The sequence below is a fragment of the Streptomyces sp. NPDC001100 genome (assembly GCF_053598575.1).
This window is the reverse complement of the sequence record NZ_JBSFKO010000018.1, coordinates 54263-109523: the sequence shown is the minus strand read 5'-3', so window position 1 is coordinate 109523 and position 55261 is coordinate 54263. Positions and strand designations below refer to the sequence as shown.

The window sequence follows — 55261 nt, the reverse complement described above, 5'->3', positions numbered from 1 at the left end:
AGCCGCGCCGAGCCCGAGGACCCGCGGGCCGCCCGCACCCGGGCACGGCTGCGCCGGGCTCTCCTCGACGAGTGCGCCGAACACCCCCTGGAGGAGGTCGGCGTCGCCGCCCTGGTGCGCCGGGCCGGGGTCGGCCGGGCCACGTTCTACGTCCACTACGACAGCCTGGAGGCGCTCGCGGTCGACGCCTGCGCGGACGTCGTACGGGACGCGGTGGAGGCACTGCACGCCTGGCGCGGCCGTCCCGACCCGGTGCACGCGCCGCCCGCGCTGCCGGAGTTCTTCGCCGGGCTGCTCCCCCACGCGGCCCTGTACCGCGCCCTGTTGAGCCCGGGCGGCGGTGGTCCGCTCGGCCGGGTGCTGCACCGGGACCTGCGCGCCTACAGCCTCCGGGAGCGCGAACTCGCGGGCGCGGCGGACGCCCCGCTGGTCGCCTCGGCCGTCGCCGGGACCTTCGGCGGGGTCCTGGCCGACTGGCTGCACGGGCTGCTGGAGGGCACGCCGGAGGAAATCGCCGACCAGGTATGGCAGTTGCTGGTGGCGCTGCACATGAGCCGGTGACGAGGGTTCACTGGCAGGCCTGTCCGTGGTTCACCACCGGCCAGGCCTCCACGCCGTCCGGTGTGCGGACGTACGCCTTCGACGTGTCGGCCGTGAGCCACAACTCCCAGTCCTGGTACCGGTATCCGGTGTCACGGGCAGTCGCGGGCATGGAGACGTCGCCGTCGTAGGGGGCGGTGAGCATCCCGGCCGGGAGCACCTTGTCCAGATCGCGGGCGTACAGCCTGCCCGTCTTCCCCTTGCCGGTCTGCAGGAAGTGCGCCTTCCGCCAGCCGCAGTGCGCGGACCCCGCCGAACTGCTCACCACCGTGGTCGGCACCCGCTTCCCGTGCCTGTCGGTCCAGATCTCGTAGCCGTGCGCCTTGGTGAAGCTCGCCGGGAATTCGGCCGGGTCGCAGGAGGCACTGGTCTCCGGCCCCCAACCCGGCCTGTTCTTACGGTCCTTGGCGACGACGACGGCGACCTTGGTACGGCCGTCGACGTCGTAGGAGAACAGGACGCGCCCGCTCTCCTTGCGCTCGACGCGATAGCCCGTGCGCGGGACCTCCGGCTGCTCCATGTCGAAGTACGCCCGCAGGCCGCCCTCGGGGGTCTTGCCGCCGTCGCCCTCGCTCCACCCGTCGGCGCCGCCGCCCTCGTACATCGCCCCGTCGCACTCCAGCGCCCGGCCGGCCGCACCCGACTTGTCGGAGCCGGTGGCCGCCACGTACAGCGGCCCGTCGTAGGGTGTGGCCGGCGGTGTGCCCGTGACCACGACGTCCTCCCCGCCCTTGGTGCCACATCCCACCGCGGTCACCGCCACCAGCACGGCGACCACCCCGAGCCCTCTGCGCATGCCCTGCCCCCTCACGTCTTGTTCCTACGACGCACGGGCGGCCCGAAACGTTGGGGTTCAGCGGGCTTCCTGGAACGTACGCCGGTAGGCCTGCGGGGAGACCCCGATCGCCGCGTGCAGATGCTGGCGCAGGGACGCGCCGGTCGCGAAGCCGACCCGGCCGGCGATCTGGTCGACCGACAGGTCGCTGGCCTCCAGCAGGTCGCGGGCGCGGGCGATCCGCTGCTGGGTCAGCCAGCGGCCGGGGCTGAGGCCGACCTCGTCGTTGAAGCGGCGGGCGAAGGTGCGCAGGCTCATGCCGGCGTGGCGGGCCAGGTCGTTGAGGGCGAGGGGCTCGTCGAGGCGGGTCAGGGCCCAGTCACGGGTGGCGGCCGTACTGGTGGCGCCGGAGTCCGGCACCGGCTGCTGGATGAACTGGGCCTGACCGCCGTCTCGGAACGGCGGGACGACACAGCGGCGGGCGACCGTGTTGGCGAGTTCGCCGCCGTGGTCCGTGCGCACGATGTGCAGACAGACGTCGACCCCGGAGGCCGCGCCCGCGGAGGTGAGGATCCGGCCGTCCTGCACGAAGAGCACGTCCGGGTCCAGATCGACCTGCGGATACAGGGCCCGGAAGCGGTCCACGACCTGCCAGTGGGTGGTGGCGCGGCGACCGTCGAGGAGACCGGCGGCGGCGAGCACGAAGGCGGCCGTGCAGATGGACACGATCCGCGCGTCCGGGCGGATCCGGGCCAGTGCGGCGCCGACCTCGGCGGGCAGCCCGTCCGGGATGCCCGAGGACGCCATGGAGGCGACCACGACCGTGTCCGCCGTCTCCAGCACCTCGGGTCCGTGCTCCACCGCGACCGAGAAGTCGGCGTCGGTACGCACCGGACGGCCGTCGACAGTGCAGGTCAGCACCTCGTAGCGGCCGTCGGCGGCACCGAGGATACGGCTGGGGATGCCCAGTTCGAAGGGGTAGACGTTGTCGAGCGCCAGGACGACGACGCGTTCCACATGCTGCATGGCATGATTCTATCGAAGGTTGGCCATCGTGCCATTTTCTTGTCGTGCGGGATCCGGCAGGCTCCATGAACATGAGCACTGTGAACACCATGCGCGTCATCACACAGCACGTCCTCGGCGATCCCGAGGTCCTCGAAGTCGCCGAGGTCGAGCGGCCCGCGCCGCGCCCGAACGAGATCCTGATCAAGGTGCGGGCCGCCGGACTCAACCCGACCGACTGGAAGCACCGGAAGACCGGCGGATTCCTCGGCGAGCCCCCGTTCGTCCTCGGCTGGGACGTCTCCGGCGTCGTGGAGGCCGTCGGTGTCGGGGTCGCCCGCTTCAAGGCCGGCGACGAGGTCTTCGGGATGCTGTCCTACCCGTGGGGCCACGGCTCGCACGCCGAGTACGTCGCCGCCCCGGCCCGCGACTTCGTCCACAAGCCGGCCGCCATAGACCATGTCCAGGCGGGCGCGCTGCCCCTGGTCGCGCTGACCGCCTGGCAGGCGCTGGTGGAGAACGCGGACGTCCAGCCGGGCCAGCGGGTGCTGGTCCATGCGGCTGCCGGCGGGGTCGGCCATGTGGCCGTGCAGATCGCCAAGGCACGCGGCGCGTACGTGATCGGTACGGCGAGCGCGGGCAAGCACGAGTTCCTGCGCGAGCTGGGCGTGGACGAGGCGATCGACTACAGGGAGACCGACTTCGCCGAGGCGGTGAAGGACGTGGACGTCGTCCTGGACACGGTCGGCGGCGAGACCGGGCTCAAGTCGCTGCGGGTGCTGCGGCCGGGCGGGATCGTGGTGTCGATCATTCCGATCGGCAAGGACGACTTCCACGAGGAGGCCGAGCGGCTCGGTGTGCGGGCGGTCCGGATGCTCGTCGACGCGGACCGCGCCGACATGGAGGCCGTCGCGGAGCTCGTCGCGGCGGGGAAGCTGCGCGCGACGATCGCCGGGGCGTTCCCGCTGGCCGAGGCCGCCGAGGCACACAGGCTCGGCGGCACCGGCCGGACTTCGGGCAAGCTGGTGCTGACGGTCGACTGAGCGGAGGCCGGCGGGTCAGAAGGTGAGCACGGGCTTGATCGCCTTGCCCGCGCTCATGTCCCGTACCGCCTGGTCGATGTCCGCGAACGGATAAGTGGTGATCAGGCGGTGCAGCGGGAGCCGCCCCTCCTTCACCAGCCGCACGAGCGCGGGGATGAAACTCTGCGTCTCGCTGTCGCCGAGGGTGAGGCCCTCGATGCGCCTGCCGGGGAGCAACCCGTTGACGTCCAGGGCGACTTCACTGCCGAACGGCGGCGCCCCCACGACGACCAGGGTGCCCCGGGCGGCGAGCGCGTCGGCGCCCTGGCGCAGGACGGCGACACTGCCGGTGGTCTCCACGATGCCGTCCGCACCCTGCCCGTCCGTCAGCACCGCGAGGGTGTCGCCGAGGTCGGCCTCACCGGCGTTGACGGTGTGGGTGGCGCCCAACTCCTTTGCCAGCAGAAGGCGTTCGGCGACCTTGTCGACGGCGATGATCCGGGTGGCCGGGGTGAGCGCGGCGGCCATCACCGCGGACAGGCCGACCGCCCCGGCACCGAGCACCACGACCGTGTCGCCGAGCCGGGGCTTGAGGACGTTCCAGACGGCGCCGACCCCTGTCTGGACTCCGCAGCCCAGCGGGGCGATCGACTCCAGCGGTACGTCCGGGTCGACCTTGACGAGGCTGCGCTCGTCGACCAACGCCCGCTCGGCGAACGAGGATTGACCGAAGAAGTGCCCGCCGAGAGGCTCGCCGTCGCGGCTGATGGTGCTGCTGCCGTCGGCGCGGCGACCGCCGATGAGGTTCAGCGGGAGCCAGGTCGCGCAGTAGGCGGGGTGTCCGCCCCGGCAGTTGCGGCAGTCGCCACACGATGTGAAGGACAGCACGACATGGTCGCCGGGTGCGACCGCGGTGACGGCGGAGCCGACCTCCTCGACGACACCGGCGCCCTCGTGACCGAGAACTCCGGGGAGCGGGAAGGGCAGTCCGCCGCTCGCGACACCGAGGTCGGTGTGGCACAGGCCGGTTGCGACGACCCGGACGAGCGCCTCGTGCGGGCCGGGCTCGGCCAGTTCGACGTCGGTGAGCGTGAAGGGTGCGCCGCCCGACTCGACGACGGCCGCGCGCGTGGTGGTGGACATCGCGGAAACTCCTTGGTGGGCGGGATCAGTCGAGCGAGACGACGACGGACTTGGTCCGGGTGTAGGCGGCGAGGCCCTCGGGGCCGTACTCGCGGCCGAAGCCGGAGTCCTTGACGCCGCCGAAGGGGACGTTGGGGTCGAGCATCGCCCAGTCGTTGACCCAGACGATGCCCGCCTGGAGGCGGTCCGCGATGCGGTGGGCGCGGGCGAGGTTGCCGGTCTGGACGCCCGAAGCCAGGCCGTAGGGCGTGGAGTTGGCGAGTTCGACGGCCTCGTCCTCGGTGTCGAAGGGTTGCACGGTGAGGACCGGGCCGAAGATCTCCTCCTGGATCACCCGGGAGTCGTTGGCGAGGTCGGCGATGACGGTGGGCTTGTAGTAGTAGCCGCCGTCGAGGTCGAGGCGTTCGCCGCCGCAGACGATGCGGGCGCCTTCCTTGCGGGCGAGGTCGACGTACTCCTCGACCTTGCGCAGGTGCTTCTCCCCCGCCATCGGGCCCACGACGGTCTCGGGCAGCCGGGGGTCGCCGAGCGGTACGCCCGGGACGGCGTCGGCGAGGATGTTGAGGAGGGTGCTGTAGACGGGGCGGGCGACCAGGAGGCGGGGGCCGCCCATGCAGAACTGGCCGGTGTTGAAGACGAAACCCTTGATGACCGCGCCGACGGCCTTCTCCAGGTCGGCGTCCTCGAAGACGATGTGGGCCGCGTTGCCGCCGAGTTCCATGGTCACGGGCTTGAGGTTCTCGCCGGCGACGCTCGCGGCGTGCCGGCCGACGGCGGTGGAGCCGGTGAAGGCGATCTTGTCGACGCCCGCGTGCCGCAGCAGGGCCTCGCCCGCGACCGGTCCGGAGCCGGTGACGACGTTGACGACGCCGTCCGGTACGCCCGCGCGCTGGAGCAGTCCCGCCATGTAGAGAGCACTGAGCGGTGTCTCGTCGGCGGGCTTGTGGACCACGGTGTTGCCGGCCGCGAGCGCGGGGGCGAGCTTCGAACCGGCAAGGATCAGGGGGAAGTTGAAGGGGGTGATCGCGGCGACCACGCCCAGCGGCTCGCGCTTTGTGTAGGCGAGGGCGTTGAGCGGGGTGTCGCGGGTGGCGCCGTCGAGGGAGAAGGCGAGGGCGGCGTAGTGCTCGTAGTCGTTGGCCGCGTTGGTGATGTCGACGGCGTGGCACAGGGTGATGGGCTTGCCCACGTCGAGGCTCTCCAGGTGGGCGAGTTCGTCGGCGTTCTCCCGGATGAGTTCGGCGACGCGGTGCAGGATCCGGCCGCGCTCGCGACCGCTGAGGCCGGACCAGCGGCCGCTGTCGAAGGCTTCGCGGGCGGCGCGGACGGCCGCGTCCACGTCGGCGGGGCCGGCCTCGGCGACCGTGGTGACGACCCGGCCCCGGGACGGGTCGACCACCTCGGTGCGCGCTCCGTCGGCGGCCTCGCGCCACTGCCCTCCGACGAACAGGCGGCCGGGTTCGATCTCGAAGGCGGTCATCGCCACTCCTCAGCATCGTTGCCAAGATTTCAACCAACAGGATTCCTGTTGGTTTCTCGTCTGGTCCGCAGTCTCATTACAGACAGGTTTCCTGTCAATGCTCTAGGGTGAATCCATGGCTGAATCCCTGGTTGGCGCCCAAGCGACGAAGACACTCCCGTCCCTGCTGTACATGGTCAAGCAGGTGGAGCTGGTGGTCCGCTCGCGCCTGGACGAGCTGGTCAGGCCCTATGGCGTCACCGCCCTCCAGTACACCGCGCTCACGGTCCTGGAGCGACACGACGGCCTGTCGGCGGCGCAGCTGGCCCGCGACTCCTTCGTCACCGCGCAGTCCATCGCCGATCTGGTCCGCTCACTGGAGGGCCGCGGACTGATCCGCCGCGAGCGCAATCCGCGCAACCGGCGCGAGCTGCTGATCCTGCTCACCGGCGAGGGGCGCGAGCTGCTGGAGGGGTGCGCCGGGCCGGTGCGGGAGCTGGAGGAGCGGATGGTGCGCGAGCTCACAGCACACCAGAGCGAGCAGTTCCGCCAGGCACTTTCCAAGGCCTGGCACGCGCTGTCCTAGGCCCGGCCCGAACATCTCAGAAAGCTGTGGCTCGATTCGAAGACATATGTCAATCGAACATGCTCAAATTCACTCCATCGAGGGTAACTTTCAGGGCGGGGACTGTTGGAGGGGATGTGGTCGTGCAGCAGGAACCCGCGCCGCTCACCCGGCATCTGCGCATCCACCAGGACCGGGGGTTCACGGTGCTGGAGTTACGCGGCGAGATCGACATCGCCGCGGCGATGGAGATCATCCCGTATCTGGACCGGGCGACCGGCAGGCCGGGCGCACGTGTCGTGCTGGACCTGCGGCACGTCGAGTTCTTCGACTGCTCGGGTCTCCGCCTGCTCTTCCGTGCCCGGGTTCGGGTGCTCGACCGGGGCGGCAGGCTGCACCTCGTCTGCACCCATCCGCTGACCCTGCGCATCCTCCGGATCACCGGGCTCGCGCAACTGCTGCCGCCCCTTCCTACGCTGGAGGCGGCCATGGAGCAGGCGGAGACCACGCCTACCTGACGATGCGGGTGACCTGTCCCGCCCCCACCGTCCGGCCGCCCTCCCGGATCGCGAACTTCAAACCCTCCTCCATCGCGATGGGCTGGATCAGCTCGACATGCATGGTCGTGTTGTCGCCCGGCATGACCATCTCGGTGCCCTTCGGCAGGGTCACCACCCCGGTCACGTCCGTCGTGCGGAAGTAGAACTGCGGGCGGTAGTTGTGGAAGAAGGGCGTGTGCCGGCCGCCCTCGTCCTTGGACAGGATGTAGGCGCGGGCCTCGAACTCGACGTGCGGGGTGACCGATCCGGGTTTGATGACGACCTGGCCGCGCTCCACGTCCTCGCGCTTGACCCCGCGCAGCAGCAGTCCGACGTTCTCGCCGGCCCGGCCCTCGTCCAGAAGCTTCCGGAACATCTCGATGCCGGTGACGGTCGTCCTCGTCTTCTGCGGGTGGATGCCGATGATCTCCACCTCGTTGTTGACCTTGAGCACCCCGCGCTCGATCCGGCCGGTGACGACCGTGCCACGTCCGGTGATGGTGAAGACGTCCTCGATCGGCAGCAGGAACGGCCGGTCCACGTCCCGCGTCGGCTGGGGCACGAACTCGTCGACGGCGTCGAGGAGTTCGAGCACCGAAGCGGTCCACTCGGGGTCCCCTTCGAGGGCCTTGAGGGCGGACACCTTGACCACCGGCAGCTCGTCGCCGGGGAACTCGTACTCGGTGAGCAGCTCCCGCACCTCCAGCTCGACGAGTTCCAGGATCTCCTCGTCGTCGACCATGTCCGTCTTGTTGAGGGCGACGACGATGTACGGCACACCGACCTGCCGGGCCAGCAGGACGTGCTCCTTGGTCTGCGGCATGGGTCCGTCGGTGGCCGCGACGACCAGGATGGCGCCGTCCATCTGGGCGGCGCCGGTGATCATGTTCTTGATGTAGTCGGCGTGCCCGGGGCAGTCGACGTGCGCGTAGTGCCGGCGTTCGGTCTGGTACTCGACATGGGCGATCGAGATCGTGATGCCGCGCTGCCGCTCCTCGGGCGCCTTGTCGATCTGGTCGAACGGTGTGAAGGGGTTGAGGTCGGGGAACCGGTCGTGGAGCACTTTCGTGATGGCCGCTGTGAGAGTGGTCTTGCCGTGGTCGATGTGACCGATGGTGCCGACGTTCACATGGGGTTTGGTCCGCTCGAACTTCGCCTTCGCCACGGCGAGTCCTCCTGATCACCTCGGTGCTGCCGAGCGTTGCTCCGTCCCCTCATGTCTATTCGTTCGGCGGCGCGTCGAACAGGGCGCTGACGGACTCACCGTTGTGAATGCGGCGTACGGCCTCGGCTAGCGCCGGGGCGATGGACAGGATGCGCAGCTTCTCGGTGCGCTCCTCCTCCGGCACCGGCACCGTGTTGGTGCAGACGATCTCCAGCACGTCGGGCTGCTCCCCGATCCGCTTGAGCGCGCCTGCCGCGAACAGGCCGTGGGTGCAGGCGACCCGGATCGAGCGCGGGCCCAACTCCCTCAGCCGGTCCAGGAGTTCGAGCACTGTGCTCCCCTTGGCGATCTCGTCGTCCAGGACGATGACGTCCCGGTCCGCGATGTCACCGATCACCGAACTGATGACGACCCGGTCGTCGGCGTACCGCTGCTTGGCGCCGGCCGCCACCTGGGCGCCGATCAGCCGGGCGAACGCGGCGGCCTCCTTGGCGTTGCCGAGGTCCGGGGAGACGACGGTGGTGCGGGAGAGGTCGTACTGCCGGAAGTGCGCGGCGAGTTCACGCAGCGCGTGCAGATGGTCGACCGGCACCGAGAAGAAGCCGTGCACCTGCGGCGAGTGCAGGGTCATGGCCAGGACGCGGCTCGCGCCCGCCGCCACCATCAGGTCGGCGACCAGCCGGCCGCCGAGCGAGATGCGCGGGGCGTCCTTCTTGTCGGAGCGGGCGTAGGAGTAGTGCGGCATGACGACGGTGATCCGCCCGGCGGAGGCGCCACGCGCCGCGTCGCACATCAACAGCAGCTCGACCAGGTTCTCCTGGACCGGCTTGACCAGCGGCTGGATCAGAAAGACGTCACGTTCCCGGCAGTTGGCCTGGAGCTGTACCTCCAGGCAGTCGTTGGCGAACCGGCTGACCCGGGTCGGGCTGAGCGGTACACCGAGATGCGCGCAGACCTCCTTCGCCAACTCGGGATGGGCATTCCCGCTGAACACGGCGATGTCTCGCACGATCTGCTCCTCGCATGATCATTCCCGGCCGTGGTTCATGCTACTGACCCGCGAAAACGGGTTGCGTGCCGCCCACTCCTGCACGACATGATGGCGGCGCCCGTACTCCCCCGCATGTCAGGAGCCCCAGATGCGCCGACTCCTCGGAATCCACCGCCCTTCCCACTGGACGACGGTTCTTGAGGACTCGACCACGCATGCACACCCTGAACATCGGAATTCTGGCCCACGTCGACGCCGGTAAGACCAGCCTCACCGAGCGGCTGCTGTTCGACCACGGAGCGACCGAGCGGCTCGGCAGCGTCGACGCCGGTGACACCCGTACGGACGACGGCGCGATCGAGCGAGAGCGCGGGATCACCATCCGCTCGGCGGTCGCCGCGTTCACCGTCGGCGACACCCAGATCAACCTGATCGACACTCCCGGCCACTCGGACTTCATCGCGGAGGTCGAGCGTGCCCTGGAGGTGCTCGACGGCGCGGTCCTGCTGCTGTCCGCCGTGGAGGGCGTCCAGGCGCAGACGCGGATCCTGATGCGAACCCTGCGGCGGCTACGGCTGCCCACGCTCGTCCTCGTCAACAAGATCGACCGGGCGGGTGCCCGCGCCGACGGCCTCGTCGCGGACATCCGACGCCGGCTGACCCCGCACCTCGTACCGCTGACGGACGTGACGGGCCTCGGCACGCCCGGCGCCCGCGTACTGCCCCGCCCGCCCGGCGACCCGGACCTGGCCGAGGCCCTGGCCGACGTCGACCCGTCGGTCCTCGCGGCGGTCGTCGACGGCCCGCACCCCACCCCGGACGACCTGAGCAAGGCCCTCGTCACCCGCACCGCCGACGGCTCCCTCCACCCGCTCCTCTTCGGCTCGGCCCTCGGCGGCCAGGGAATCCCCGAACTGGTCGAGAACATGGTCCGGTTGATCCCGCCCGCACCGGCCGGCCGGGGCACCCCGCGAGGCACGGTGTTCGCGGTCCGCCCCGGCCCCGGCCGCGAACGCACGGCGTATCTGCGGCTCTACGACGGTGAGGTGGCCCCGCAGCAGCGGCTCACGTTCCGCCGGCACGGGGCGGACGGCCGGGCCGTCGAGGTCTCCGGACGGGTCACGCGGCTCGATGTGATCGGTCGGTCCGGGCCGCTCACCGCCGGGAACATCGGCGCGCTGACCGGCCCGAAGGACATCCGGGTCGGCGACCGGCTCGGTGAACTCACCGAGCGGGCACCGCAGTTCGCGCCGCCGACCCTGGAGACGGTCGTACGGGCCCGGCGTCCCGAACAGGCCGCGGCGCTGCGCTCGGCCCTCCTGGCACTGGCCGACCAGGACCCGCTGCTGCACGCACGGCCCGCCGCCTCCGGGGCGACCGTGCTGCTGCTGTACGGCGAGGTCCAGAAGGAGGTCCTGGCGGCGACCCTCCTCCAGGACTATGGCGTCGAGGCCGACTTCGAGCCGAGCCGGGTGCGGTTCCTGGAACGCCCTGCCGGAACCGGTGAGGCCTGCGACGAACTGCCGTGGCACGACGGCCGCCGCTACTGGGCGACGATCGGGCTGCGCGTCCAACCGGGAGAGCGCGGCTCCGGCGGGGTCTTCGCGTACGAGACCGAACTCGGCGCGCTCCCCCGCGCGTTCCACCAGGCCGTCGAGGACGCGGTCCACACGACCCTGCTCCGCGGCGGGCTGCAGGGCGCGCCCGTGACGGACTACCGGGTCACGCTCACCCGATCCGGATTCGTCGGCCCGCTCAGCACGGCGGGCGACTTCCGGGGTCTCACCCCGATCGTGCTGCGCCGGGCGCTGCGGCTGGCGCGGACGCGGCTGTACGAGCCGTTTGTCGCGTTCGAGACGGAGGTCCCGCAGGACGCGCTCGCGCCGGTGACCTCGCACCTCGCTTCCTGTCGCGCCGAGTTCACGGGGACGACCGGGGGCATCGGCTCCTGGCTGATCACCGGTGAGCTGCCGGCCCGGCGGGTGCGGGACGTGGAGTCGGCCCTGCCCGGGCTCACGCACGGTGAGGGGATGTGGTGGTCGCGTCCGTCCGGTGACCGTGAACTGCGGTCGCACTGAGGCGTGTTGGGGACATCCGTCGCCAGTGTCACAACATGGAGCGGACCGTGATCCGGAAAGGTCACGGGACGCATGGGGCGAGGCGGCCGGGAAATGCTGTCTGCGCGGTCGGCCAGGGCTCCTGGCGGGCCGGAACAGTGACGTTTCCCGCTTGTGCGCCCTCCGTGCCCCCGTCAGCGCGCCCGTTCCTCCAACGGGTCGGTCTGACAGGGAATTTGGGGGGCATGCGGATACCGAGGAAGGGAGGGCCGTCCCCATGACGACTTCCATCAGCCGTATACCCCGGCGGATGCCGGGCTGGGCGAAGGTGCTCACCGCCGTCGTCGTTGTGATCGCCGTGCTGTTCGCCGGGCTCCGGCTCGCCGTGCTCCCGGGCCTGCGGGACATCTTCGGCACCGAGACCCACGACCGTTCGGGTCCGGCGCTGCTCAAGTCCATCCAGGACATGAGCCGTTACGACGCGGCCTCAGGCAACTTCCAGGTCGTCGTGGATCTGGAGAAGGACGCCAAGTTCCTGCCCCAGGCGATCCGGGGCACCCGCACGCTCTACGTCGGCGCGGGCACCGTGGAGGGCTATGTCGACCTGGGCAAGCTCGGCAAGCAGGACGTGACGGTCAACGGCGACCGCACCTCGGCCAGCATCAAGCTGCCGCACGCGACGCTCGGCAAGCCCGCGCTGGACCCGGACCACTCGTACACGGTCTCCAAGCAGCGCGGTCTGCTGGACCGTCTGGGCGACATCTTCTCCGACAACCCCAACAGCGAGCAGGCCGTGCAGAAACTCGCCTCCAAGCACATCGCCGAGGCGGCGAAGACCAGCGGTCTGACCACGCGCGCCGAGACCAACACCACCAACATGCTCAAGGGCCTGCTCGGCTCGCTGGGCTTCACGACGGTGACCATCTCGTACGCGGCCTGAGCAGCCGTCGGCAACCCGTGTGCGGGCACATGCGCCGCACACGGGTTCCGTCCGTCCGTCACGGCATCCTCCGCCGAATCGGGGGTAACCGCCCTGCCAGACAGGGAAGTTGAAGACCGGAGGACCTCACGCATGGGCCGTACCGCCGCACGTCTGCGCCACATCTGGACCAGGCCCGAGACCAAGACCGGGCCGAAAGCGGCCCGCGCCCCGCGACAGTCGAAGCCCGAACCTCCCCAGCGCCACCGACTCCCCCTCCCGCTACGCGTGTTGGCCATGCTGCTCGGCTTCGTCTTCATGGTGGCGTTCGCCGTCGTACTGGCCAAGCTGACCCTGGAGCCGTCCCCCGCGTCGAAGGCGCTGGTGCACACCAATCTGCACCCCGGCCGCTCCCTGAAGGCCTATCTCGACCAGCCGGCCATGCGCGACGCCATCAAGCAGATCGGTGGGAACGTGGTGCTCGGCATCCCGTTCGGTGTGCTGGTGCCCGTGTTCGCGCCCCGGGCGCGCGGCATCCTGAAGGTGCTGCTGCTGACGGCGACCGTGATGCTCCTGGTGGAGTTCGCGCAGGGCGCGCTGATCACCGGGCGGGCCTTCGACATCGACGACGTCATCCTCAACACCTCGGGCGCGCTGATCGGTTGGGTCCTGCTGGGGCGCCGGCTCGGCCGGGCGGTGCACGCGCGAAAGCCCGCCGTGAAGGCGGCACGGACCACAAAGGCAGCGAAGGCGTCCAAAGCGCCGAAGGCCGCTTCGTAACGATCAACTACTGGCCCGGAACTTTCAACTACTGGTCCGTACCAAGGTATTGACGCTCTCCTTATCTCACTCCTTAAATCAAGAGGCGACGCTTTCACCCCCCACCTCAGTCGGCGTGTCGGTCCCCACGTCCGCCGCACAGAAGGGAATGCCGTGGCCTCCCCACGCGTACTCCGCAGATGCCTCTTCGCCGCCCTGTCCGCCGCACTGGTCGCGTCCGCCGCGATCGGTCCGGCGCAGGCGGCCTCCACGTCGGACGCCCAGGCCGACGCCACCACGTTCTCCGACACCTTCGACGGAGCGGCAGGCAGCGCCGTCAACTCCTCGAAGTGGACGCAGGAGACCGGCGACAACGTCAACAACCACGAGCGCGAGTACTACACGTCCGGCACCAACAACGCGGCCCTGGACGGCCAGGGCCACCTGGTGATCACGGCCAAGAAGGAGAACCCGGCCAACTACCAGTGCTGGTACGGCACTTGCCAGTACACCTCGGCCCGGCTGAACACCTCGGGGAAGTTCAGCGCGCAGTACGGCCATGTCGAGGCCCGGATGAAGATCCCGCGCGGGCAGGGCATGTGGCCCGCGTTCTGGATGCTCGGCACCGACATCGGCTCGGTCGGCTGGCCCAACTCGGGCGAGATCGACGTCATGGAGAACGTCGGCTTCGAGCCCTCCACGGTCCACGGAACCATCCACGGCCCCGGCTACTCCGGTGCCAACGGGATAGGCGCCGCCTACACGCTGGCCAACGGCGCGGCCTTCGCGGACGCCTTCCACACGTTCGCCGTCGACTGGGCGCCCAACTCGATCAAGTGGTCGGTCGACGGGGTCGTCTACGAGACGCGCACCCCCGCCGACGTGGGCGGCAACACCTGGGCGTTCAACAAGCCGTTCTTCCTGATCCTCAACCTGGCGGTCGGCGGCGACTGGCCGGGCGACCCGAACAGCGCCACGGCCTTCCCGGCCCAGCTGGTGGTGGACTCGGTGTCGGTCACCACGAGCGACACGGCCACCGGGGTGGCGATCAAGGGCCTCGCCGGCAAGTGCGTCGACGTCAACGGCGCGAACTCCGCCAACGGCACCGCCGTCCAGCTCTACGACTGCAACGGCAGCGCCGCCCAGCAGTGGACCGTGGGCTCCGACGGCACGATCCGCGCCCTCGGCAAGTGCCTGGACGTGAACGCCGGCGGCACCGCGGACGGCACCAAGGTCCAGCTCTACGACTGCAACGGCAGCGCCGCCCAGAAGTGGGCCGTCAGCTCGGCGAACGACATCGTCAACCCACAGGCCAACAAGTGCCTGGACGTCACCGGCAACAACTCGGCCAACGGCACCCCGCTGCAGATATGGACCTGCTCGGGCGGCGCCAACCAGAAGTGGACCGTTGGCTGAATCCGTAATGCCTAATGCGGCAACCAGGTGAACTTGTCCCCGCCGACCCAACGGACCACGTCCGGGTCGTCCAGGTCGCGGACCGTGATGCCGCACACGGCCGCGACCTGGAGGACGTCCGTGATCCCCGTGGCCTCGGCGACCATCTCCCCGTCGATCTCCACGATGCGGAACGGCGGGGTACCGGGCTGCACCTTGAGCACCATGATCCGCGGGGTCGAGATGTGCGGGCTGGCGATTTCGGTCATGCAATAGAGCCTAGAACGCATCAGGCGGTCGCGAGCGGTCCAAGGTTCCTGACCAGGGACCCCTCGCGGGAGGAGGCTCGATGGATCCCGTGCAGGCACTGGACCGGATCGCCTTCCTGCTGGAACGCTCCCTGGCCCCGACCTACCGCGTACGCGCCTTCCGTACGGCGGCCTGGGTGCTGGCGGCGCTCCCCGAGGGCGAGGTCGCCGAACGCGCGGCGGCCGGGACGCTGGAGTCCCTCAAGGGCATCGGCCCGAAGACCGCGCAGGTGGCCCGCGAGGCCCTGGACGGGCAGGTCCCCGCCTATCTGGAGCAACTGGAGGCCGAGGCCCCCGCCCCGTCCGGCCCCGGCGGCGAAGAGCTGCGGGCCCTGCTGCGCGGCGACTGCCACCTCCACTCCGACTGGTCGGACGGCGGCAGCCCGATCGAGGAGATGGGCCGGACGGCGGCCCGGCTCGGCCACGAGTGGGCCGTACTGACCGACCACTCGCCCCGGCTGACCGTGGCGCGCGGACTGTCGCCCGAGCGGCTGCGCGAGCAGCTGGACGTGGTGGCCGCGCTGAACGAGACCTGGGCGCCCTTCCGGCTGCTCACCGGCATCGAGTGCGACATCCTCGACGACGGCTCGCTGGACCAGGAACCGGAGCTGCTGGAGCGGCTCGACGTGGTGGTGGTCTCCGTGCACTCCAAGCTGCGCATGGAGTCCCGCGCCATGACCCGCCGCATGGTGGCCGCCGTACGGAATCCGCACGCGGACATCCTCGGGCACTGCACCGGGCGGCTGCTCATCGGACGGGACGGGGGTGCCGCGCGGCCGGAGTCGCAGTTCGACGCGGACGAGGTGTTCGCCGCGTGTGCCGAGTCGGGCACGGCCGTGGAGATCAACAGCCGTCCGGAGCGGCTCGACCCGCCGCGGCGGCTGCTGCGGAAGGCCGTGGACGCGGGGGTGCTGTTCTCGGTCGACACCGACGCGCACGCGCCCGGTCAGCTCGACTGGCAGATCAACGGCTGCGCGCGGGCGGAGGAGTGCGGCGTGCCCGCCGAACGGGTGCTGACCACCTGGTCCGCGGACCGGCTACTGGACTGGACCACTGGCAAGTGATGCACATCACCGCGTACGGCGGACCGCGCAGGAACACCCATCGGTAGTTCGCCGTTGAACAGACCGTGGGTGCGGAGGGAACAGTGTCCCCGGGCCTCAACCTCCGCCCACAGGGAAGATCGTTCGGCTGAAGCCCTGTGGAGCCTTTCGCCGCGAGGCGACCGCCTTCCGTGCCCACCCTTTGGCCGCCCCGGCCGTGATTCCCCCGTCGCGGTCGGGGCTTCCCCATGTCCGGATGCCCCGCGTCTGCTCCGCTTGACTTCGAGCGCACTTCAATTCGTAGCGTTCCAGGTATGACCACTGCACAGCACAAGATCGGTTCCGGATTCGACGCGAAGAGCACGGCCGACGACGTCCTGGAGGGCCTCGACCTCGGCGGGAAGCTCGCGATCCTCACCGGCGGCTACTCGGGCCTCGGCCTGGAGGCCACCCGCGCGCTGGCCAAGGCGGGCGCCCGAGTGGTCGTCCCCGCGCGGCGCCCCGACGCCGCCAAGGAGGCCGTGGCCGGGCTGCCCGGCGTCGAGGTGGACGAGCTGGACCTCGCCGACCTGGAGAGCGTGCGCGGCTTCGCCGAGCGGTTCCTCGCCTCCGGCCGGACCGTCGACTACATGATCGACAACGCCGGGATCATGGCCTGCCCGGAGACCCGGGTCGGGCCCGGCTGGGAGGCGCAGTTCGCCACCAACCACCTCGGTCACTTCGCCCTCGTCAACCGCCTGTGGCCCGCCATCGAGCCGGGCGGCGCCCGCGTGGTCTCGGTGTCCTCGCGCGCCCACCACTTCTCCGGGATGCGCTGGGACGACGTCCAGTGGACCCACGGCTACGACAAGTGGGAGGCGTACGGCCAGGCGAAGACCGCGAACGTCTTGTTCGCCGTCCACCTGGACAAGCTCGCCGCCGACCGCGGTGTCCGCGCCTTCTCCCTCCACCCCGGCGGCATCATGACGCCGCTGCAACGCCACATCCCCCAGGAGGAGATGATCGAGCGCGGCTGGATCGACGAGCAGGGCAACGTGCTGAACCCCTCGGGCTTCAAGACCCCGGAGCAGGGCGCGGCCACCGAGGTGTGGGCGGCGACCTCGCCCCAGCTGGCCGGCATGGGCGGCGTCTACCTGGAGGACTGCGACATCGCGGAGCCCGCCCCCGACGGCGACGAACGCTCCGGCGTCAAGTCCTGGGCGACCGACCCCGAGCAGGCGGCGCGGTTGTGGCAGCTGTCCGCGGAACTCACGGGTGTGAACGCCTTCGCGTAAGCCGTCACGGGAGTTCCTTCGCCCCGTACAGAGCGGCGGGCGCACCGGTCGTCAGCGCCCAGTAGCGGTCCCCGTACGACCAATGCCACCACTCTGTCGGGTAGTTGACCAGGCCGACCGCGCCGAGCGCGTTGCCCAGCACCGCTCGGTTGACCCGGGCTTCGGTGGTGATGTTCTCGGCGTCGGTGTAGCAGGCCCCGTCGCTCTGCTCCGGATTGGCGTTCATCGGGGTGCCCAGGTCGAGTTCGCGGCCGTGGGCGCCGGCGAGGGTGAGGTCGACGGCCGCGCCCGCGGGGTGCGGGGCGATCTCGGGCGGGGACACATAGCGACTGGCGGCGGACCGGATCCGGTCGGCGGACCAGTCCGGGTTGGCGGCGCGCAGCTCGTCGCCGTAGCCCTCGAAGTAGCGGCGCTGGAGGGTCGGCGGCCGGTAGCCCTCGACGAACAGCAGGCGCAGGCCGTCGGGCAGCAGGGCCTCCGCCTTTAGAAGGCGGTCCAACACGCCCTGGCGCAGGAGGAGTTCGGCGCCGTTGTCGGAGTCCTTGTTCTTGCGGTCGTCGACCAGCAGCACGTCGCTCACGTCGACGAGAGGTTCCCCGCACTCCTCGACGGGGACTGCGGTGACCCGGGCGTCGGACATCAGGATGATCTCACTCATGGAGTGATCATCTCCCACCGGCCCGTCGCCTCAGTGCGGTGCGCGTTCCTCCAGCGCCGTGCGCCAGGCCGGCGGTGGGCCCTCCGGTTCGGGCTCGGCGCGGCGGCCGCCCCGGGCGAAGAAGTCGGCGAGGGGGAGGATCGCGGCGCCGACGGTGACCGCGTCGGGGCCGAGGAGGCCCAGGTCGATGGTGACGCGTCCGGCGGGGTGGCGCAGCGCGTACGCGGTGGCGTGGTGGCGGACGGCGGGGAGGAAGCGGGAGCCGAGCTGGAGTCCGGCCCAGCCGCCGATGAGGATGCGCTCGGGCTGGAAGAGGTTGATCAGGTCGGAGAGGCCGGCGCCGAGGTATTCGGCGGTCTCCTCCAGGACGGCGAGCGCGACCGGATCGGCCTCGGCGCCTTCGGCCGGGTAGGCGGCGACCAGCAGCGCGGTCATCGCGGTCTCCTCGTCGGTGCCCTCGGGCGGGCGTCCGCCCTGCTCGCGCCAGCGGTCGAGGAGCGACTCCGCGCCCGCGTACGCCTCCAGACAGCCGAGGGCTCCGCATCGGCAGCGGCGACCGCGGACCCGTACGGTCAGATGGCCCCACTCGACGGCCCGGCCGTTCTCCACCTCGGGGGTCACCAGGCAGGCGCCGACGCCGGAGCCGAAGAGGACCACGATCGCGTTGCGCGCGCCGCGCCCGCCACCGAACCACATCTCGGCCTGGCCGAGGGTCTTGGCCCCGTTGTCGATGAAGTACGGGACGGCTTCGGGGAGTTGGGAGGTGGAGCGGAGGAGTTCTTCGAGGGGGACCGCGTCCCAGCCGATGGTCTGGCCGTGCACGACGGCGCCGTGGTCCGGGGTGTGCTCGACTATGCCGGGGACGCCGATGCCGACGCCGAGGAGCCGTCCGGGTGCGATGTCGGCGGCGGCGAGGACTTCGGCTATGCCGTCGCGGATGTGGCCGACGATGACCTCGACCTCGTACCGCTGCTGCTCCAACGGGCGTTCGGCGCGGGCGAGTTCGGTGAGGGTGAGGTCGAACAGCTCGACGCGGACCCGGGTCTCGCCGACGTCGACGCCGATCATGTGGCCGCTGTGCGGGGCGACTCGGAGGAGGGTGCGGGGACGGCCGCCGTCCGAGTCGACGCTGCCGGCCTCCTCCACCAGGCCGTCGGCGACGAGGTCCGCGACGACATTGCTGACCGAGCCGGAGCTGAGTCCGGTCGCCGGGCCCAGTTCGAAGCGGCTGAGGGGTCCGTCGAAGTACAGCCGTTGCAGCACGGCCGTGCGGTTGGCCCGCCTGAGGTCGCGTACCGTGCGCCCGTTCCGCCCCGCCATGTGGCTCCCTCCGAACCCTGCACCCTCTTAATTCACGCCCTGAACTAAGGGGCGGTGGAATGCACACTACGTGGTGGAAGCCGTCCCGTCGATCTCCCCGAGGGCGGCGAGCAGCTCGGGGCCGACCCGCTCGCGCCGCCAGCGGTTCTCCTCCGCGCCGAACTCCCTGGGAACCGCCTCGGTGAGCATGATCAGGTAGAGGTAGCTGCGGTAGAGGGCATAGCGGACGTCGGCCGACCGGTCGAACTCGGCCCGGCCGCCCGCTTCCCGGTAGCCCGCGAGGAACGCGTCGTCCTTCCTGATGTCGCCGAGCAGCGCCACGGAGACGAAGTCGGCGAGGGGATCGCCCCAGAACATGCGCTCGCCATCGATGAGTCCGCCGATGCGGGGCGTTCCGGAGGTGCGGTCGACCAGGACGTTGCCCCACCACAGGTCGAAGTGGACGGCGCGGGGGACGGTGATCTCGTCCAGGGTGGCGTAGGCGGAGCGGGCCGTTCGGGCGATGTCGTCGGCGGGCAGTGGCAACCAGGCCCGGTAGCGGCGGGCGTCGTCCAGGACGGCGTCGTAGAGCGTGGTGAACGCGGTCCGCCAGTCGGGGGCGAGGGGGCCGAGAGCGCCGGAGGGATAGCCGAATCCCGGGCCGGTGATCTCGTGCAGGCGGGCGAGCTGTCGGCCCAGCTCCGTACGCAGGACGGCCACTTCGCTGTCCGTGAGGGAATCTCCGTCCCAGGGTTCGCCGGGGCAGAGGGTCATCAGGAGGGTGTCGCCGTCGACGACCACCACGCGCGGTGCCGCCACCCCGGCCTTGGCGGCGGCGCCGTAGAAGTCGGCCTCGGAGACGAGCAGTTGGCGCTCGTGGGCGAGGCCGGGGGCGGTGGGGGCGGTCTTGAGGACGTAACGGCCGCCGTCGGTGAGGGTGAGTTCCTCGACGGTGTTGTAGGTGCCGCCGCCCATCGGGCGGAGGTGGGCGAGGCGGTCCGGCGGAATGCCCGCCGAGCCGAGGATCTTCCGGGCCCGCTCCCAGGAGTCCGTCACCGTGCGCCCACCTCTCCCTTTCGCTCAGCCGGCGGCGTACACGTCCTCGACGTAACGCCCGTCCGCCATCAGTCCGTTGAGCCACTGCTCGGCGGCCGGTTCGTCGGCGCCGGGCGTGCGGTCCCGGTACAGAGTACGGAACGCCTCCCGCACCCCCGGTGCCATGCGCACTCCGTCCCCGCACACGAACACCCGGGCGCCCGAGTCCAGCAGGGCCCACACCTCGTCCGCCTCGGCGGCGATCCGGCGCTGGACGAAGGTCGCTCCGCCCTCCGGGGCGGCGCTGAAGGCCAGGCGCAGCGAGACGGCGCCGGCACGCTCGGCGGCGCGCAGTTCGTCGGCGTGGAGGCAGTCGGCGTCGGGTGCGTCGCAGCCGAAGTAGCAGAGGGCCGGGCGAGTTGGGCTCCGGCGGCGAGCGCAGTCGTACGGTCGGCGATGGTGCCGCGGAAGGGGGCGAGGCCGGTGCCCGCCGCGATCATCACGACCGCGGTGGAGTCGTCGATGCGGAAGGCCTCGCGGCACGGCTGGACGCAGGCGTACGGCACGGTGCAGGTGGCCAATCCCGCGATGGCGGCCGAGTGCGGTACGACACCGGGGCGGCTGCGCGGACAGGACGTGCTGGACCTGTTCCGGCCGCAGGAGTCGGACCAGGTGGAGCGGATCGCGCAGGCGCTGCGGCTGCGGCACCGGTCGCGGTACCAGGTGTCGGTGCGCTGGCCGGCTCCGGACGGCACCGAGCGCCACGGGGAGCTGACGGCCGATCCGGTCAGTGACACGGTGGAGGACACCCCGGCGCTGCTGATGATGCTGCGCGTGCGGGACGAGGCCGAACCCGCCGAGCCGGTCCCCGCACGGGCCACCCCCGTCGAGGCCCGCATCCTGGCCCTGCTCGCCGGCGGCGCCACCACCGCCCGCGCGGCCCGCGAAACGGGCCTCACCGCCGACGGCGTGACCTATCACCTACGGCGCCTGTCGGCCCGCTGGGGCGCGGCGAACCGTACCGAACTGGTCGCCCGCGCCTATGCGTTGGGCGTACTCGCCACCGGCGTATGGCCACCGGTGGCAGCGGGACAGATCACCGGAATCCGCCGGGGTGGGCGGTGAGACCGCCGTTGCTGGTGCCGGTCACGAACTGCGAGTGGTACGTGCCGTCCTGGGCCAGCGCGTCGAGGATCGGGCGTCCGGCCGCCATGCGGTCGGGGTGGAAGTTGAGGGTGATGCGCAGTCCCGGATCGACGGCCGGGCCCGACGACCTGGCCGCGACATGGCGCAACGCCCGCGCCTGGCATGCCCCGACGTCCCCGAAATCCGTTGGCTCCCCCACCGCTCACCTCACTACCCTGGACCGAAACCTAGACCCCCTAGGTTTCGGAGACGGACACCGCCCCAGGAGACTCCCCCCATGAGATCACTCACCGAGCACGACATCCGCAACTCATTTGTCAACTGCTCGAAGGGCGAGGCGAAGCGACTGGCGGTCCCCCGCGATCTCGACAGCCGTCCGTGGGACGACCTGGACTTCCTGGGCTGGCGGGATCCGGGGGCGCCGGACCGCAGCTATCTCGTCGCCGAGCGGGCGGACGGGCCGGTCGGGGTCACCCTGCGGTTCCCGTCCGCGCAGCGCGGCTTTCTGCACCGGAGCATGTGTTCGCTGTGCGTGACGACCCACCCGGGCGGCGGGGTCTCCCTGATGACCGCGCGCAAGGCGGGCCCGGCGGGCCGTGAGGGCAATTCGGTCGGCCTGTACATGTGCACCGACCTCGCCTGCTCCCTCTATCTGCGCGGCAGGAAGATCCCCGAGTCGGGCATCCGCATCGAGGAGAGCCTGACCGTGGCGCAGCAGATCGAGCGGACGGTGGGCAATCTGACGGCCTTCCTCGACAAGCTGTACGTCTGACGTCGACCCCTGAGACGTGCGGCCTGCGTCACTCCCCCTGCACCGCGATGACGATCTTGCCCCGGTTGTCGCGGCGCTCCAGCCGCTCGTGGGCGGCACGTGCCTCTGCCAGGGGTACGACGGTCTCGATCGGCACGCGGTAGGCGCCGGCGGCGACCCGCTCGGCGAGTTCACGCAGGTCCGTGCGGGGGTCGTAGCCGCCGTGGACCTGGAGGTTGGTGAGCTGGAAGCCGAGGATCGAGGCGTTCTTCGGGTAGAAGTCGCGGGTGTCGACGGTGCTTGCCTCCAGGGCGACATTGGCGAGGGCGACGACCCGGCCGCCGTGTCCGATCTCGCGCAGGCTGCGGCCGAAGGCCGGGCCGCCGACGGTGTCGAGGACGACGTCCGCGCCGCGTCCGCCGGTCAGCCGCAGCACCTCGTCGACCTCGGCGTCGTCCGGGTGCGCCGAGGTGTCGATGGTCGCGTGGGCGCCGAACTCCCCTGCCCAGGCGGCCTTTTCGGGTGATCCGGCGAGCGCGACGACCCGGGCTCCGGTCTCGGCCGCGATCTGCACGGCCGCGCTGCCCACCCCGCTCGCGGCGGCCTTCACGACCACCGTGTCCTCCTTGGTGACCCGGGCGAGGTGCCGCAGGCAGTACCAGGCCGACAGCCAGGCGACGGGCAGCGCGGCGGCATGCGTGAGCTCGATCCCGTCGGGCAGGGCGGTCACCTGGGTCGCGGGGACGGCCGCCAACTCGGCGTAGAAACCGGGTGAGTTCACGCCGTCGAGGGCCACGACCCGCTGGCCGAGCGAGAATCCGGTGACGCCCTCCCCCAACGCGGCGACGGTTCCGGCGCCTTCCACCCCCGGGATCAGCGGCGGGCGTCCGGCCCGGTGGTAATTACCGGACCTGATCAGGGCGTCCGCGCGGTTCACGCCCGCCGCGGCGACCCGCACCAGCACCTGCCCCGGACCCGCGACCGGGTCGGGCGCCTCGACCGGCACCAGCACCTCGGGCCCGCCGAACTCGTCGATCCGTACCGCACGCATACAGCTACCCACTCCCTGTCGCGGCCACCGAACCCGGCCGACACCTCTTGAACTGGTGTCACCATGCGACACCGGACGAACCGGTGTCAAGGCCGGCCGACGTTCCTCGCGCACACCGCATGAACCGGTGTGCGCGAGGTAGGCTCGCCGCCATGACCACCCCGCCCGTCTTCCCGTTCATCGGCGGACGCCCGTGCCTGAACTTCGTGGCGACGCTCGGCAAACGGCACGCCACCCCCGTCGAACGGCTCCCCGATCCGGCCGCCCTGGCCGCCTGGATCACGGCGGCGGAGCTGTCGACCGACACCGAACCGGTGCGGGTCACGGCCCGGGATCTGACCGACGCGCGCACCCTGCGCGAGGCGCTCTACCGGGTCGTACAGGACGCGATGGCCGGGCGGGAACCGGCGGCGGCCGATGTCGAGCGGGTCAACGAGGCCGCCGCGCGCCCGGATCTCGCGCCCCAACTGGGCGAGCGGCGCTGGAAGTCGGCGCATCCGGCGCGCGCGGCGCTGGCGACGATCGCCCGGGACGGCGTCCTGCTGGTGGGCGGTCCGCTGCTGGAGCGGGTCAAGGAGTGCGAGAACCCGGAGTGTTCCCTGCTGTTCCTGGACGACTCCCAGGCCCGCCGCCGCCGCTGGTGCTCGATGGACCGCTGCGGCAACCTCGCGAAGATCGCGGGCTACCGGTCGCGCAGCCGGGCGGCCGTGACGTGACCAGGTGAAGCCGGGTCAGGACCCGGCGGGCGTCCAGTGCGGGTCGCGGCCGAGGAAGGCGAGGAGTGTCTCGGCCCGGTCGTACTCGGCCGTCACCTCGCGGGCGGGTGCGAACACCTGGTAGGCATCGCGGAGTTGGTCGACGAGCCGGTCCGCGGCCGGCCAGATGCCTTCCGCCAGGTCCGCCTCCAGTGGCCGGTTCTGGCCGGTGGCCACCGCGATGTCCCAGGCGTGCACGGCCGCGTCCATGGCGGCCGTCGCCGCGGCGAGCGGGAGGGGCATCGGGCCCAGCGGGGTCGGCACCCGGTCGGCGTCGGCGGGCAGTGCGGCATAGGCTTCGGCGACCGCGCGGAGCACTTTGTCGAGTTCGGCGAGCGGGTCCCCGTCCAGGGCGTCCACGGGGTGGAAGGGGTCGGAGTCGGGCCGGTCGCCGGTGAGGACGAGGCCGTAGGCCTGCTGGTCGATGCGGGCGTGGTTGAGTACCTGACGTACCGTCCACTCGCTGCACGGCGTGGGTGCCGACCACGCGCTCCGGGGCACGGCGGCGATCACCTCGCGCAGGTAGTCGTGCGAGCGGGTCAGTACCTCGATGCCCTGGGTCTTCGTCATGACTGTCGGCCTCCCCTTCGTCCCGTCCGGTGATGACAATCTAGGAGGCCATGCGGACAGTTATGGTCCGCAATGGGTACGTTCGGCGCGTTCGCGAGGAGGGAATAGGCCAAGGATGCGAGACGTCCGGGAGTGGACCACGCCACTGGTGCGGTTCGTGGGGCGGCGGCACCGGGACCCGGTGCTCGTCCAGACGCTGCGGTCGGCCACCGCGGCGACGGTCGCCTATGTCGTCGCGCTGCGTCTGAGCCCGGAGCCCGCGCCGCTGACCGCTCCCCTGACCGCGCTCCTGGTCGTCCAGGTCACGCTCTACGCCACCCTCACCAACGGCATCCGCCGGGTGAACGCCGTGGTCGCGGGCGTGCTCGTCGCCATCGCGTTCAGTCTGCTCGTCGGGCTGACCTGGTGGAGCCTGGCCCTGCTGATCGTGGCCTCGCTGGTCGTCGGGCGACTGGTCAAAGTTGATGAGTACGTGCCCGAGGTGGCGATCAGCGCGATGCTGGTCCTCGGGGTCACCACGGTCGGGAACACGGCCTGGGCGCGGGTGGTGGAGACCCTGATCGGGGCGGTCGTGGGGTTCGCCTGCAATCTGCTGCTGGCTCCCCCGGTGTGGGTGGACGAGGCCGGCGAGTCCATTGAGGGCCTGGCCCGCCGGCTGCGGCGGCTGATGCGGCGCATGGGCGAGGAGGCGGCGGGCCGCACCCCCGTCGACCACGCCACCGCGCGGCTGCACGAGGCCCGCCGCCTCGACCACGACATCGTCGAGGTGGACGCGGCCCTGAGGCAGGCCGAGGACAGCCTGCGGCTCAATCCGCGGGTACGGGAGGGGCTGCTGCACCGGGTCGTGCTGCGGACGGGTCTGGACACCTTGGAGATCTGCACGGTCGTGCTCCGTGTCCTCGCGCGCACCTTCACCGACCTGGCGAAACAGCGCGACCCCGAGCCGCTGTTCGCAGTGCCGACGGGCGCCGCCGTAGAACAGTTGCTGTCCGAGATCGGTGACGCGGTGGTCAGTTTCGCGGTGCTGGTGACCACCGATGTGAGTGTGAGCGCGGAGTCGGCGGAGGCGCGGCTCACCGCCGAGCTGCACACGGCCGCCGCGACCCGCGACAAGCTGGCGCAACTGCTCCTGGAGGAGGTCCAGCGCGACGCGGCCCAGTGGCAGCTGCTGGGTGCCATGCTCACCGAGGTCAACCGCATGCTGGACGAGCTGGACACCGAACACCGCTCGCGGCGGCTGCTGGAGGAACTCGACCGGTGCGCCGGTGAGCAGCGCCAACGCCTGCCGTGGCTGATCTGGCTGCGGGAGCGGGTGGGTGTGCCGGAGCGGCTGCGCAGGAACCGGGACACGGGCGCCGATCGTTCTAGGTGACGGAGTCACCCGGGGGCGGACCGTCCCCGGCACACAGCACGGCCACGGGGCGGACCGCCCCTGGCAGCGCGGCGACGGGGGCGGACGTATGACCGACAGCACCGTACGGATCGACGGGAACACCTTGCGACTGCCCGGTGGGGTGGCGGTGCGGTTCATCCGCACGCTGCGCCTGCCCGAGACGGGGACGCATCCGCTGCCGCCGGGGCTCGGCGAGTTCCCGGTCCGGCGGGTCGCGGACTTCCCGGACACGGTGCCCGGGGAGTGGCGGGCGCGGGGCGGGGTGATGCTGCCGGTGTATCTGCGCGAGGCGATGTGGCTGAGCTTCGCGGGCACGGCCGAGCCCGCCGCCCTCCAGGTCGGCGTGGGCAAGGTGTGCGCGGTCTCCGGGAAGCCGTGGAGCGACCGGCTCTCCCGCGCGCCGCAGAACTACCTCGTACTTCCACGTCAGCCCTGGCTCGACGGCATCAACTCCGGCAAGGGAACGGTCCGCCAGTTCGTGGCCGTCCCGCTCGGCCTGGGCGCGACCGTCGAGGGCCAGGTCACGGGCGAGGAGGTGTGGGGTGGCGTCCAGTTGCAGTCCTTCCCGCTCACCGGACGGGAGTTGGCCAAGTGGCGCGAGGACGAGCGGCGCCGCTCGGAGCGGGCCCGCGCGATCACCATGCCCTCCGGGGGCTACGGCGCTCCGCCCATGCCGATGGCCGCGCAGGCCGCCCCCGCGCCCGGTGCTCCGGCGGCGTCTCCCCGCATGGGTCTCGGTGTCGGCGGTTCGATGCGCCAGGAGGTCTACGAGGACGACCGCCCGCTGACGGACTGGGCCAAGAAGCCCGCCGGGCGGGTCTTCGTGCACCTCGTGACGCCTCCGGAGTGGCGCCGCATCACCGGCGAGGAGCCGCCGCCGTCGCCGGTGGACCGGGCCGCGTACACCCGGGCGGGGCTGCCCTGGTTCGACTACTACGACCAGGACGCCGAGGACCTCGCCCCGACCGACACCCTGGAGGCGGTGAAACCCGTGGGCGACTGGCTCGGTGACGACCACGACCCCTGGCAGCAGCCCGCCCCCGGCCAGGTGCAGCCCCTCAAGGACGCCAAGGGCAAGCCCGTGGAGGACGGCGACTGGTAGACCCACTCACCCATTGCACCCTCCGCAACGCGCGTTGCCGTTCTTGCGCTCGACGGGCCGTCCACGCCAAGGTTGCCCTGACGACGACCTGAGGGTGTGGGCATGAGCAGTGGTGCGGACGCGTCACGGGGCGGTTGGAGTCGACGCCGTTTCCTGGGTGCCCTGGGCGGAACCGCGGCCGTGGTCGCGGTGCCGTCACCGGCCTCGGCCCCGGCCGACCCCGAATCCACTCCCGCGGCGACCCCGGCACCAACCCCCAGTACCCACCGCACCGGCAGGGCCGCCGCCCCCCGCCCCCTCTACCTCGGCACGTACACCTCGGTCGACGGCGGCGGCACGGGCATCGGCCTGGCCACCTACGACCCGGCGACCGGCCGGATCACCGGCGCCGGGACGCTCAGCGGAGTCGCCGACCCGTCCTACCTCGCCGTGCACCCCGACGGCCGCACGCTGTACGCGGTCGACGAGCAGACGGCCGGCGCGGTGACCGCCGTACGACTGGCGGACCGCAAGATCCTCGGCGCGCGGAGCACCGGCGGCGCGGGCCCCTGCCATCTGTCGGTGCATCCCACCGGGCGCTGGCTGCTCAGCGCCAACTACACGTCCGGCAGCGTGGCCGTGCACCCCATCGACGCGGCGGGCGCGCTCGGCGAACGCACCGCCCTGGTCGAGCACTCCACTCCGCAGCCGGGCCCGGGCCAGGACGGCCCGCACGCGCACCAGTTCGTCACCAGTCCCGACGGCGGCCATGTCCTCGCCGTCGACCTGGGCACCGACACGGTCTACACCTACCGCCTGGACACCACGAAGGGCACGCTCACCGAGGTCTCCCAGGCGCACACCCGGCCGGGCGCGGGCCCGCGCCACCTCACGTTCCACCCTGGCGGCACGTACGCCTACCTGGCCAACGAGGTCGACGACACCGTCGCGGTCTGCGCCTACGACCAGGCCACGGGCGCCCTCTCCATCGGCGACCCGCAGTCCAGCGGAAGCACGGGCGACACGACCAACTACCCGGCGCAGATCCTGGTGACGTCGAACGGTTCGTACGCCTATCTCGCCAACCGGGGCGACAACACCCTGGCGCGCTACGCCGTCGAGGCGGACGGCGCCCGGCTCCGGCTGCTCGACACCGTACCGGTGAACGGTGACTTCCCCCGGCAGATCGCCTTCTCGCCGGACGGGGCGCTGCTGTTCGCCGCGAACCAGAAGTCGGGCACGGTCAGCGTGTTCCTGGTGGACGGGGAGAGTGGTGAACTGCGGCTCGCGGGCGCGCCGTTCGCCTCACCGGTCGCCGTCTGTGCGCTGCCGCTGTAGGGGACGCGGACAGGACGCGGCGCCGGCCTGGGTGAGCAGCACATGCATCCGTTCGGTGAGGTGGGCGACCGTGTCGGCGGGCGCGTGAAACGGCAGTCGTACGTCGCCCTGGGCGCGGGCGCGCTCGATGCGCAGGGTCAGTCCGTGCCGGTCGACGGCGAGAGGCTGGACGCGGACTGCGCCGTGCAGGCTGTCGGGCTCGACGAGGCGGGTGAGCCGCTCGACCGCGTCGGAGTGGCAGTCGGCGAGGTGGGTCAGCAGCTGGGCCTCGGCCAGGGCCAGCGGGTCGGGTTCGGCGGCGGCGAACTCGTCGAGGTCGATGACCACCGCGCCGGTCGCGGAGCGCAGCACCACGCGTGTGGGACTGAAAGCCAGTCGGCCGTCCTCGGGGACGAACCAGCCGGCGAGCCACACGCGGGCCCGGATGCGGTTGCGCACGGGGACGGGCGCGACGTCCGCGAACTCCAGCACTGCGGACGGCTCGCCGCGCGGCGCGCAGATCGCGGCGGTCAACAGGGCGCTGTTCTCGGGCACTTGAAGAAGCACTCGGCCGTCGTCGTCCACGCTGTGCGCGCCGACGAACTCCTCGCGACCGCCCTCCGCGGTCACCGCGCAGGACCATGCGGCGGCGAGCACCGAGCGGGCCCGCTCGGCCGCGGCAGGCACGGCCGTCCACGTCTGGCTGTCACCCATCCCTGAACCTCCTTAGGTAAGCCTTGCCTAACTTACCGAAGATCGGGGCGCGCGCCAACCACGCCACGTAAATTCCAGGACAGCCCTTCAGGGCGAGAGGACGCCCAACAGGGCCCGCGCGCACAGATCGCGCACCTGCTCACGGCTCAACTCCGGTGCGCGCAGCCACTCCAGGCAGACGGCGGTGGTGAAAGCCAGCCAGCCGCGCACCGCGAGCTTCGTGTCGGGCCGCTCCTCCACGGCGGGACCGAACTCGGGATCGGCGGCGAGCGCGGCCAGGATCTGCCGCTCCTGCGCCGCCAACGCCCGCTGGTAGACCCGCCGTACGGTCTGGTCCCCGGCCGCGTCGGCACGGTGGAAGGCGCGGTAGCCGTGCGCGTGGGCGTGCACGTACTCCAGATAGGTGTCGAGGGCGGCGGCGAGCTGTTCGCGGGCCGGCACGCCCGGTACGGCCGCCGTCATCCGCAGCATCCGCTCGCTCTCGCGCTCGACGACGGCCGCGAAGAAGTCCCGTTTGGTCGGGAAGTAGTGGTAGAGCAGCCCGCGGGAGACCCCGGCGATCTCGGCGACCTGCTCGATCCACACCTCGTCGTAGGGGCTCTCCGAGAACAACCGCGCGCCCACCGTGAGGAGTTGCTCCCGACGCTCACCGGTGCTGAGCCGGCGGCGTGTGCGCTCTCCCTGATTGGCGGCCATTCCCGCACTTTACTTGACGTCGGTTCAACAGCGGGATCACACTGAAACGCGCTATTGAACCCACGTACAACAGACTGAACTCGTGAGTGGATCAAGGGAGATCGCGTCATGGCGGAGACGACGACGGTGACGCCGGCCGCGCTGCCGAAGGGATTCCGGGGCGCCGAGCAGGGCTGGCCGCAGCTCGACCGCATCCCGCATCCGCCGCGCCGGCTCCCGTTCCTCGGTGACGTCATCGGCGCCGACCGGCGCACCCCGCTCCAGGATTCGCTGCGCTACGCCCGTCAGTTGGGCCCGATCTTCCGCCGGAAGGCCTTCGGCAAGGAGTTCGTGTTCGTGTGGGGCGCCGACCTGGTGGCCGACATGGCGGACGAGTCGCGGTTCGCCAAGCACGTGGGCCTCGGGGTCGCGAATCTGCGGCCGGTCGCCGGGGACGGACTGTTCACCGCGTACAACCACGAACCGAACTGGCAGCTGGCGCACGACGTCCTGGCCCCCGGCTTCAGCCGCGAGGCCATGGAGGGCTACCACCCGATGATGCTGGCCGTGGCCGAGCGCCTGACGGACCACTGGGACCGCGAACTGGCCGCCGGGCGCTCGGTGGACGTGCCCGGCGACATGACCAGGCTGACCCTGGAGACGATCGCGCGCACCGGCTTCGGCCATGAATTCGGCTCCTTCGAACGCGACCGCCCCCACCCCTTCGTCACCTCGATGGTGGGCACCCTCAGCTACGCACAGCGCCTCAACTCCGTGCCCGGACCGCTGGCCCCGCTGCTCCTGCGCACCGCGACCCGGCGCAACGAGGCCGACATCGCCTACCTCAACCGCACGGTCGACGACATGGTGCGCACCCGCCGTGCGACGACCGGCGGTGACGGCGACCTGCTGGACCGGATGCTGGAGACGACCCACCCGGAGACCGGCGAGCGGCTCTCCGCCGAGAACATCCGCCGCCAGGTCATCACCTTCCTGGTGGCCGGCCACGAGACGACCTCGGGTTCCCTGTCCTTCGCGCTGCACTACCTCGCCCGCCACCCGGAGGTCGCGGCCCGCGCCCGCGCCGAGATCGACCAGGTCTGGGGCGACGCGGAGGTGCCGGGCTACGAGCAGATCGCCAAGCTGCGCTACGTCCGCCGGGTGCTCGACGAGTCGCTGCGGCTGTGGCCGACCGCGCCCGCCTACGCCCGTGAGGCCACCCGCGACACCGAGCTCGCCGGTGGCCACCCGGTGCGGCGGGGCGCCTGGGCGCTGATCCTCACGCCGATGCTACACCGCGACCCCGAGGTCTGGGGCGCCGACGCCGAGGAGTTCGACCCGGACCGCTTCGACGCCAAGGCCGTCCGCTCCCGCGCCCCGCACACCTTCAAGCCGTTCGGTACGGGGGCGCGGGCGTGCATCGGCCGCCAGTTCGCGCTGCACGAGGCGACACTCGTCCTGGGCCTGCTGCTGCGCCGCTACGACCTGCGCCCCGACCCCGCCTACCGGCTGCGCGTGGCCGAGCGCCTGACGCTGATGCCCGAGGGTCTACGGCTCCACCTGGACCGGCGCACACCGCCCGAGCCGGTGACCACGCCGGTCGCGATCCCGGACGAGGTCCCCTCAGACGCCCGCTGCCCAGTGCACCGGGCGGACGACTGACCCCGGCAGCCGGGTGCCCGCGCTCCCCCGGGCCGCGTTGACCTGGGGCTCGGTGAGGAAGAACGCGCCGGTGAGGTCGGCGTCCGTGAGATCGGCGTCCCGCAGATCGGCGCCGATCAGATCCGCGCCGCGCAGGTCGGCCCCGGTGAGATCGGCGGCGATGAGGTAGGCGCCGCGCAGGTTGGCCCGGCTCAGATCGGCGCCCTTGAGCCGGGCGCCCATGAGATCGGCACCGCGCCGGTCCTTCTTCTTCCCCTTCACCCCGGCCCTCATCAGCTCACTGGTGCGCAGCAGCAGCACGTTGACCTCCTGCCGGTGGGCGGCCACATCGAGCGCGCCCAGCTCTTCGGGCGTGCCGCGCGTGAGTGCGTCGGTCGCGCGCAGCGCCTCGCGCAACGCGGGGTGGACCGGCACCGCGGCCGGCAGGGTGAGCGCCTCGTTCAGATACCAGAGCAGTTCGTGCAGCTGCCGTACGACGGGGAACACGTCGAACATCCGGCGGGACTCCGCCTGCGGGACCGTGCGCCAGTCCCGCCCGGCGAAGGTGATCTGCGAGACCTTCTGTCCGGCGCCGAAGCAGTCGTAGACCGTGCAGCCGGTGAAGCCGGACTGCCGGAGCTTCGCGTGGATGCCGCACCGGTGATCGCCCTGGAGGTTCGGGCACGGTGTCCCCGCGGCCTTGTCGATCGCGAAGTCCGTCGCCGCGGCGAAGGGCAGCGCGACACAGCACAGCCCGAAACACCGCTCGCAGTCACCCCGCAGATCGGCCCGGTCCACTATGTGATCTTCCATGCCGTTCAGCGTACTGACCCGTTCACATCGAGGCGGGACAGCCGGTCCGGGTCGGACAGGATGTACATCCCGGTGATCCGGCCGTCGGCGATCGTGACGCCCATGACGGAGAGGAGCTCTCCTTCGGGCGCGTTGACGACGCCCACCGAGCCGTTGACCAGGGCGAGTTGGGCGAGGCGGGCGAACGGGGCGAACATCAGGGCCTGCTCGGCGACCGTGCGCGCTCCGCGCAGCGCCTTGGAGGCCGCAGCGCCCCGGACCAGGGCGCCGGAGTCGGCGCGCAGTGCCACGTCCGGGTGCAGGAGTGCGACGAGGGCGTCGAAGTCACCCTCGCGTGCGGCGGCGAGGAACGCCTCGACGATCTCGCGCTGCCGACCGAGGTCCGGGTCGGTCGACGGGCTCGCGCCCTGGACCCGGCGGCGGGCCCTGCCGGCCAGTTGGCGGGTCGCGGCGGAGCTGCGTTCCACGATCGGGGCGATGTCGTCGAAGGGCACCGCGAACAGGTCGTGCAGGACGAACGTGAGCCGTTCGGCGGGCCCCAGGGTCTCCAGGACTACGAGAAGGGCGAGGCCCACCGAGTCGGCCTGGAGCACTTCCTCCTCGGGGTCCAGGTCCGTCAGAGGTCTGAGCAGCGGGTCCGGGACGAAGGTCTCGTCGATGGGGTCCTCGCGGCGCGCGGTGCGGGCACGCAGCAGGTCGAGGCAGACCCGGCCGGCCACCGTGGTGAGCCAGCCGCCCAGGTTCCTGATCTCGTCCGCGTCGGTACGGCTCAGCTTCAGCCAGGTCTCCTGGACGGCGTCCTCCGCCTCCGGCAGCGAGCCGAGCATGCGATAGGCCACCGCCCGCAGCCGGCCGCGGTGTTCCTCGAAGCGGTCCGCCAGGAGTTCCGTGTCGTTCATACCGCCCACCCAACACGTCCGCCCCCTGCCATGGCCACGCCATTTCCGGCGTCCCGTGTCCGTTTGCGGGGCGGGTGGGGCGGGACGACGATGAGAAATCATGGACCCGGTCGGCATCGCGTCCCGCAGACTGCCGCGTGTCGCGGCCCTGGTCCTGGCCGTCCTCGCGACGGCGGTCCTCACCCTCACGGCCACGGCCCGCTCCACCGTGGTCTCACCGGGTTTCTACCGGTCCGCACTGGACGAGGAGAAGGCCTACGACCGGCTCTACAGCCAGGTGCTGGTCGATCCCCGGACGGCCGCGGTCACCCGGGGGCTGCTGGCCCGGCTGCCCGTGCCGGAGGCCCAGGTCACCTCCAACCTCAAGCTGGTGCTGCCGCCGGAGACCGTCCGCGATCTCACCCAGCAGCAGATCAATGCCGTGGTGGGCTATCTGGGCGGCGAGCGCGACTCGCTGGTCCTCAAGGTCGATCTGCGGCCGGTGCTGGCCAACCTCGGCGACCTGGCGCAGATCTACTTCGGCGATCTCGTCGCCTCGGTCCAGAACCGTGCCGAGCCGGACTTCGAGCGCTTCTCGGCCGACCTGTGCACCGCCCTCGGTGCCGTGACCGCCGGACACATCCCGAACGGGCTGCCCGCCCTCCCGCTGACCGAGGCACAGGCGGAGCAGGCCGCCGGGACGCTGGTGAGCGGACTGCCCACCGCCGACCGGGACGCCCTGCGCCCGGCGGTCGAGGCCGCCCTGAGGGACGGCGATGTCGCGACCGCGCTCGCCACCGTGGCCCCCGCCGCCGTGTCGGACCACACGCGTACGGCAGCTGCCCAGCTGCGGGCGAGCATCGGTGGCGGCACCTGGAACTTCACGAACACCCTCGACCTGGCTCCGCTCCACCGCGCCCGCACGTACACGGCGGTCGGCCTCGGCCTCACGGAAGCCCTCGCCTCGGCGCTCCTCGTCGTCGCGCTTGCGGTGCTGTGGGTCGGCGGCGGCTCGACGCCTCCGGGCCGCCGGCTCCTCCCCGTGGGCTGGTCGCTGGCGGCCGGTGGACTGCTGGCCGGGCTCGTCGCCGTCCTCTTCCGGCTGGTCAGCGGCGGGCGGGTGATCGATCCGCCGGGCTCCTGGCCGCCGAGCCTGGCCCGGCTGGTCGACGACGTACAGCGCACCGCCCTGGACCGGCTCACGGCCACCGCCCTGACGACCGCCCTGGTTCCCGTCCTGGCCGGTGCCCTGCTGACCGGCATCGGCTGGGCCCTCCAGGTCCGGCCGCACGTCCCCGCCCTCCCGCGCCTCCGCTGGCTGGCCCTCGCCACGGGTGGCGCCGCCGTCGCCGGCGTCCTGCTGATCCCGTACGCCGTCACGCCCACCGCGTCCCGCACCTGCGAGGGCAGCGCGGAACTGTGCGACCGTCCCTACGACGAGGTCGCCTACCTCACCTCGCACAACGCCATGTCGACCACCGTCGACCGGTTCGTCGGTCCGCTCCAGGACCCGGGAATCACCGCCCAGTTGGACGACGGGGTGCGCGCCCTGCAGATCGACACCTACCGGTGGGAGCGCCCGGACGAGATCACCGCACGGCTCGCGGAGTCCGACTTCACCCCGGAACAGCGGAAGTTCGTCGCCGCGGCCGTCAACAAGGTCAACCCGCCGCGCGAGGGGCTGTGGCTGTGCCACTCCGTGTGCCGGGCGGGCGCCATCGCCCTGGTGCCCGCGCTGCGCGAGATCGGTGACTGGATGCGCGCCCATCCGACCGAGGTGATCACCCTGATCGTGCAGGACGCGATCAGCGGCGAGGACACCCAACGGGCCTTCTCGCAGGCCGGGTTGAGCGACCTGGTGCACACTCCGGACCCCGATCCCGCGAAGCCGTGGCCGACGCTGGGCGACCTGATCGACAGCGGACGCCGGCTGGTCGTCTTCGCCGAGGAGGCCGACGGCCCGGCGCCCTGGTACCGGAACTTCTACGACTACGGGATGGAGACGCCGTTCGCGTTCCGCACGCCGGACGCGATGAGTTGCGTGCCGCATCGCGGCGGCAGCGACAAACGCCTGTTCCTGCTCAACCACTTCATCACCATCGACGGCGGCAGCCGACTGGACGCGGGTGAGGTCAACGCCCGCCGGTTCGTGCTCGACCGCGTCCACCGCTGCGAGCGGGAACGCGGTCGGCCGGTGAACTTCGTCGCCGTGGACTACGCGACGATCGGGGACGCGGGCGGGGCGGTGGCGGCGCTCAACTCCGAGCGCTGAACCGCCTGTTGCCGAAAGGCGCGCTCAATAGCGTTGCGCCTTGGCCAACTTGGGGGTCAGCACCGGCTCCGGCGGCTTGGTGCTGATGGCGACCGGCTGGGCCTTCGCTCCGGGGGCGAGGTTCTCGGCGCCGACGTACCGCGTCTCCACCGCCTTCCCCGAGGAGTCGAGGAAGTCGACCTGGACGGCGTAGGACGCCTTCTTGTCGGTCTTGTTGGTGATGGTGACGAGGACGGCGAGGAGGCCGCCGGTCTGGGCGCGCGGTTTGCCGGTCATGGCGACCTCCGACATCGCGTTGCCCTGGCCCGTGACGTTCTTGAGTTCGTTCTGGGCGTCCTTGCTCGCGCGGGCGACCTCGGCCGACACGGAGGCCTCGAAGGAGGACGCGGCGGCCGAGGCGGAGGATGCCGCGGCGGAGGCCCTGGCTTGGGCCGAAGCGACCGCCGAGGAGGCGGCCGACTTCAGGGCCGACGGTGTCATGCCGGAGAAGGAGGCCTTGTCCGGGGTCGGCGTCTGTGAGCTGCTGCCGGAGCTGCTGTTGCCGTCGCCGCAGGAGACCAGCGCGACCGTGCTCGCCGCGACGACGGCGAGGACCAGGACGGCCGGGCGGGCCCGGCGGAGTGACTTGGTATTCATCGAAATGAACCTTATGCCGGAAATTACCGAGTCACATCTCGTCGCCGGACTCGCCTCGCGTCTGCGGACTCAGACCTCGTCGCGTGTGAGGGCCAGCAGCCGGTCCAGGACCCTCGTGCCGCCGGCCCGAACGCCGTCGTGCTCGAACTCGTCGGTCACCCAGGTGCGCAGGCCCCGGATGGAGCGGGCGGTCTGCAGCGAGTGGGTCGCGTCGACGTACATGTCGTCGTGGTAGACGGCCGCGGCGACCGGGACCTCGTTGGCAGCGAGGCGCGCCGGGTCGTAGAGCGGCTGCCAGTCGGTGCGGGCGGCGAGGAGCTCGGCGGTCTCGCGGAGCGGGCGCAGCGCGGGGTCGCAGTCGAACATCCAGGGGTGGATCGTCTCGCCGGTGAAGAGGAGGGGGCTGTCGCCCGCCAAGGTCTTGGCCGCGTCGAACTGCGGGAACTCGCCGCGGACGCGCTCGGCCGACCAGGCGGTGGGGCGGGCGTCCTGGGCGTAGATCACCTCGTGGATGAGGGCGTAGAGGGGGTGTCCGGCGTACGACAGGGAGTTCTGGACCTCTTCCTGGAACGCGTCGGAGAGTTCGTGGCCCTGCGGGGTGCGGACGAAGGCGTTTTCGAGGAGGAAGTGGAGACGGTGACTGCCCTCGCTGCCGCCGAGCATGATGCCGAGGGACTGGAAGGCCTCGACGGTGAGCCGGTAGCCGTTGGGCAGGACCGGCTCGTGGCGCAGCAGGTACTCGGCGATGCGGCGGGCGCGCTCCACGTCCTGCGGGTAGCGGTCGTAGTGGGCGGCGACCTTGCGCTCGATGCGCGGGTAGGCGGCCCGGTAGATGTCGTCGGCGTGCGCGTCGAGGGACGGCAGGCCGCCGGTGAGGAGGGCGGTGCGCAGGCCTTCGGGGGCGGTGGACAGGTAGTTCACCGTGCAGAAGCCGCCGAAGCTCTGGCCGAGGACTGTCCAGGGGGCGCCGCCGGTGAGGGCCGGGCGGATGGTCTCGCAGTCGCGGACGATCGAGTCGCCGCGGAAGTGCGTGAGGTGGTCGGCCTGCTCGGCGGGACCGCCGCGCAGCGGGAGCGTCTGCCGGTTGAGCGGAGTGGAGTGGCCGGTGCCGCGCTGGTCGAGGAGAAGTACGCGGTACTCGTCGAGCGCGCGGTCGAGCCAGGCCTGTCTGCCGACGAAACGATTCGCCCCGAATCCGGGTCCGCCCTGCAGGTAGAGCAGCCACGGCAGGTCCTCCCGGTCCGCCTTGTCGCTCGCGACGACCTCCCGGGCGTAGAGCTCGATGGTCTCGCCCGTGGGGTCCTCGTGGTCGAGGGGCACGGTGAAGCGGCGGTCGGTGAGGACGACGCCGGGCTGGCGGTAGCTGACGGACAACGGGACTCCTGGTACGGACGAGTGACGGGCCGCGTCACAGTCCAACACATGTGCGTCCGATATCCGACCCCCTGGATCATGAAATCCTACTGACCGGTCGATCAGCGGGCGGCGAGGCTGGAGCGGCGCACCACCAGTTCCGGCTGGAGCACGACCCGCCGGTGCTCGTGCGGGCGGGCTGTCGCGTCCGCCTCCGCCTCGGTCTCCTCCAGAAGCAGTTCGGCGGCGAGGGCGCCCATGGTGACGGCGGGCTGCCGGACCGAGGTGAGGGGGACGGCCGCCGCCGCGGCGAACTCGATGTCGTCGTAGCCGACGATCGCGAGGTCGTCCGGGACGCCGACCCCGGCCGCGAACATGGCCTGGAGTACGCCGAGGGCGAGCAGGTCGTTGGCGCAGAAGACGGCGGTGGGCCGGTCGGCGAGGCCCAGCAGCCGGGCCCCGGCGTCCCGTCCGGCGGCCACGTCGAGCCGGTCGGTGGGCAGCTCGCGCAGCGTGCCCGGGTCGAGACCGGCCTCCGCGAGCGCGTTCTTGGCCCCCGTACGGCGGTCCCGCACCTGGTTGAAGCCGGGCGGGCCGCTGACGTAAGCGATGGAGCGGTGCCCGGCGTCGATCAGGTGCCGCACGGCGAGCGCGCCGCCGGCGACGTCGTCGACGGAGACCGAGCACTCGGTGGTGCCCTCGGCGACCCGGTCGACGAGCACGAAGGGGATGCCGTGCCGGCGGAACGACTCGATGTTGCGTCCGGTCGCGTCGGCCGGGGTCAACAGCACGCCCCGCACCCGCTGTTCGGCGAAGAGCGACAGATACTCGGCCTCCTCGCCGGGGCTCTGCGCGCTGTTGCAGACCATCACGCCGAGCCCGGACTCGCGTGCGGCCCGCTCGGCGCCGCGAGCGACGTCCACGAAGAAGGGGTTGCCCATGTCGAGAACGAGCAGCCCCATGATCCGGCTGCGCCCCGCGCGCAGCTGGCGCGCCGACTCGCTGCGGACATAGCCGAGCCGGTCGATCGCGGACAGCACCCGGGCCCGGGTCTCCGTGGCGACGGTGTCCGGGCGGTTGATGACGTTCGAGACCGTGCCGACGGAGACTCCGGCGGCGCGGGCGACGTCCTTGATACCCACCGGCTGGGCCATCAGGCGGAGACCTCCAGGGTGACATGGGACGGCGGGAAGGCCTTCACATTACCGTCATGACCTTTGCCGACTCCGGCGACCGCCCCGGTCACGCGGGCAGGGCGAAGTCGACGACGTGGAGTGCCGAGGGGGTCGTACCGCTCGACTTCTCCTGGTACATGAACGACAGCACGTTGTCCGCCTTCACCCGCAGCTCGTCGATGACCACCTCGCCGAACGCGTTGAGGTCGCTCGCGTCGTACAGCAGCGCCCAGTCGGAGTACCCGGAGGCCTTCGAGGCGCCGGCGACACGGCCGAAGGGCAGGACCGCGTAGGCGTTGTCGTACTTGTCCAGGACCAGCTTCGTGCGCTGGCTGGAGTTCAGCGCGATCGGGATCTCGGTCTTCTGCCAGGTGCCCGACGCGTTCTTGCGGACGTGGAAGGCACGGCCGTTCGCGGTGCGGTCGGTGACGTAGTCGGTGGTGCACTGGCCGAAGCGTCCCGGGACGTAGCTGATGATCGCGTGCGGGAGGCCGGTGGAGTCGGTGGACTGGCTCTCCTGGTTCATCAGGGAATGGTCGGGGTTGAGGGAGTCGACGACGAGTCCGCCGTCCGTGACCGCGACGGTGTCCGAACTGCCTGTCGTCCCTACGACGGTTCCGGCGTCGTTGCGCCAACTGCGGCCCCGGTCGGTCGAGTAGACGTAGCCGGTGTCGTGGTTGGTGATGCCGCCGCTGCTGCACATCACGGCGGCGGACTGCTCGCGCCAGGTGAAGAAGGAGTGCAGTCGGCCGTTGACGTCGTAGTCGATGCCGTGGAGGTACATGTTGCGGGCGGTGCTGGAGCCGTGCGTGCTGGTGTAGGTGCCGGTCGAGGCGCTCCACTCCCCCAGCGCGGTCCAGGCCGAACCGTCGTACTCCGCAAGGGCGTTGCGGCCGTTGCCGGAGATCCCCACCCGATAGCTGAGCTGCAACCTGCCCTCGGGAGTGGCGACGAACTGGGGGTAGGTGAACTGCGAGGTGAGCGCCACACCGTCCAGCGAGGTCTGTACGGCGCCGAAGACGGCCGAAGTCCAGGCGGTGGACGCCGGATTGTCGAGGAGACCGGCGACCGACTTGACGTAGAAGAAGCCGTCGCTGTGGGAGTCCATGTTGAGGTGCAGCCGGCCGTCGACCCGCGAGACGCCCATCGAGATGACGTTGTGGGAGTCGTCGCTCTTGAGCTGATGGGAAAGGGTGATCGTGGACCATGTCGAGCCGCCGAGGACACGGCGGGCGACGACGGCGTACTTCGTGGACGTGTACCAGGCCGCGTACTGGTAGCCCTTGTAGGTCAACAGGCCGTTCTTCTGGAACGAGTTGTTGTTGACCAGGCCGTCGTAGGAGACGAAGTAGACGGCCTGGGCGTCGAGTTGGGTGGTGCTCTTCTTGGTGACGGACGGGCCGGGGTCGGCTGCCCGTGCGATGCCCGGCGTTGCCACGGCCGCAAGTATGGCGGTGGCGAGCACGGCGCGTCTTCTCATGAGCGGCTCCTGTGGGGGATCACGCGAGGTGGAAGACCTCGGTGAGGGGCTTCATCGCTTCGTCGGGACGGGCGCCGTCCAGGGACTCGAAGAACGGCGCCATCTCCGCCTGCCAGCGGGAGTTGATGTCGGTGGCCTCCATGCCGGCCCGGGCGGCGGCGAAGTCCTCGGTCTCCAAGTAGCCGACCAGCAGGCCGTCTTCGCGCAGGAAGAGCGAGTAGTTGTGCCAGCCGGTGGCCGAGAGTGCGTCGAGCATCTCGGGCCACACGGCGGCGTGCCGCTCGCGGTACTCGTCGAGGCGGTCCGCCCGGACCTTCAGCAGGAAACACACGCGTTGCATCAACACCCCTGTGCCTACTAGAAGTTGAACTGGTCGATGTTCTTCACGTTGAACACGGTCGGCTTGCCGAGGTTGATCACGCCGTCCTTGCCGATGGTGTACGAGGTCCCGCCGGCCTTGAAGGTCTCGCCCTCCTTGCCGGTGATCTGCCCGGACACCAGCGCCACCGCCGTCTGCGCGGCGAGGGCGCCGAGCTTCGCCGGGTCCCACAGCTCGAAGCCGTCGACGGTGCCGTTCTTGACGTACTTGCGCATGTCGTTCGGGGTGCCGAGGCCGGTCAGCTTGACCTTGCCCTTGTACTGGGAGCTGGACAGGTACTGGGCGGCGGCCTTGATGCCGACGGTGGTCGGGGAGATGATCCCCTTCAGGTTCGGGTACTGCTGGAGGAGGCCCTGGGTCTGCTGGAAGGACTGCTGGGCGTCGTCGTTGCCGTAGGCGACCTTGACCAGCTTGACGTTCTTGTACTTGGGGTCCTTCAGCTCGTCCTTCATGAAGCCGATCCAGGTGTTCTGGTTCGTCGCCGTCTGCGCGGCGGACAGGATCGCGATCTCGCCCTTGTAGCCGATCTGCTGGGCGAGCAGCTGCACCTGGGTGCGGCCGAGGTCCTCGGCGCTGGCCTGCGAGACGAAGGCGTTGCGGCACTCCGGGTTGGTGTCGGAGTCGTAGGTGACGACCTTGATCTTGTTGCTCATGGCCTGCTTGAGCGCGGTGCACAGGGCGCCCGGGTCCTGCGCGGAGACGGCGATCGCGTTCACCTGCTGCTGGGTGAGCGTGTTGACGTAACTCACCTGTCCCGCCGTGTCGGTGGCGCTGCTCGGGCCGACCTCCTTGTACTTCTCGCCCAGTTCGGTGAGGGCCTTCTCGCCGCCCTTGTCCGACGTGGTGAAGTACGGGTTGTTGACCTGCTTGGGCAGGAACCCGACGGTGAGCCCCTTCTTCAGGGCGGCGTTCGGGTCCGCCTTGCCCCCGGTGACGGCCGACCCGGTGTTCTCGTCCTTCACATCCTTCTTGGTGGTACCACCGCAGGCGGTGGCGACGAGGGTGAGAGAAGTGACGGCGACGACGGCCGCACAGGCACGACGAAGGGATGCTTTGCGCATGTCGGTTCCTTTTTGACGAAGGTGAGTACGACGCGCCCTGAAGGGGCGCGGGGAACTGCGCGACCAGCCACAGCCGGCCGGCAGCTTTCGAACGACCTATCCGACGGCTCGCGCAGCGGCCCTCGCGATGGCAATCTGGCGTGCGACCCGGGGGCCGAGCACCGAAACAACGAGCAACACACCGGTGACGACGATCTGCGACTGCGCGGAGACATTCAGCAGACTCATCACGTTCTGCAACGCCCCCAGCAGAAAGACACCCGCGATCGCGCCTCCCAACGTCCCCTTCCCGCCGTCGAAGTCGATCCCGCCGAGCAACACCGCGGCCACGACGGACAGTTCGAGCCCGGTCGCGTTGTCGTAGCGCGCACTGGCGTAGTGCAGCGCCCAGAAGATCCCGGTGAGTGAGGCCATCAGCCCGGTCACGGTGAACAGGATCAGCTTCTGCCGCTTGACCCGGATACCGGCGAACCGCGCCGCCTCCTCGTTCGCCCCGATCGCGAACAACGACCGCCCGAACGGCGTGGCATGCAGCGCCACGACGGCGATGACGAGCAGCACCAGGAAGGGCAGGAAGGCCCGCGGAAGGAACGTGTTGCCGAGGCGTCCCGCCGCGAAGTCCAGGTATTGCGTGGGGAAGTCGGTCACCGCGTTGGAGCCGAGCACGATCTGCGCGATGCCCCGGTACGCGGCGAGCGTGCCGATGGTGACGGCGAGGGAGGGCAGTCCGAGGCGGGTGACGAGCAGCCCGTTGACCAGTCCGCAGACCAGGCCCAGCAGCAGGCAGATCGGGATGATCGTCTCGATCGCCATGCCGTCGTTCCACAGTTTGCCCATGACCGCGCCCGACAGGCCGGCCGTGGAGGCGACCGACAGATCGATCTCGCCGGCGACGACCAACAGGGTCATCGGGAGCGCGATCAGAGCGATGGGAAGGGTGTTGCCGATCAGGAAGGACAGGTTCAGCGCGTTGCCGAAGCCGTCCACCGAGGTGAAGGAGAACAGGAGCAGGACGACGAGGAGGGCGCCGACGACCGTGTCCCAGCGGATCGCGCGCGTCAACGACTCAGGCATGGCGGGCGTTCCTCTTCTTCAGTGCGGTGGCCACGCGCAGGGCGACGATCCGGTCGACGGCGATGGCGAGGATGAGCAGGATGCCGTTGATGGCGAGCACCCAGACGGAGCTGACGCCGAGGGCGGGCAGCACACTGTTGATGGAGGTCAGCAGGAGCGCGCCGAGGGCCGCGCCGTAGACGCTGCCGGAGCCGCCGGTGAAGACCACGCCACCGACGACCACCGCGCTCACGACGGTGAGTTCGTAGCCGGTTCCGGTGCCGGAGTCGACGTTGCCGAAGCGGGCCAGGTACATCGCGCCGGCGAGTCCGGCGAGTCCGCCGCAGAAGGTGTACGCGGCGAGGATCCGCTTGCGGACGGGGATGCCGGCGAGCCGGGCCGCCTCGGGGTTGGAGCCGAGGGCGTACAACTCCCGTCCGCTGCCGAAGTGTTTGAGGTAGTAGGCGGTGGCGATCAGTACGGCGAGCGCGATCAGCGCCAGCCAGGGCACCGCCGAGAGGCCGCCGGAGCCGAAGTCCACGAATCCGCCCGGGAGATCGGCGGCCGTGATCTGCCGTGAGCCGACCCAGATGGAGTCGACGCCCCGGATGATGTAGAGCGTGCCGAGCGTGACGACCAGGGCGGGCACCTGACCGAGGCTGACGAGCAGGCCGTTGACCAGCCCGAGACCGATGCCGAGGAGTACGGCGAGCAGGATCGCGACGACCGCGTTGCCGCCGCTGTGGAGGTAGTCGCCGGTGGCGAAGGCGGTGATGCCGAGGGTCGAGCCGACCGACAGGTCGACGTTGCGGGTGATGACGACCAGCGACTGGCCGGTGGCGACCAGGACCAGGATGGTCGCGTTCAGCAGCAGGTCCTTGATGCCCTGCTCGGACAGGAACTCGCTGTTGCCCGCCTGGGTGATGCCGATCATCACCAAGAAGACGACCAGGATGGCGAGTTCGCGCATCTTGAAGACCCGGTCGACCAGCCGGGTGCTGCTCGATTCGGGCACTTCGGCGGCGGGCGCGGGGTTGGGAGCGGTGACCGTCATACGGCGGCCCTCCCGGAAGCTGCGCTCGACGGGGTTGCCGTCATGAAGGACCTGTTCATGCGGCGGTCCTCCCGGTGGCTGCGGCCATCACGGATTCCTCGGTGGCTTCGGAACGGGGGATCTCTGCGGTGAGCCGGCCCTCGTGCATCACCAGCACGCGGTCGGCCATACCGAGGATCTCGGGCAGATCGGAGGAGATCATCAGGACGGCGACACCGTCGGCGGCCAACTCGCTGAGCAGCCGGTGCACTTCGGCCTTGGTGCCGACATCGATGCCACGGGTCGGCTCGTCGACGATCAGCACCTTGGGGCCGGTGGCGAGCCACTTGGCGAGGACGACCTTCTGCTGGTTGCCGCCGGAGAGGGTGTTGACGGTGTCGGCGATCCGCGCGTACTTGACGTGCAGCTTCACCGCCCAGTCGAGGGAACGGCTGCGCTCGGCACCCCGGTCGACGAGGCCCGCCTTCACGGTCGTACGCAGGCCGGTGAGGCCGATGTTCCGCTCGATCGACATGTCCATCACCAGGCCCTGGGCGCGCCGGTCCTCGGGGACCAGGGCGAGGCCTGCGGCCATCGCGGTCGAAGGGGCGCCGTTCGTCAGCGACCTGCCGTCGACCTCGACCCCGCCCGCGTCCCACCGGTCGATGCCGAAGACGGCTCGCGCCACCTCGGTACGGCCGGCGCCGACGAGCCCGGCGAGACCGACGATCTCCCCGCGCCGTACGTCGAAGGACACGTCGGTGAAGACGCCCTCGCGGGTCAACCGCTTGACACTCAGGGCGACTTCGCCGGGTTCGACGTCCTGCTTGGGGTACAGCTCGTCGAGATCGCGGCCCACCATGCGCCGTACGAGATCGTCCTCGGTCATTCCCTCGACCGGCTCGCTGGAGATCCAGGCACCGTCGCGGAGGGTGGTGACCTGTTGGCAGATCTGGAAGATCTCCTCCAGGCGGTGCGAGATGAACAGGACGGCGGCGCCCTGTTCGCGCAGGGTGCGGACCACGCCGAAGAGGCGGGCCACCTCGCTGCCGGTGAGGGCGGCCGTCGGCTCGTCCATGATCAGGACGCGGGCGTCGAAGGAGAGCGCCTTGGCGATCTCCACGATCTGCTGGTCCGCGATGGACAGACCGCGTGCCGGACGCTCCGGGTCCAGCTCCACGCCGAGCCGCTTCATCAGCTCGGCGGTCGCCGCGTGCGTGGCCTTGTGGTCGATCCGGCCGAGCGCGCGGCGGGGCTGGCGGCCCATGAAGATGTTCTCGGCGATCGACAGGTCGGGAAAGAGGGTCGGTTCCTGGTAGATCACGGCGATTCCCGCGTCGCGGGCGTCGCCGGGGCCGTGGAAGAGGACGGGTTCGCCGTCGAGCAGCACCTGGCCGGCGTCGGGCCGGTGCACACCGGCGAGGGTCTTGATGAGAGTGGACTTGCCCGCGCCGTTCTCACCGGCGAGTGCGTGCACCTCACCGGGGAACAGTTCGAGGGACACGTCCCGCAGGGCGCGTACCGCGCCGAAGGACTTGGAGATGCCCTTGAGCGCGAGCACCGGGGCCGGACCCGCGTCTGACGGGTGGGTCATGAGGGGCTCCTCGACGACGCCGGCGGGGAGCCGTCACAGCGTCGTGAAAGGTTTCAACTTGGTTGCCGGGACGTTAGGCGCGCCAGCCTTGTCACGTCAATGGGTCCGCATCGAAAAACTTTCGATAGCCAAAGGTCACATTGGAGTCACGGAGCACAGGCTTCGCCGTAGGGCTTGACACCCCTTCGGGAGGCTCATAACTTCGCTCTCTGAATCGTTTCATACACACATCGTTTCGTCGCATGTCACAGGAGCCCACAAGTGACCGATCTCGCCGCGGTGAAGGCCGCGCTCAGGACCCAGGCAGTCGAGACGCCGTCGTGGGCGTACGGGAACTCGGGGACCCGGTTCAAGGTGTTCGCCCAGGAGGGTGTGCCGCGGACCCCGCAGGAGAAACTGGAGGACGCGGCCAAGGTCCACGAGTTCACGGGCGTGGCGCCGACGGTGGCCCTGCACATTCCCTGGGACCGGGTCGACGACTTCGGGGCGCTGGCCAAGTTCGCGGACGACCACGGGCTGAAGCTCGGCGCGATCAACTCCAACACCTTCCAGGACGACGACTACCGGCTCGGCAGCGTCTGCCATCCCGACGCGGCGGTGCGGCGCAAGGCGCTCGACCATCTGCTGGAGTGCGTCGACATCATGGACGCGACGGGCTCCGCCGACCTGAAGCTGTGGTTCGCGGACGGCACGAACTATCCGGGGCAGGACGACCTCTCCGCCCGGCAGGACCGGCTGGCGGAGGCGCTCGCGGCGGTGTACGAGCGGCTCGGGGACGGGCAGCGGATGCTGCTGGAGTACAAGTTCTTCGAGCCGGCCTTCTATGCGACGGACGTGCCCGACTGGGGGACGGCGTACGCGCACTGTCTGAAGCTCGGGCCGAAGGCTCAGGTCGTGGTCGACACCGGGCACCACGCTCCCGGGACCAATATCGAGTTCATCGTGGCGACGCTGCTCCGCGAGGGGAAGCTCGGGGCGTTCGACTTCAACTCGCGGTTCTACGCCGACGACGATCTGATGGTGGGTGCGGCGGATCCCTTCCAGTTGTTCCGGATCATGTACGAGGTGATCCGGGGCGGGGGGTTCACCGCCGATGTGGCGTTCATGCTCGATCAGTGCCACAACATCGAGGCGAAGATTCCGGCGATCATCCGGTCGGTGATGAATGTGCAGGAGGCCACGGCGAAGGCGCTGCTCGTGGACCGGGACGCGTTGGGTGCGGCGCAGCGGGGTGGTGATGTGCTGGGCGCGAATGCCGTGATCATGGACGCGTACAACACGGATGTACGGCCGTTGCTGCGGGAACTGCGGGAGGAGCAGGGGCTTGCCCCGGACCCGATCGCGGCGTATCGCTCCAGCGGGTGGCAGGAGCGGATCGTTGCTGAGCGGGTTGGCGGGCAGCAGGCGGGGTGGGGTGCGTAAGCGTCTGCCTGGATCGGTTGTTTGCGGGGTGCGGGTCCGTTGTGGCTGGTCGCGCAGTTCCCCGCGCCCCTGAAAGTCCCCTCTCTCACGTAAGGACCCGAGTTCATGGCACCGCACCCCGAAGCCGCCGCCCTTCTCGCCCGTTCCCATCGGCTTGGCGCTGATCCCCGCAACACCAACTACGCCGGCGGGAACGCGTCCGCCAAAGGCGTCGACACCGATCCCGTGACCGGGGGTGATGTCGAGTTGATGTGGGTGAAGGGGTCCGGGGGTGACCTCGGGACGCTCACCGAGGGCGGGCTCGCCGTGTTGCGGCTGGACCGGATGCGGGCGCTCGTCGACGTGTACCCGGGGGTGGACCGCGAGGACGAGATGGTGGCCGCGTTCGACTACTGCCTGCACGGCAAGGGGGGCGCGGCCCCCTCGATCGACACTGCCATGCACGGGCTCGTGGACGCGGCGCACGTCGATCATCTGCACCCGGACTCCGGGATCGCGCTCGCCTGCGCCGCCGACGGGGAGAAGCTGACCGCCGAGTGTTTCGGGGACACCGTCGTGTGGGTGCCGTGGCGGCGGCCCGGATTCCAGCTGGGGCTGGACATCGCCGCCGTCAAGGAGGCCAATCCGCAGGCCATCGGGTGTGTGCTCGGGGGGCATGGGATCACCGCGTGGGGTGCCACGTCCGAGGAGTGCGAGCGGAATTCGCTGCACATCATCCGGACCGCCGAGGCGTTCCTCGCCGAGCGGGGGAAGGCGGAGCCCTTCGGGCCCGTCGTCGAGGGGTACGGTCCGCTGGGCGACGGTGAGCGGCGGGAGCGGGCCGCCGCCCTGGCGCCGTACGTCCGTGCCGTCGCGTCCCAGGACCGGCCTCAGGTGGGGCACTTCACCGATTCCGAGGTCGTGCTCGATTTCCTCGCGCGGGCCGAGCATCCCCGGCTCGCGGCGCTCGGGACCTCGTGCCCCGACCACTTTCTGCGGACCAAGGTCAGGCCGCTCGTTCTCGACCTGCCGCCCGACGCCCCGCTCGACGAGGCGATCGCGCGGCTGAGGGAACTGCACTCCGCCTATCGCGAGGAGTACGCCGCCTACTACCAGCGGCATGCCGTGCCCGACTCCCCCGCGATGCGCGGCGCCGACCCGGCGATCGTGCTGATCCCGGGCGTGGGCATGTTCTCCTTCGGCAAGGACAAGCAGACGGCGCGCGTGGCCGGCGAGTTCTACGTCAACGCCATCAACGTGATGCGTGGCGCCGAGGCCGTGTCCTCGTACGCGCCGATCGAGGAGTCGGAGAAGTTCCGCATCGAGTACTGGGCCCTGGAAGAGGCCAAGTTGCAGCGGATGCCCAAGCCCAAGCCGCTCGCCACCCGGGTCGCACTCGTCACCGGTGCGGGTAGCGGGATCGGGAAGGCGATCGCGCGGCGGCTGGTCGACGAGGGCGCGTGCGTTGTCGTCGCGGATCTCAACTCCGAGAGCGCGCAGGCCGTTTCGGAGGAGTTGGGCGGGCCCGACAAGGCTGTCGCCGTGACTGTCGATGTGACCGATGAAGCGCAGATCGCCGCCGCCTTCAAGGCCGCGCTGCTCGCCTTCGGCGGAGTCGATCTCGTCGTCAACAACGCGGGGATCTCCATCTCCAAGCCCCTGCTGGAGACTTCGGCCCGGGACTGGGATCTGCAGCACGACATCATGGCCAGGGGTTCGTTCCTCGTCTCGCGCGAGGCCGCACGGGCGATGATCGCACAGGGGCTCGGTGGCGACATCCTCTACATCGCCTCCAAGAACGCCGTGTTCGCCGGGCCCAACAACATCGCCTACTCCGCGACCAAGGCCGACCAGGCCCATCAAGTACGGCTGCTCGCCGCCGAGTTGGGTGAGCACGGGATCCGGGTCAACGGGATCAACCCGGACGGTGTCGTGCGCGGTTCGGGCATCTTCGCGGGCGGCTGGGGTGCGCAGCGGGCGGCGACCTACGGGATCGAGGAGGAGAAGCTCGGCGAGTTCTACGCCCAACGCACCATCCTCAAGCGGGAGGTGCTGCCGGAGCATGTCGCCAACGCCGTCTTCGCCCTCACGGGTGGGGACTTGACGCACACCACCGGACTGCACGTCCCGGTCGACGCCGGCGTTGCGGCAGCCTTCCTTCGGTGAGCGCCGACGTGAAGGCGTACGCCGCGGTCGACCTCGGCGCGTCCAGTGGGCGGGTCATGGTCGGCCGTGTCGGGCCGGACTCCCTGGAGTTGGTGGAGGCCCACCGTTTTCCCAACCGGCCCGTCCGCACGCCGGAAGGACTGCGGTGGGACATCCTCGCGCTGTACGCGGGGGTCCTCGACGGGCTCCGGGCGGCGGGCTCGGCCACCGGCGGGCGGATCGACTCCGTCGGTATCGACAGCTGGGCTGTGGACTACGGGCTGCTCGACGCGGACGGGGCCTTGCTGGGCAATCCGGTGCACTATCGGGACGCCCGCACGGAGGGCGTCGCCGAGAAGGTGTGGGCGACCGTTCCGGCGGGCGAGCTGTACGCGTCGACCGGGTTGCAGTACGCACCCTTCAATACCCTGTACCAGCTGGCGGCGGCGCGTGACACGGCTCAACTGGCACACGCCGAGCGGCTGTTGCTCATCCCCGATCTGCTGTCCTACTGGCTCACCGGGGAGCAGGGCACCGAGCTGACCAACGCCTCGACGACCCAGCTCGTCGACCCCCGGACCCGCGACTGGTCGTACGACATCGCCTCGCGTCTCGGTGTCGACCTCGGGCTGTTCGCACCCCTGCGGCAGCCGGGGGATCCGGCGGGGGTGCTGCGGGCCGAGGTGCTGGAGGAGACGGGGCTGAGCGGGCCCGTGCCGGTGACGGCAGTGGGGTCGCACGACACGGCGTCCGCCGTCGCCGCCGTTCCGGCCGTCGAGGAACGGTTCGCCTACATCTGCACGGGCACCTGGTCCCTGGCCGGTCTGGAGCTCGACGCGCCCGTGCTGACCGAGGCGAGCCGGGCCGCCAACTTCACCAATGAGCTGGGGCTCGACGGCACCGTCCGTTATCTGCGCAACATCATGGGGCTGTGGCTGCTTCAGGAGTGTGTACGGGCCTGGGGCGAGCCGGAGTTGGGCGAGTTGCTGCGCGGGGCGGCCAGGGTGCCGGCGCTGCGGTCGGTGGTGGACGCGGGTGACGCGGTGTTTCTGGCGCCGGGGCGGATGCCGGAGCGGATCGCGGATGCCTGCCGTGGCTCGGGGCAGCCGGTGCCGGAGTCCCGGGCCGAGATCACCCGCTGCATTCTCGACTCGCTCGCGCTCGCGCATCGGCGAGCGGTCGACGAGGCCCAGGTGCTCGCCGGTCATCCGGTCGACGTCGTACACATCGTCGGGGGCGGTACGCGCAACGCGCTGCTGTGCCAACTGACCGCCGACGCCTGCGGGTTGCCGGTGGTGGCGGGCCCGACGGAGGCGGCAGCCCTCGGTAATGTGCTCGTTCAGGCGCGGGCCCACGGGCTCGTCGGTGACCTGGCCGGGATGCGGGGACTGCTCGCCCGTACCCAGCCGTCGACCCGGTACGAACCGCAGGGCGACACCGCCCGCTGGCGGGCCGCGGAGGCCCGGCTCGCCGCGCGGTGAATGCGGGCCCGAGGACAATGGCCTCCGGCTCGCCGTGTGCTGAGCCGGGGGCTCCCCCGGACGGTGACCTCCGACTACTCTGCACTCATCCGATGATCGACCACTAAGGAGCCGCGATGCGTGTCGCCCTGTTCCTGACTTGCGTCAACGACACGCTGTATCCGGACACCGGGCGCGCCGTGGTGAAACTACTGACCAGACTGGGCGTCGAGGTCGACTTCCCGATGGCGCAGACCTGCTGCGGACAGGCGCACTACAACACCGGCTACCGCCACGAGGCCGAGCCACTCGCCCGGCATTTCTCCGATGTCTTCGGGGAGTACGAGGCGATCGTCACGCCGTCCGGGTCATGCGGGGCGATGGTGCGGGAGCTGTATCCCCGGATGGGGGAAAGGGCCCGGGCGGAGGGGCGCGGGGACACCCTCGCGGCCACGCTCGCGCCGGTGGTGCCGAAGACGTACGAGCTGACCGAGTTCCTCGTGGACGTGCTCGGGGTGACGGATGTGGGCGCCTGCTATCCGCACCGGGTGACCTATCACCCCACCTGCCACGGGCTGCGCAGTCTGGGACTCGGCGACCGGCCGCTCAGGCTCCTCCGGGCCGTCAAGGGACTGGAGTTGGTCGAGTTGCCCGGTGCCGACGAGTGCTGCGGCTTCGGCGGGACGTTCGCCGTGAAGAACGCCGATGTCTCGGCGGCGATGGGCGCCGACAAGGTGCGCAACGCCGAGTCGACGGGGGCGGAGGTGCTGTGCGCTGCGGACAACTCCTGTCTGATGCACATCGGCGGCACGATGGCCCGGCTCCACACCGATGTGCGGCCCGTCCACATCGCCGAGATCCTGGCGGCCACGGAAGAGGACTCACACTCATGAGCGGCACGTTCGTCGGCATGCCCGCGTTCCCGGCCTTCCCCGTGGCCGCGCACGAGGCGGTCAGCAACCAGACCCTGCGCGGCAATCTGCGGCACGCCACCCACACGATCCGTGCCAAACGCGCCAAGGCCGTCGCCGAGGTGTCGGACTGGGCCGCGTTGCGCGAGGCCGGCAAGCAGATCAAGGACCACACGCTCCGTCATCTCGACCGGTATCTGGTCCAGTTGGAGGAGTCGGTGACGGCCGCCGGGGGTGTCGTCCACTGGGCGGCCGACGCGGAGGAGGCCAACCGGATCGTCGTTCGACTCGTCCAGGAGACGGGCGAGTCGGAGGTCGTCAAGGTCAAGTCGATGGCCACCCAGGAGATCGGGCTCAACGAGGCCCTGGAGGCGGAGGGCATCCGCGCCTACGAGACCGATCTCGCCGAGCTGATCGTGCAGTTGGGCAAGGACCGGCCTTCGCACATCCTGGTCCCGGCGATCCACCGCAACCGCGGCGAGATCCGGGAGATCTTCGCCCGCGAGATGAGCGAGTGGGGCCGCCCGGCACCGGAGGGCCTGACCGACACTCCGGCCGAACTCGCCGAGGCCGCGCGCCTGCACCTCCGTGAGAAGTTCCTGCGCGCCAAGGTGGGTGTCTCCGGTGCCAACTTCATGGTCGCCGACACCGGCACGCTCGTCGTCGTCGAGTCCGAGGGCAACGGCCGGATGTGCCTGACCCTTCCCGAGACGCTGATCTCGGTCGTCGGCATCGAGAAGATCGTGCCCACCTGGCAGGACCTGGAGGTGTTCCTGCAGACCCTCCCCCGCTCCTCGACCGCCGAGCGCATGAACCCGTACACCAGCATGTGGACGGGTACGACCGACGGTGACGGACCACGCGTCTTCCACCTGGTGCTGCTCGACAACGGCCGCAGCGACACCCTCGCCGACGAGGTCGGCCGCCAGGCCCTGCGCTGTATCCGCTGCTCGGCCTGTCTCAATGTCTGCCCGGTGTACGAGCGGGCCGGCGGCCACGCCTACGGCTCGGTCTACCCGGGCCCGATCGGCGCGATCCTCAGCCCCCAACTCCGGGGCACGGCGAGCGAGATCGACGCCTCGCTGCCGTACGCCTCGTCGCTGTGCGGCGCCTGCTACGAGGTGTGCCCGGTCGCCATCGACATCCCCGAGGTGCTGGTGCATCTGCGGGAGCGGGTCGTGGAGGGCGGGCCGGTGACCCGCGAGGGGAACAGGGTCGTGCTGCGGCCCGCGAAGGGGCATGCCGCCGAGCGGGCCGCCATGCGGGCGGCGCGCTGGACGTTCGCCCGCCCGGGCGCCCTGCGCGCAGGCCAGCGGCTCGCCTCCCGCACCCGCCGCTTCCATCCCCGGACACTGCCGGGCCCCGGCCGGGCGTGGAGCGGTACCCGGGAGCTGCCGGCCGTGCCCGCGGAGCCGTTCCGCGACTGGTGGCAGCGCACACAGGGTGGAAAGGACGGTGCCAAGTGAGCAGCAGGGAACGGATTCTGGGCCGCGTGCAGCGCGCGCTCACCGATGTGCGCGAGGACGACACGCCGTACGAGCAGGCCGTCCAGCGGGACTATCTGCGGGAGCACGGGAACCGGACCGTCGACCAGACTGTCGAGCTGCTCGCCGAGAACCTGGCGGACTACCGGGCGATCGTGCACCGGTGCACCCAGGCCGAACTGGCCGCCACGATCGGCGGGTTGCTCGCCGGGCGGGGTTCGAGGACGGTCGTCGTGCCGCAGGGTCTGGCGCCCTCCTGGCTCGCGGCCGCCGACGTCGAGCAGATCGCGGACCGGGCTGACAACACCCCGCACGAGCTGGACCGGATCGACAGTGTGGTCACCGCGTGCGCGGTGGCCGCCGCCGAGACCGGCACCATCGTCCTGGACGGCGGCCCCGACCAGGGCCGCCGCCGGATCACGCTCGTCCCCGACCACCACATCTGTGTCGTACGGGTACCGGACCAGGTGGTCTCCTCGGTGCCCCAGGCGCTCCAACGCCTCGACCCGACCCGCCCGTTGACCTGGATCTCCGGTCCGTCGGCGACCAGCGACATCGAGCTGGACCGGGTCGAGGGGGTGCACGGGCCGCGCACCCTGGAGGTGGTGCTGGTGAGCGATCAGCCGAGCGCGGAGGTCAACTCGTAGCTCCCCGAAGGGAGTTCGAATGAGGCGGCGCCGTCCGCGAGCCCGAGGAACTGAACGCCCTCTGCCTCGGCGAGGGGTGTGCCGTGCTCGCGGACGGTGGCCGGGTCGGCGGCGGGGATGCGCAGGGTAGCTGTGCTGTTGGCGGGGACGACCGCCCGGTACGTCAACTCCCCCTCCCGCACGGCCCATTCGCTGACGATCTCGCCGTAGGGCGAGAGATGCGATCCGGTCACCCGGGTGATCCTGCCGGTGGGGTCGAGGTGCGGCCGGAGGAGGAAGTGACGGAAGCCCGGGTGGGCCGGGTCCTTGGCGATGCCGGCCATGCTCTCGTACATCCACTCCATGATCGCGCCGTAGGAGTAGTGGTTGAAGGAGTTCATGTCGACCGGGCCGAAACCGTCTGCCCTGGAGTACGAGTTCCAGCGCTCCCAGACGGTGGTGGCGCCGTTCGCCACCGAGTAGAGCCAGGACGGCATCGCGTTCTGGTGGAGGAGCCGGTACGCGAGGTCGACGCGGCCCTCGTCGGTGAGGACGGGCGCGACGACGTTCACGCCGAGGAAGCCGACGGAGAGTGTGTTCTCCGCGTACTGCACGCGGGTGCTGTCGGGGTGGGCCGCCTTGTAGGCCTCGCTGTTGCCGATGTTGTCGGCGAGCAGGGCGACCAGTTGGCGGTGCTGGTCCTCCGTGTCGTAGAAGCCGAGTTTGAGGATCCAGAGCAGGGCGGTCTGGGTGTCGTCCTCGGTCTTGCCCGCGCTGTTGCCGGGTGTGTACGGCGGCGGGTCGCCGAGGCTGGAGCGGACGGTGAGCCGGCCCGAACCGGGGTCTGTCGCAAGGTACTTGGTGATGAAGGCCCGCTTGATGCGGCTGAAGAGCTCCTCGTGGGCGGCGGCTTCGGCGGTACGGCCGGTGGCGTGGGCCATGTCGGCCATCAGGCGGGCGCTGTAACCGTAGTAGGCGTCGCTGATGAGCTGGGTGCTGGTGATCTGGAAGGCGAGCCAGTCGCCGAAGATCGCGCCCTGGCCGGCGTAGGTGTCGCCGGTGCGCTGCCGGATCCAGTCGACGTACTTGGTCATCGCCGCCCAACCGCGGTCGATGATCGTGGTGTCGCCGGTCATCTGCCACACCGTCCAGGGCACGACCACGCCGCAGTCCGCCCAGCCGCTCGCCGGGAGCGGCTGGCTGTAGCGGTGGCCGGGGGCGACCCAGGGGAACTGGGCGCCGTCCGCGCCGTAGCGGCGCTGTGAGTCGATCAGGGTGTCCTGGAAGTGGCTGAGGAAGGCGACCGAATCGGCGTTGTAGAGGCCGGTGTTGGCGAAGAGCTGGGTGTCGCCGGTCCAGCCGAGGCGTTCGTCGCGCTGGGGGCAGTCGGTGGGGATCCAGAGGTAGTTGCCGCGCTGGCCCCAACGGACGTTGCTGATCAGCTGGTTGACGTCGGTGTCGTCGGTGGTGACGGTGCCGATGTCACGGAGGGCGGAGGTGGCGACCCTGCCCGTGAGTGCGGTCAGGGTCACGGTGTCGGTCGTGGTGACGGAGACATAGCGGAAGCCGTAGAAGGTCAGCGAGTCCTCGTGGGTCTCGCCGGCCGGGTCGCCCTTGAGGACGTAGGTGCTGGTGGCGCGGGCGGTGCGCAGGTTGGCCCGGTAGACCGAGCCGGCGGGTCCGTCGGCCCCCGCGCTGTCGTCGTTGAGCATCTCCCCCGGTTCGCAGACCACTTGGGCGCCCGCCGGGCCGCACACTGTGTAGCGGGGCACGCCGACGAGGTTCTGGCCGAGGTCGATGACGGCGGTGTCGCCGGGGTGCAGGGTGACCGAGACGGTGGCCGCCGGGCCGGGATCGGTGACCGTGCGGGCGGGGTCGACGACGATCCGGCCGCGGCCGTTCGCGCTGCCCTCCTCGTCGGTGGCACCGGTGTAGACGGTGACCGAGCACGGCTTGCGGTCCCAACTCGGCACCAGGCGGGCGCTCTCGCCGGTATGAGCGACCAACCGGGCTTCGGGGAACGGGTGGTTGTGCTCCTGCACGGCGGACCAGCCGGTGGTGTCGAAGCCGTTGGCCGTCCAGCCCGGGAGTTCCCGGCGGGCGTCGTAGGTCTGGCCGTCGTAGATGTCGTCGGCGCGGTAGGGGCCGGTGTCGGTGGCCCGCCAGGCGTCGTCGGGTGCGGTGACGATCGTCTGGGTGGAGCCGTCGGTGTAGCGGACGAGGAGTTTCGCCTTCAGGGCAAGGGAGTTGCCGTCGGCCGAGTAGTAGGGGGTGTTCTCGGAGATGCGGCTGTTGTACCAGCCGTTGCCGAGCACGGCCGCGAGGGTGACCTGTGACGGGTCCTGTGACGGGTCCGTCAGCAGGTCGGTGACGTCGTAGGTGAAGTAGTCGACGGTGGTCTC

The 55261-nt window shown here is 70.8% G+C and carries 51 protein-coding genes and 2 pseudogenes (3 of these 53 running past the window's edge); 25 read left to right on the top strand and 28 right to left on the bottom strand.

Translation table 11 applies throughout. The annotated features are described in order from the left end of the window. Window position 1 carries a 1-nt sliver of a DUF1304 domain-containing protein gene (locus tag ACWDEW_RS26040; RefSeq protein ID WP_450515455.1) on the top strand. Its footprint begins 362 nt before the window's first position, so just 1 of its 363 coding nucleotides falls inside the window; the start codon falls outside the window, past its left edge; only part of the stop codon is in view: it crosses the left edge, with 1 base visible at window position 1. Further along, window positions 1-561 carry the 3' portion of a TetR/AcrR family transcriptional regulator gene (locus tag ACWDEW_RS26035; protein ID WP_450515453.1) on the top strand. The gene continues 3 nt to the left of window position 1, outside the view, so the window shows 561 of its 564 coding nt (coding positions 4-564); its start codon lies off the left edge, out of view; the stop codon is at window positions 559-561. The genes ACWDEW_RS26040 and ACWDEW_RS26035 overlap by 4 nt, the downstream gene beginning before the upstream one ends. A gap of 7 nt (window positions 562-568) precedes the next feature. On the opposite strand, the gene ACWDEW_RS26030 is transcribed toward ACWDEW_RS26035, so the two are convergent. Together ACWDEW_RS26030 and ACWDEW_RS26025 are read right to left on the bottom strand one after the other, a co-directional pair. After that, window positions 569-1396 (bottom strand): hypothetical protein, encoded by an 828-nt coding sequence (locus ACWDEW_RS26030; RefSeq protein ID WP_450515451.1) that lies wholly within the window; start codon window positions 1394-1396, stop codon window positions 569-571. Window positions 1397-1453: 57 nt separating this feature from the next. Continuing rightward, window positions 1454-2401: a GlxA family transcriptional regulator gene (locus ACWDEW_RS26025; protein WP_450515450.1), complete on the bottom strand. Its 948-nt coding sequence runs from the start codon at window positions 2399-2401 to the stop codon at window positions 1454-1456. 71 nt (window positions 2402-2472) lie between these two features. On the opposite strand from ACWDEW_RS26025, the gene ACWDEW_RS26020 reads away from it, so the two are divergent. Then, the gene (locus ACWDEW_RS26020) at window positions 2473-3423 is read left to right on the top strand and encodes an NADP-dependent oxidoreductase (RefSeq protein ID WP_450515448.1); all 951 of its coding nucleotides are present in this window, start codon (window positions 2473-2475) and stop codon (window positions 3421-3423) included. A gap of 15 nt (window positions 3424-3438) precedes the next feature. On the opposite strand, the gene ACWDEW_RS26015 is transcribed toward ACWDEW_RS26020, so the two are convergent. Together ACWDEW_RS26015 and ACWDEW_RS26010 are read right to left on the bottom strand one after the other, a co-directional pair. Further along, window positions 3439-4545 carry an NAD(P)-dependent alcohol dehydrogenase gene (locus ACWDEW_RS26015; RefSeq protein WP_450515446.1) on the bottom strand — a complete coding sequence of 369 codons (1107 nt, stop codon included), beginning with the start codon at window positions 4543-4545 and terminating at the stop codon, window positions 3439-3441. Between the two features lie 25 nt (window positions 4546-4570). Beyond that, complete coding sequence (locus ACWDEW_RS26010) at window positions 4571-6025, bottom strand: aldehyde dehydrogenase family protein (protein ID WP_450515444.1); 1455 nt, start codon at window positions 6023-6025, stop codon at window positions 4571-4573. A 115-nt stretch (window positions 6026-6140) separates the two neighbouring features. Here ACWDEW_RS26010 and ACWDEW_RS26005 point away from each other — a divergent pair, with 115 nt between their 5' ends. Together ACWDEW_RS26005 and ACWDEW_RS26000 are read left to right on the top strand one after the other, a co-directional pair. After that, the gene (locus tag ACWDEW_RS26005; RefSeq protein ID WP_450515443.1) at window positions 6141-6590 is read left to right on the top strand and encodes a MarR family winged helix-turn-helix transcriptional regulator; all 450 of its coding nucleotides are present in this window, start codon (window positions 6141-6143) and stop codon (window positions 6588-6590) included. A 59-nt stretch (window positions 6591-6649) separates the two neighbouring features. Next, window positions 6650-7087 (top strand): anti-sigma factor antagonist, encoded by a 438-nt coding sequence (locus ACWDEW_RS26000; protein ID WP_450515441.1) that lies wholly within the window; start codon window positions 6650-6652, stop codon window positions 7085-7087. On the opposite strand, the gene tuf is transcribed toward ACWDEW_RS26000, so the two are convergent. Together tuf and ACWDEW_RS25990 are read right to left on the bottom strand one after the other, a co-directional pair. Next, window positions 7080-8273 (bottom strand): elongation factor Tu, encoded by a 1194-nt coding sequence (gene tuf / locus ACWDEW_RS25995; RefSeq protein ID WP_450515439.1) that lies wholly within the window; start codon window positions 8271-8273, stop codon window positions 7080-7082. The genes ACWDEW_RS26000 and tuf overlap by 8 nt on opposite strands. 55 nt (window positions 8274-8328) lie before the next feature. Continuing rightward, window positions 8329-9282: a ribose-phosphate diphosphokinase gene (locus ACWDEW_RS25990; RefSeq protein ID WP_450515437.1), complete on the bottom strand. Its 954-nt coding sequence runs from the start codon at window positions 9280-9282 to the stop codon at window positions 8329-8331. A gap of 197 nt (window positions 9283-9479) precedes the next feature. Here ACWDEW_RS25990 and otr(A) point away from each other — a divergent pair, with 197 nt between their 5' ends. The 4 genes from otr(A) to ACWDEW_RS25970 all read left to right on the top strand — a co-directional run bounded on the left by otr(A) (window position 9480) and on the right by ACWDEW_RS25970 (window position 14415). Beyond that, window positions 9480-11342 carry a tetracycline resistance ribosomal protection protein Otr(A) gene (gene otr(A), locus ACWDEW_RS25985; protein WP_450515436.1) on the top strand — a complete coding sequence of 621 codons (1863 nt, stop codon included), beginning with the start codon at window positions 9480-9482 and terminating at the stop codon, window positions 11340-11342. A gap of 256 nt (window positions 11343-11598) precedes the next feature. Continuing rightward, a complete protein-coding gene (locus tag ACWDEW_RS25980; protein WP_450515435.1) occupies window positions 11599-12261 on the top strand; it encodes a DUF4230 domain-containing protein in 663 nt (220 codons plus the stop codon). A 132-nt stretch (window positions 12262-12393) separates the two neighbouring features. Further along, window positions 12394-13020, top strand: coding sequence for a VanZ family protein (locus tag ACWDEW_RS25975; RefSeq protein WP_450515433.1), 627 nt, complete (start codon window positions 12394-12396; stop codon window positions 13018-13020). Window positions 13021-13173: 153 nt separating this feature from the next. Beyond that, window positions 13174-14415: a ricin-type beta-trefoil lectin domain protein gene (locus tag ACWDEW_RS25970; RefSeq protein ID WP_450515431.1), complete on the top strand. Its 1242-nt coding sequence runs from the start codon at window positions 13174-13176 to the stop codon at window positions 14413-14415. 11 nt (window positions 14416-14426) lie between these two features. Here ACWDEW_RS25970 and ACWDEW_RS25965 read toward each other — a convergent pair whose 3' ends face one another. Continuing rightward, window positions 14427-14663 carry a hypothetical protein gene (locus tag ACWDEW_RS25965; protein WP_450515429.1) on the bottom strand — a complete coding sequence of 79 codons (237 nt, stop codon included), beginning with the start codon at window positions 14661-14663 and terminating at the stop codon, window positions 14427-14429. Window positions 14664-14743: 80 nt separating this feature from the next. Here ACWDEW_RS25965 and ACWDEW_RS25960 point away from each other — a divergent pair, with 80 nt between their 5' ends. Both ACWDEW_RS25960 and ACWDEW_RS25955 read left to right on the top strand, forming a co-directional pair. Next, entirely contained in the window at window positions 14744-15766 is a 1023-nt protein-coding gene (locus ACWDEW_RS25960) for a PHP domain-containing protein (RefSeq protein WP_450515428.1), read from the top strand. A gap of 293 nt (window positions 15767-16059) precedes the next feature. Further along, a complete protein-coding gene (locus ACWDEW_RS25955) occupies window positions 16060-17019 on the top strand; it encodes an SDR family NAD(P)-dependent oxidoreductase (protein WP_450515426.1) in 960 nt (319 codons plus the stop codon). Window positions 17020-17023: 4 nt separating this feature from the next. On the opposite strand, the gene ACWDEW_RS25950 is transcribed toward ACWDEW_RS25955, so the two are convergent. From ACWDEW_RS25950 to ACWDEW_RS25935, 4 genes and pseudogenes are all read right to left on the bottom strand, one after another. After that, the gene (locus tag ACWDEW_RS25950; RefSeq protein WP_450515424.1) at window positions 17024-17677 is read right to left on the bottom strand and encodes a M15 family metallopeptidase; all 654 of its coding nucleotides are present in this window, start codon (window positions 17675-17677) and stop codon (window positions 17024-17026) included. Window positions 17678-17707: 30 nt separating this feature from the next. Continuing rightward, entirely contained in the window at window positions 17708-18997 is a 1290-nt protein-coding gene (locus ACWDEW_RS25945; protein WP_450515422.1) for an ROK family protein, read from the bottom strand. Between the two features lie 66 nt (window positions 18998-19063). Next, entirely contained in the window at window positions 19064-20032 is a 969-nt protein-coding gene (locus tag ACWDEW_RS25940; protein WP_450515420.1) for a phosphotransferase family protein, read from the bottom strand. A gap of 24 nt (window positions 20033-20056) precedes the next feature. Next, a pseudogene (locus ACWDEW_RS25935) lies at window positions 20057-20571 on the bottom strand (reductase); the annotation flags it as partial. Here ACWDEW_RS25935 and ACWDEW_RS25930 point away from each other — a divergent pair. Further along, on the top strand, window positions 20534-21136 hold the full coding sequence (locus ACWDEW_RS25930; protein WP_450515419.1) for a PAS domain S-box protein: 603 nt from the start codon (window positions 20534-20536) through the stop codon (window positions 21134-21136). The pseudogene ACWDEW_RS25935 and the gene ACWDEW_RS25930 overlap by 38 nt on opposite strands. Here the strand turns inward: ACWDEW_RS25930 and ACWDEW_RS25925 are convergent. After that, window positions 21111-21356, bottom strand: a pseudogene (locus ACWDEW_RS25925) (DUF3626 domain-containing protein); the annotation flags it as partial. The gene ACWDEW_RS25930 and the pseudogene ACWDEW_RS25925 sit on opposite strands and share 26 nt — an antisense overlap. A 78-nt stretch (window positions 21357-21434) precedes the next feature. Here ACWDEW_RS25925 and ACWDEW_RS25920 point away from each other — a divergent pair. Further along, a complete protein-coding gene (locus tag ACWDEW_RS25920) occupies window positions 21435-21929 on the top strand; it encodes an FBP domain-containing protein (RefSeq protein WP_450515417.1) in 495 nt (164 codons plus the stop codon). A gap of 28 nt (window positions 21930-21957) precedes the next feature. On the opposite strand, the gene ACWDEW_RS25915 is transcribed toward ACWDEW_RS25920, so the two are convergent. Continuing rightward, window positions 21958-22959: a quinone oxidoreductase family protein gene (locus ACWDEW_RS25915; RefSeq protein ID WP_450515415.1), complete on the bottom strand. Its 1002-nt coding sequence runs from the start codon at window positions 22957-22959 to the stop codon at window positions 21958-21960. A gap of 152 nt (window positions 22960-23111) precedes the next feature. Between ACWDEW_RS25915 and ACWDEW_RS25910 the strand changes: the two genes are divergently transcribed. After that, window positions 23112-23675, top strand: a complete 564-nt coding sequence (locus tag ACWDEW_RS25910; RefSeq protein WP_450515413.1) for a CGNR zinc finger domain-containing protein — start codon at window positions 23112-23114, stop codon at window positions 23673-23675. 15 nt (window positions 23676-23690) lie between these two features. Here the strand turns inward: ACWDEW_RS25910 and ACWDEW_RS25905 are convergent, their stop codons facing one another. Beyond that, on the bottom strand, window positions 23691-24284 hold the full coding sequence (locus ACWDEW_RS25905; protein ID WP_450515411.1) for a TIGR03086 family metal-binding protein: 594 nt from the start codon (window positions 24282-24284) through the stop codon (window positions 23691-23693). 115 nt (window positions 24285-24399) lie between these two features. Here ACWDEW_RS25905 and ACWDEW_RS25900 point away from each other — a divergent pair, with 115 nt between their 5' ends. The 3 genes from ACWDEW_RS25900 (at window position 24400) to ACWDEW_RS25890 (ending at window position 28096) form a co-directional block, all read left to right on the top strand. Beyond that, window positions 24400-25656 carry an FUSC family protein gene (locus tag ACWDEW_RS25900; protein ID WP_450515409.1) on the top strand — a complete coding sequence of 419 codons (1257 nt, stop codon included), beginning with the start codon at window positions 24400-24402 and terminating at the stop codon, window positions 25654-25656. Between the two features lie 88 nt (window positions 25657-25744). Continuing rightward, window positions 25745-26779 carry a hypothetical protein gene (locus ACWDEW_RS25895; protein WP_450515408.1) on the top strand — a complete coding sequence of 345 codons (1035 nt, stop codon included), beginning with the start codon at window positions 25745-25747 and terminating at the stop codon, window positions 26777-26779. A 102-nt stretch (window positions 26780-26881) separates the two neighbouring features. Next, entirely contained in the window at window positions 26882-28096 is a 1215-nt protein-coding gene (locus ACWDEW_RS25890; RefSeq protein ID WP_450515406.1) for a lactonase family protein, read from the top strand. Here ACWDEW_RS25890 and ACWDEW_RS25885 read toward each other — a convergent pair. Both ACWDEW_RS25885 and ACWDEW_RS25880 read right to left on the bottom strand, forming a co-directional pair. Beyond that, window positions 28064-28789 carry a DUF2470 domain-containing protein gene (locus ACWDEW_RS25885; RefSeq protein WP_450515404.1) on the bottom strand — a complete coding sequence of 242 codons (726 nt, stop codon included), beginning with the start codon at window positions 28787-28789 and terminating at the stop codon, window positions 28064-28066. The genes ACWDEW_RS25890 and ACWDEW_RS25885 overlap by 33 nt on opposite strands. A gap of 87 nt (window positions 28790-28876) precedes the next feature. Continuing rightward, on the bottom strand, window positions 28877-29485 hold the full coding sequence (locus tag ACWDEW_RS25880; protein ID WP_450515402.1) for a TetR/AcrR family transcriptional regulator: 609 nt from the start codon (window positions 29483-29485) through the stop codon (window positions 28877-28879). Window positions 29486-29593: 108 nt separating this feature from the next. On the opposite strand from ACWDEW_RS25880, the gene ACWDEW_RS25875 reads away from it, so the two are divergent. Next, window positions 29594-31126 (top strand): cytochrome P450, encoded by a 1533-nt coding sequence (locus tag ACWDEW_RS25875; RefSeq protein WP_450515401.1) that lies wholly within the window; start codon window positions 29594-29596, stop codon window positions 31124-31126. On the opposite strand, the gene ACWDEW_RS25870 is transcribed toward ACWDEW_RS25875, so the two are convergent. Next, window positions 31088-31918 carry a pentapeptide repeat-containing protein gene (locus ACWDEW_RS25870; protein ID WP_450515399.1) on the bottom strand — a complete coding sequence of 277 codons (831 nt, stop codon included), beginning with the start codon at window positions 31916-31918 and terminating at the stop codon, window positions 31088-31090. The genes ACWDEW_RS25875 and ACWDEW_RS25870 overlap by 39 nt on opposite strands. Before the next feature lie 5 nt (window positions 31919-31923). After that, window positions 31924-32817, bottom strand: coding sequence for a sigma-70 family RNA polymerase sigma factor (locus ACWDEW_RS25865; protein WP_450515397.1), 894 nt, complete (start codon window positions 32815-32817; stop codon window positions 31924-31926). A 100-nt stretch (window positions 32818-32917) separates the two neighbouring features. On the opposite strand from ACWDEW_RS25865, the gene ACWDEW_RS25860 reads away from it, so the two are divergent. Beyond that, the gene (locus ACWDEW_RS25860) at window positions 32918-35068 is read left to right on the top strand and encodes a PI-PLC domain-containing protein (protein WP_450515396.1); all 2151 of its coding nucleotides are present in this window, start codon (window positions 32918-32920) and stop codon (window positions 35066-35068) included. Between the two features lie 24 nt (window positions 35069-35092). On the opposite strand, the gene ACWDEW_RS25855 is transcribed toward ACWDEW_RS25860, so the two are convergent. The 9 genes from ACWDEW_RS25855 to ACWDEW_RS25815 form a co-directional block, all read right to left on the bottom strand. Beyond that, window positions 35093-35704 carry an FxLYD domain-containing protein gene (locus tag ACWDEW_RS25855; protein WP_450515394.1) on the bottom strand — a complete coding sequence of 204 codons (612 nt, stop codon included), beginning with the start codon at window positions 35702-35704 and terminating at the stop codon, window positions 35093-35095. A gap of 69 nt (window positions 35705-35773) precedes the next feature. After that, window positions 35774-37078, bottom strand: a complete 1305-nt coding sequence (locus ACWDEW_RS25850; RefSeq protein ID WP_450515392.1) for an alpha/beta fold hydrolase — start codon at window positions 37076-37078, stop codon at window positions 35774-35776. A 101-nt stretch (window positions 37079-37179) separates the two neighbouring features. Beyond that, window positions 37180-38211 (bottom strand): LacI family DNA-binding transcriptional regulator, encoded by a 1032-nt coding sequence (locus ACWDEW_RS25845; protein ID WP_450515391.1) that lies wholly within the window; start codon window positions 38209-38211, stop codon window positions 37180-37182. A gap of 88 nt (window positions 38212-38299) precedes the next feature. Continuing rightward, window positions 38300-39712 (bottom strand): BNR repeat-containing protein, encoded by a 1413-nt coding sequence (locus ACWDEW_RS25840; RefSeq protein ID WP_450515389.1) that lies wholly within the window; start codon window positions 39710-39712, stop codon window positions 38300-38302. Window positions 39713-39731: 19 nt separating this feature from the next. Beyond that, window positions 39732-40052 carry an L-rhamnose mutarotase gene (locus ACWDEW_RS25835; protein ID WP_359608567.1) on the bottom strand — a complete coding sequence of 107 codons (321 nt, stop codon included), beginning with the start codon at window positions 40050-40052 and terminating at the stop codon, window positions 39732-39734. Between the two features lie 17 nt (window positions 40053-40069). Next, the gene (gene rhaS / locus ACWDEW_RS25830) at window positions 40070-41152 is read right to left on the bottom strand and encodes a rhamnose ABC transporter substrate-binding protein (RefSeq protein WP_450515388.1); all 1083 of its coding nucleotides are present in this window, start codon (window positions 41150-41152) and stop codon (window positions 40070-40072) included. A 96-nt stretch (window positions 41153-41248) separates the two neighbouring features. Beyond that, window positions 41249-42226, bottom strand: a complete 978-nt coding sequence (locus tag ACWDEW_RS25825; RefSeq protein ID WP_450515386.1) for an ABC transporter permease — start codon at window positions 42224-42226, stop codon at window positions 41249-41251. Continuing rightward, window positions 42219-43259 carry an ABC transporter permease gene (locus ACWDEW_RS25820; RefSeq protein WP_450515384.1) on the bottom strand — a complete coding sequence of 347 codons (1041 nt, stop codon included), beginning with the start codon at window positions 43257-43259 and terminating at the stop codon, window positions 42219-42221. Before ACWDEW_RS25820 ends, ACWDEW_RS25825 begins: the two co-directional genes overlap by 8 nt. A 55-nt stretch (window positions 43260-43314) precedes the next feature. Next, complete coding sequence (locus tag ACWDEW_RS25815; protein ID WP_450515382.1) at window positions 43315-44832, bottom strand: sugar ABC transporter ATP-binding protein; 1518 nt, start codon at window positions 44830-44832, stop codon at window positions 43315-43317. Window positions 44833-45093: 261 nt separating this feature from the next. Between ACWDEW_RS25815 and rhaI the strand changes: the two genes are divergently transcribed. The 6 genes from rhaI (at window position 45094) to ACWDEW_RS25785 (ending at window position 52880) form a co-directional block, all read left to right on the top strand. Beyond that, window positions 45094-46254: an L-rhamnose isomerase gene (gene rhaI, locus ACWDEW_RS25810; protein WP_450515380.1), complete on the top strand. Its 1161-nt coding sequence runs from the start codon at window positions 45094-45096 to the stop codon at window positions 46252-46254. Between the two features lie 105 nt (window positions 46255-46359). After that, on the top strand, window positions 46360-48399 hold the full coding sequence (locus ACWDEW_RS25805) for a bifunctional aldolase/short-chain dehydrogenase (protein WP_450515378.1): 2040 nt from the start codon (window positions 46360-46362) through the stop codon (window positions 48397-48399). A gap of 8 nt (window positions 48400-48407) precedes the next feature. Further along, window positions 48408-49859, top strand: a complete 1452-nt coding sequence (locus tag ACWDEW_RS25800; RefSeq protein WP_450515573.1) for a rhamnulokinase — start codon at window positions 48408-48410, stop codon at window positions 49857-49859. Window positions 49860-49975: 116 nt separating this feature from the next. Further along, the gene (locus tag ACWDEW_RS25795) at window positions 49976-50731 is read left to right on the top strand and encodes a (Fe-S)-binding protein (protein ID WP_450515376.1); all 756 of its coding nucleotides are present in this window, start codon (window positions 49976-49978) and stop codon (window positions 50729-50731) included. Then, on the top strand, window positions 50728-52215 hold the full coding sequence (locus tag ACWDEW_RS25790; protein WP_450515374.1) for a LutB/LldF family L-lactate oxidation iron-sulfur protein: 1488 nt from the start codon (window positions 50728-50730) through the stop codon (window positions 52213-52215). Before ACWDEW_RS25795 ends, ACWDEW_RS25790 begins: the two co-directional genes overlap by 4 nt. Continuing rightward, window positions 52212-52880, top strand: coding sequence for a LutC/YkgG family protein (locus ACWDEW_RS25785; RefSeq protein WP_450515372.1), 669 nt, complete (start codon window positions 52212-52214; stop codon window positions 52878-52880). The genes ACWDEW_RS25790 and ACWDEW_RS25785 overlap by 4 nt, the downstream gene beginning before the upstream one ends. Here ACWDEW_RS25785 and ACWDEW_RS25780 read toward each other — a convergent pair. Beyond that, on the bottom strand, window positions 52853-55261 hold the 3' portion of the coding sequence (locus ACWDEW_RS25780; protein WP_450515370.1) for a family 78 glycoside hydrolase catalytic domain. 603 nt of this gene lie beyond the right edge of the window; 2409 of the gene's 3012 nt are visible here — the last part of the coding sequence; its start codon lies beyond the right edge, outside the window — the gene reads right to left on this strand; the stop codon is at window positions 52853-52855. The genes ACWDEW_RS25785 and ACWDEW_RS25780 overlap by 28 nt on opposite strands.

What these genes read in the sequence shown, in the direction of transcription:
- ACWDEW_RS25920 (WP_450515417.1), top strand. Translation starts at nt 21,435, where the DNA reads ATGAGATCACTCACCGAGCACGACATCCGCAACTCATTTGTCAACTGC.
- ACWDEW_RS25865 (WP_450515397.1), bottom strand. Translation starts at nt 32,817, where the DNA reads ATGAACGACACGGAACTCCTGGCGGACCGCTTCGAGGAACACCGCGGC.
- ACWDEW_RS26015 (WP_450515446.1), bottom strand. Translation starts at nt 4,545, where the DNA reads ATGTCCACCACCACGCGCGCGGCCGTCGTCGAGTCGGGCGGCGCACCC.
- rhaS (WP_450515388.1), bottom strand. Translation starts at nt 41,152, where the DNA reads ATGCGCAAAGCATCCCTTCGTCGTGCCTGTGCGGCCGTCGTCGCCGTC.
- ACWDEW_RS25950 (WP_450515424.1), bottom strand. Translation starts at nt 17,677, where the DNA reads ATGAGTGAGATCATCCTGATGTCCGACGCCCGGGTCACCGCAGTCCCC.
- ACWDEW_RS25905 (WP_450515411.1), bottom strand. Translation starts at nt 24,284, where the DNA reads ATGACGAAGACCCAGGGCATCGAGGTACTGACCCGCTCGCACGACTAC.
- ACWDEW_RS25885 (WP_450515404.1), bottom strand. Translation starts at nt 28,789, where the DNA reads ATGGGTGACAGCCAGACGTGGACGGCCGTGCCTGCCGCGGCCGAGCGG.
- ACWDEW_RS25835 (WP_359608567.1), bottom strand. Translation starts at nt 40,052, where the DNA reads ATGCAACGCGTGTGTTTCCTGCTGAAGGTCCGGGCGGACCGCCTCGAC.
- ACWDEW_RS25975 (WP_450515433.1), top strand. Translation starts at nt 12,394, where the DNA reads ATGGGCCGTACCGCCGCACGTCTGCGCCACATCTGGACCAGGCCCGAG.
- ACWDEW_RS25915 (WP_450515415.1), bottom strand. Translation starts at nt 22,959, where the DNA reads ATGCGTGCGGTACGGATCGACGAGTTCGGCGGGCCCGAGGTGCTGGTG.
- ACWDEW_RS26000 (WP_450515441.1), top strand. Translation starts at nt 6,650, where the DNA reads ATGCTCAAATTCACTCCATCGAGGGTAACTTTCAGGGCGGGGACTGTT.
- ACWDEW_RS25805 (WP_450515378.1), top strand. Translation starts at nt 46,360, where the DNA reads ATGGCACCGCACCCCGAAGCCGCCGCCCTTCTCGCCCGTTCCCATCGG.
- ACWDEW_RS25890 (WP_450515406.1), top strand. Translation starts at nt 26,882, where the DNA reads ATGAGCAGTGGTGCGGACGCGTCACGGGGCGGTTGGAGTCGACGCCGT.
- ACWDEW_RS25955 (WP_450515426.1), top strand. Translation starts at nt 16,060, where the DNA reads ATGACCACTGCACAGCACAAGATCGGTTCCGGATTCGACGCGAAGAGC.
- ACWDEW_RS25855 (WP_450515394.1), bottom strand. Translation starts at nt 35,704, where the DNA reads ATGAATACCAAGTCACTCCGCCGGGCCCGCCCGGCCGTCCTGGTCCTC.
- ACWDEW_RS25930 (WP_450515419.1), top strand. Translation starts at nt 20,534, where the DNA reads ATGCGGAAGGCCTCGCGGCACGGCTGGACGCAGGCGTACGGCACGGTG.
- ACWDEW_RS25790 (WP_450515374.1), top strand. Translation starts at nt 50,728, where the DNA reads ATGAGCGGCACGTTCGTCGGCATGCCCGCGTTCCCGGCCTTCCCCGTG.
- ACWDEW_RS25815 (WP_450515382.1), bottom strand. Translation starts at nt 44,832, where the DNA reads ATGACCCACCCGTCAGACGCGGGTCCGGCCCCGGTGCTCGCGCTCAAG.
- ACWDEW_RS26010 (WP_450515444.1), bottom strand. Translation starts at nt 6,025, where the DNA reads ATGACCGCCTTCGAGATCGAACCCGGCCGCCTGTTCGTCGGAGGGCAG.
- ACWDEW_RS25825 (WP_450515386.1), bottom strand. Translation starts at nt 42,226, where the DNA reads ATGCCTGAGTCGTTGACGCGCGCGATCCGCTGGGACACGGTCGTCGGC.
- ACWDEW_RS25875 (WP_450515401.1), top strand. Translation starts at nt 29,594, where the DNA reads ATGGCGGAGACGACGACGGTGACGCCGGCCGCGCTGCCGAAGGGATTC.
- ACWDEW_RS25820 (WP_450515384.1), bottom strand. Translation starts at nt 43,259, where the DNA reads ATGACGGTCACCGCTCCCAACCCCGCGCCCGCCGCCGAAGTGCCCGAA.
- ACWDEW_RS25845 (WP_450515391.1), bottom strand. Translation starts at nt 38,211, where the DNA reads ATGGCCCAGCCGGTGGGTATCAAGGACGTCGCCCGCGCCGCCGGAGTC.
- ACWDEW_RS26030 (WP_450515451.1), bottom strand. Translation starts at nt 1,396, where the DNA reads ATGCGCAGAGGGCTCGGGGTGGTCGCCGTGCTGGTGGCGGTGACCGCG.
- ACWDEW_RS25965 (WP_450515429.1), bottom strand. Translation starts at nt 14,663, where the DNA reads ATGACCGAAATCGCCAGCCCGCACATCTCGACCCCGCGGATCATGGTG.
- ACWDEW_RS25895 (WP_450515408.1), top strand. Translation starts at nt 25,745, where the DNA reads ATGACCGACAGCACCGTACGGATCGACGGGAACACCTTGCGACTGCCC.
- ACWDEW_RS25960 (WP_450515428.1), top strand. Translation starts at nt 14,744, where the DNA reads ATGGATCCCGTGCAGGCACTGGACCGGATCGCCTTCCTGCTGGAACGC.
- ACWDEW_RS26005 (WP_450515443.1), top strand. Translation starts at nt 6,141, where the DNA reads ATGGCTGAATCCCTGGTTGGCGCCCAAGCGACGAAGACACTCCCGTCC.
- ACWDEW_RS26025 (WP_450515450.1), bottom strand. Translation starts at nt 2,401, where the DNA reads ATGCAGCATGTGGAACGCGTCGTCGTCCTGGCGCTCGACAACGTCTAC.
- ACWDEW_RS25910 (WP_450515413.1), top strand. Translation starts at nt 23,112, where the DNA reads ATGACCACCCCGCCCGTCTTCCCGTTCATCGGCGGACGCCCGTGCCTG.
- ACWDEW_RS25870 (WP_450515399.1), bottom strand. Translation starts at nt 31,918, where the DNA reads ATGGAAGATCACATAGTGGACCGGGCCGATCTGCGGGGTGACTGCGAG.
- ACWDEW_RS25840 (WP_450515389.1), bottom strand. Translation starts at nt 39,712, where the DNA reads ATGAGAAGACGCGCCGTGCTCGCCACCGCCATACTTGCGGCCGTGGCA.
- ACWDEW_RS25795 (WP_450515376.1), top strand. Translation starts at nt 49,976, where the DNA reads ATGCGTGTCGCCCTGTTCCTGACTTGCGTCAACGACACGCTGTATCCG.
- ACWDEW_RS25980 (WP_450515435.1), top strand. Translation starts at nt 11,599, where the DNA reads ATGACGACTTCCATCAGCCGTATACCCCGGCGGATGCCGGGCTGGGCG.
- ACWDEW_RS25900 (WP_450515409.1), top strand. Translation starts at nt 24,400, where the DNA reads ATGCGAGACGTCCGGGAGTGGACCACGCCACTGGTGCGGTTCGTGGGG.
- ACWDEW_RS25945 (WP_450515422.1), bottom strand. Translation starts at nt 18,997, where the DNA reads ATGGCGGGGCGGAACGGGCGCACGGTACGCGACCTCAGGCGGGCCAAC.
- ACWDEW_RS26020 (WP_450515448.1), top strand. Translation starts at nt 2,473, where the DNA reads ATGAGCACTGTGAACACCATGCGCGTCATCACACAGCACGTCCTCGGC.
- ACWDEW_RS25860 (WP_450515396.1), top strand. Translation starts at nt 32,918, where the DNA reads ATGGACCCGGTCGGCATCGCGTCCCGCAGACTGCCGCGTGTCGCGGCC.
- ACWDEW_RS25880 (WP_450515402.1), bottom strand. Translation starts at nt 29,485, where the DNA reads ATGGCCGCCAATCAGGGAGAGCGCACACGCCGCCGGCTCAGCACCGGT.